The organism is Kitasatospora albolonga (assembly GCF_039535905.1).
Taxonomy (GTDB): Bacteria; Actinomycetota; Actinomycetes; order Streptomycetales; family Streptomycetaceae; genus Kitasatospora; species Kitasatospora albolonga.
Window position 1 is genome coordinate 115,344 of sequence record NZ_BAAAYB010000152.1, and the last position, 56,225, is coordinate 171,568.

At 72.3% G+C, this 56,225-nt stretch carries 51 protein-coding genes and 1 tRNA gene (1 of these 52 only partly in view); 33 read left to right on the plus strand and 19 right to left on the minus strand.

The features are described from left to right. Positions 1–26: 26 nt before the first annotated feature. From ABD946_RS39360 to ABD946_RS39380, 5 genes are all read right to left on the minus strand, one after another. Entirely contained in the window at positions 27–1,490 is a 1,464-nt protein-coding gene (locus ABD946_RS39360) for a peptidoglycan D,D-transpeptidase FtsI family protein (RefSeq protein ID WP_345290550.1), read from the minus strand. Continuing rightward, positions 1,487–3,049: an FtsW/RodA/SpoVE family cell cycle protein gene (locus ABD946_RS39365; protein WP_380149531.1), complete on the minus strand. Its 1,563-nt coding sequence runs from the start codon at positions 3,047–3,049 to the stop codon at positions 1,487–1,489. Before ABD946_RS39365 ends, ABD946_RS39360 begins: the two co-directional genes overlap by 4 nt. Before the next feature lie 103 nt (positions 3,050–3,152). After that, a complete protein-coding gene (locus tag ABD946_RS39370) occupies positions 3,153–4,571 on the minus strand; it encodes a PP2C family protein-serine/threonine phosphatase (RefSeq protein ID WP_345290551.1) in 1,419 nt (472 codons plus the stop codon). Positions 4,572–4,621: 50 nt separating this feature from the next. Then, entirely contained in the window at positions 4,622–5,137 is a 516-nt protein-coding gene (locus ABD946_RS39375) for an FHA domain-containing protein FhaB/FipA (protein ID WP_345290552.1), read from the minus strand. A 10-nt stretch (positions 5,138–5,147) separates the two neighbouring features. After that, positions 5,148–6,017, minus strand: a complete 870-nt coding sequence (locus tag ABD946_RS39380) for an FHA domain-containing protein (RefSeq protein WP_345290553.1) — start codon at positions 6,015–6,017, stop codon at positions 5,148–5,150. 376 nt (positions 6,018–6,393) lie between these two features. On the opposite strand from ABD946_RS39380, the gene ABD946_RS39385 reads away from it, so the two are divergent. Next, positions 6,394–6,477 (plus strand) — tRNA-Leu (locus ABD946_RS39385). Between the two features lie 107 nt (positions 6,478–6,584). Here ABD946_RS39385 and ABD946_RS39390 read toward each other — a convergent pair. Beyond that, on the minus strand, positions 6,585–7,754 hold the full coding sequence (locus ABD946_RS39390) for a sensor histidine kinase (RefSeq protein WP_345290554.1): 1,170 nt from the start codon (positions 7,752–7,754) through the stop codon (positions 6,585–6,587). Next, positions 7,751–8,422, minus strand: a complete 672-nt coding sequence (locus ABD946_RS39395; protein WP_345290555.1) for a response regulator — start codon at positions 8,420–8,422, stop codon at positions 7,751–7,753. The genes ABD946_RS39390 and ABD946_RS39395 overlap by 4 nt, the downstream gene beginning before the upstream one ends. A gap of 319 nt (positions 8,423–8,741) precedes the next feature. On the opposite strand from ABD946_RS39395, the gene ABD946_RS39400 reads away from it, so the two are divergent. Both ABD946_RS39400 and ABD946_RS39405 read left to right on the plus strand, forming a co-directional pair. Beyond that, positions 8,742–10,529, plus strand: a complete 1,788-nt coding sequence (locus ABD946_RS39400; protein ID WP_345290570.1) for a phosphatidylglycerol lysyltransferase domain-containing protein — start codon at positions 8,742–8,744, stop codon at positions 10,527–10,529. Between the two features lie 236 nt (positions 10,530–10,765). Further along, a complete protein-coding gene (locus ABD946_RS39405; protein ID WP_345290556.1) occupies positions 10,766–11,521 on the plus strand; it encodes a hypothetical protein in 756 nt (251 codons plus the stop codon). 159 nt (positions 11,522–11,680) lie between these two features. Here the strand turns inward: ABD946_RS39405 and ABD946_RS39410 are convergent, their stop codons facing one another. Continuing rightward, positions 11,681–14,464 carry an ATP-binding SpoIIE family protein phosphatase gene (locus tag ABD946_RS39410; protein ID WP_345290557.1) on the minus strand — a complete coding sequence of 928 codons (2,784 nt, stop codon included), beginning with the start codon at positions 14,462–14,464 and terminating at the stop codon, positions 11,681–11,683. Between the two features lie 214 nt (positions 14,465–14,678). On the opposite strand from ABD946_RS39410, the gene ABD946_RS39415 reads away from it, so the two are divergent. The 5 genes from ABD946_RS39415 to ABD946_RS39435 all read left to right on the plus strand — a co-directional run bounded on the left by ABD946_RS39415 (position 14,679) and on the right by ABD946_RS39435 (position 20,609). Continuing rightward, a complete protein-coding gene (locus ABD946_RS39415) occupies positions 14,679–15,806 on the plus strand; it encodes a rhodanese-like domain-containing protein (protein WP_345290558.1) in 1,128 nt (375 codons plus the stop codon). 234 nt (positions 15,807–16,040) lie between these two features. Then, positions 16,041–16,667 (plus strand): DUF5819 family protein, encoded by a 627-nt coding sequence (locus ABD946_RS39420; RefSeq protein WP_345290559.1) that lies wholly within the window; start codon positions 16,041–16,043, stop codon positions 16,665–16,667. Beyond that, entirely contained in the window at positions 16,664–17,806 is a 1,143-nt protein-coding gene (locus ABD946_RS39425) for an HTTM domain-containing protein (RefSeq protein WP_380149521.1), read from the plus strand. Before ABD946_RS39420 ends, ABD946_RS39425 begins: the two co-directional genes overlap by 4 nt. 10 nt (positions 17,807–17,816) lie before the next feature. Continuing rightward, on the plus strand, positions 17,817–19,943 hold the full coding sequence (locus ABD946_RS39430) for an FUSC family protein (RefSeq protein WP_345290560.1): 2,127 nt from the start codon (positions 17,817–17,819) through the stop codon (positions 19,941–19,943). A gap of 69 nt (positions 19,944–20,012) precedes the next feature. After that, on the plus strand, positions 20,013–20,609 hold the full coding sequence (locus tag ABD946_RS39435) for a TrmH family RNA methyltransferase (protein WP_345290572.1): 597 nt from the start codon (positions 20,013–20,015) through the stop codon (positions 20,607–20,609). Positions 20,610–20,616: 7 nt separating this feature from the next. Here the strand turns inward: ABD946_RS39435 and ABD946_RS39440 are convergent, their stop codons facing one another. Beyond that, positions 20,617–21,918, minus strand: a complete 1,302-nt coding sequence (locus ABD946_RS39440; RefSeq protein ID WP_345290561.1) for a peptidoglycan-binding protein — start codon at positions 21,916–21,918, stop codon at positions 20,617–20,619. 198 nt (positions 21,919–22,116) lie between these two features. Beyond that, positions 22,117–23,613 carry an MFS transporter gene (locus tag ABD946_RS39445; RefSeq protein ID WP_345290562.1) on the minus strand — a complete coding sequence of 499 codons (1,497 nt, stop codon included), beginning with the start codon at positions 23,611–23,613 and terminating at the stop codon, positions 22,117–22,119. Between the two features lie 134 nt (positions 23,614–23,747). Here ABD946_RS39445 and ABD946_RS39450 point away from each other — a divergent pair, with 134 nt between their 5' ends. Then, positions 23,748–24,470, plus strand: a complete 723-nt coding sequence (locus tag ABD946_RS39450) for a TetR/AcrR family transcriptional regulator (RefSeq protein WP_345288863.1) — start codon at positions 23,748–23,750, stop codon at positions 24,468–24,470. A gap of 139 nt (positions 24,471–24,609) precedes the next feature. Here the strand turns inward: ABD946_RS39450 and ABD946_RS39455 are convergent, their stop codons facing one another. Then, on the minus strand, positions 24,610–26,082 hold the full coding sequence (locus ABD946_RS39455) for an FAD-dependent monooxygenase (RefSeq protein WP_345288864.1): 1,473 nt from the start codon (positions 26,080–26,082) through the stop codon (positions 24,610–24,612). A 120-nt stretch (positions 26,083–26,202) separates the two neighbouring features. Here ABD946_RS39455 and ABD946_RS39460 point away from each other — a divergent pair, with 120 nt between their 5' ends. Next, the gene (locus ABD946_RS39460) at positions 26,203–27,429 is read left to right on the plus strand and encodes a bifunctional glycosyltransferase family 2/GtrA family protein (protein ID WP_345288866.1); all 1,227 of its coding nucleotides are present in this window, start codon (positions 26,203–26,205) and stop codon (positions 27,427–27,429) included. Positions 27,430–27,476: 47 nt separating this feature from the next. On the opposite strand, the gene paaN is transcribed toward ABD946_RS39460, so the two are convergent. Continuing rightward, on the minus strand, positions 27,477–29,177 hold the full coding sequence (paaN, locus tag ABD946_RS39465) for a phenylacetic acid degradation protein PaaN (protein WP_345288867.1): 1,701 nt from the start codon (positions 29,175–29,177) through the stop codon (positions 27,477–27,479). A 109-nt stretch (positions 29,178–29,286) separates the two neighbouring features. On the opposite strand from paaN, the gene ABD946_RS39470 reads away from it, so the two are divergent. Together ABD946_RS39470 and ABD946_RS39475 are read left to right on the plus strand one after the other, a co-directional pair. Then, complete coding sequence (locus ABD946_RS39470) at positions 29,287–29,868, plus strand: TetR/AcrR family transcriptional regulator (protein WP_345288869.1); 582 nt, start codon at positions 29,287–29,289, stop codon at positions 29,866–29,868. Between the two features lie 25 nt (positions 29,869–29,893). After that, complete coding sequence (locus tag ABD946_RS39475; RefSeq protein ID WP_380149519.1) at positions 29,894–30,436, plus strand: DinB family protein; 543 nt, start codon at positions 29,894–29,896, stop codon at positions 30,434–30,436. Between the two features lie 148 nt (positions 30,437–30,584). On the opposite strand, the gene ABD946_RS39480 is transcribed toward ABD946_RS39475, so the two are convergent. Continuing rightward, the gene (locus ABD946_RS39480) at positions 30,585–31,073 is read right to left on the minus strand and encodes an Lrp/AsnC family transcriptional regulator (RefSeq protein WP_345288870.1); all 489 of its coding nucleotides are present in this window, start codon (positions 31,071–31,073) and stop codon (positions 30,585–30,587) included. Between the two features lie 189 nt (positions 31,074–31,262). Here ABD946_RS39480 and pdhA point away from each other — a divergent pair, with 189 nt between their 5' ends. The 4 genes from pdhA to ABD946_RS39500 all read left to right on the plus strand — a co-directional run bounded on the left by pdhA (position 31,263) and on the right by ABD946_RS39500 (position 36,406). After that, positions 31,263–32,402, plus strand: a complete 1,140-nt coding sequence (pdhA, locus tag ABD946_RS39485; protein WP_380149518.1) for a pyruvate dehydrogenase (acetyl-transferring) E1 component subunit alpha — start codon at positions 31,263–31,265, stop codon at positions 32,400–32,402. Next, positions 32,399–33,400 (plus strand): alpha-ketoacid dehydrogenase subunit beta, encoded by a 1,002-nt coding sequence (locus ABD946_RS39490; RefSeq protein ID WP_345288873.1) that lies wholly within the window; start codon positions 32,399–32,401, stop codon positions 33,398–33,400. Before pdhA ends, ABD946_RS39490 begins: the two co-directional genes overlap by 4 nt. 7 nt (positions 33,401–33,407) lie before the next feature. Beyond that, positions 33,408–34,697, plus strand: a complete 1,290-nt coding sequence (locus ABD946_RS39495) for a dihydrolipoamide acetyltransferase family protein (RefSeq protein WP_345288914.1) — start codon at positions 33,408–33,410, stop codon at positions 34,695–34,697. Between the two features lie 278 nt (positions 34,698–34,975). Continuing rightward, positions 34,976–36,406: a globin domain-containing protein gene (locus ABD946_RS39500; protein ID WP_345288874.1), complete on the plus strand. Its 1,431-nt coding sequence runs from the start codon at positions 34,976–34,978 to the stop codon at positions 36,404–36,406. Between the two features lie 16 nt (positions 36,407–36,422). Here ABD946_RS39500 and ABD946_RS39505 read toward each other — a convergent pair whose 3' ends face one another. Further along, positions 36,423–36,962: an NUDIX domain-containing protein gene (locus ABD946_RS39505; RefSeq protein ID WP_345288876.1), complete on the minus strand. Its 540-nt coding sequence runs from the start codon at positions 36,960–36,962 to the stop codon at positions 36,423–36,425. Between the two features lie 343 nt (positions 36,963–37,305). Between ABD946_RS39505 and ABD946_RS39510 the strand changes: the two genes are divergently transcribed. Continuing rightward, entirely contained in the window at positions 37,306–38,112 is an 807-nt protein-coding gene (locus ABD946_RS39510) for an IclR family transcriptional regulator (RefSeq protein WP_345288877.1), read from the plus strand. Between the two features lie 177 nt (positions 38,113–38,289). Next, complete coding sequence (locus ABD946_RS39515) at positions 38,290–38,715, plus strand: SsgA family sporulation/cell division regulator (RefSeq protein ID WP_345288878.1); 426 nt, start codon at positions 38,290–38,292, stop codon at positions 38,713–38,715. A 72-nt stretch (positions 38,716–38,787) separates the two neighbouring features. On the opposite strand, the gene ABD946_RS39520 is transcribed toward ABD946_RS39515, so the two are convergent. Then, positions 38,788–39,165 (minus strand): phage holin family protein, encoded by a 378-nt coding sequence (locus ABD946_RS39520; protein WP_345288879.1) that lies wholly within the window; start codon positions 39,163–39,165, stop codon positions 38,788–38,790. A gap of 89 nt (positions 39,166–39,254) precedes the next feature. On the opposite strand from ABD946_RS39520, the gene ABD946_RS39525 reads away from it, so the two are divergent. From ABD946_RS39525 to thiC, 4 genes are all read left to right on the plus strand, one after another. Further along, complete coding sequence (locus ABD946_RS39525) at positions 39,255–39,572, plus strand: cupin domain-containing protein (protein ID WP_345288880.1); 318 nt, start codon at positions 39,255–39,257, stop codon at positions 39,570–39,572. A gap of 67 nt (positions 39,573–39,639) precedes the next feature. After that, positions 39,640–40,302: a thiaminase II gene (tenA, locus tag ABD946_RS39530; protein WP_345288881.1), complete on the plus strand. Its 663-nt coding sequence runs from the start codon at positions 39,640–39,642 to the stop codon at positions 40,300–40,302. 170 nt (positions 40,303–40,472) lie between these two features. Beyond that, positions 40,473–40,673 (plus strand): DUF5326 family protein, encoded by a 201-nt coding sequence (locus ABD946_RS39535; RefSeq protein WP_345288883.1) that lies wholly within the window; start codon positions 40,473–40,475, stop codon positions 40,671–40,673. A 329-nt stretch (positions 40,674–41,002) separates the two neighbouring features. Beyond that, positions 41,003–42,823 carry a phosphomethylpyrimidine synthase ThiC gene (thiC, locus tag ABD946_RS39540; RefSeq protein WP_345288884.1) on the plus strand — a complete coding sequence of 607 codons (1,821 nt, stop codon included), beginning with the start codon at positions 41,003–41,005 and terminating at the stop codon, positions 42,821–42,823. Positions 42,824–42,888: 65 nt separating this feature from the next. Here thiC and ABD946_RS39545 read toward each other — a convergent pair whose 3' ends face one another. Beyond that, positions 42,889–43,191 (minus strand): hypothetical protein, encoded by a 303-nt coding sequence (locus ABD946_RS39545; protein ID WP_345288885.1) that lies wholly within the window; start codon positions 43,189–43,191, stop codon positions 42,889–42,891. Beyond that, positions 43,188–44,369, minus strand: a complete 1,182-nt coding sequence (locus ABD946_RS39550; protein ID WP_345288886.1) for an NsdA family TPR-like regulatory protein — start codon at positions 44,367–44,369, stop codon at positions 43,188–43,190. The genes ABD946_RS39545 and ABD946_RS39550 overlap by 4 nt, the downstream gene beginning before the upstream one ends. Before the next feature lie 212 nt (positions 44,370–44,581). Between ABD946_RS39550 and ABD946_RS39555 the strand changes: the two genes are divergently transcribed. The 6 genes from ABD946_RS39555 (at position 44,582) to ABD946_RS39580 (ending at position 48,450) form a co-directional block, all read left to right on the plus strand. Further along, complete coding sequence (locus tag ABD946_RS39555; RefSeq protein ID WP_345288887.1) at positions 44,582–45,040, plus strand: ATP-binding protein; 459 nt, start codon at positions 44,582–44,584, stop codon at positions 45,038–45,040. Further along, positions 45,037–45,243 carry a hypothetical protein gene (locus tag ABD946_RS39560; protein WP_345288888.1) on the plus strand — a complete coding sequence of 69 codons (207 nt, stop codon included), beginning with the start codon at positions 45,037–45,039 and terminating at the stop codon, positions 45,241–45,243. Before ABD946_RS39555 ends, ABD946_RS39560 begins: the two co-directional genes overlap by 4 nt. 119 nt (positions 45,244–45,362) lie before the next feature. Continuing rightward, complete coding sequence (locus ABD946_RS39565; RefSeq protein WP_345288890.1) at positions 45,363–45,491, plus strand: albusnodin family lasso peptide; 129 nt, start codon at positions 45,363–45,365, stop codon at positions 45,489–45,491. A gap of 76 nt (positions 45,492–45,567) precedes the next feature. After that, entirely contained in the window at positions 45,568–47,265 is a 1,698-nt protein-coding gene (locus ABD946_RS39570) for an albusnodin/ikarugamycin family macrolactam cyclase (RefSeq protein WP_345288891.1), read from the plus strand. Next, positions 47,247–47,957 carry a lasso peptide biosynthesis B2 protein gene (locus tag ABD946_RS39575; protein WP_345288892.1) on the plus strand — a complete coding sequence of 237 codons (711 nt, stop codon included), beginning with the start codon at positions 47,247–47,249 and terminating at the stop codon, positions 47,955–47,957. The genes ABD946_RS39570 and ABD946_RS39575 overlap by 19 nt, the downstream gene beginning before the upstream one ends. Then, positions 47,896–48,450: a GNAT family N-acetyltransferase gene (locus ABD946_RS39580; protein WP_345288893.1), complete on the plus strand. Its 555-nt coding sequence runs from the start codon at positions 47,896–47,898 to the stop codon at positions 48,448–48,450. The genes ABD946_RS39575 and ABD946_RS39580 overlap by 62 nt, the downstream gene beginning before the upstream one ends. Positions 48,451–50,333: 1,883 nt before the next feature. Here ABD946_RS39580 and ABD946_RS39585 read toward each other — a convergent pair. Then, positions 50,334–51,053, minus strand: a complete 720-nt coding sequence (locus ABD946_RS39585; RefSeq protein WP_345288895.1) for a GntR family transcriptional regulator — start codon at positions 51,051–51,053, stop codon at positions 50,334–50,336. Positions 51,054–51,211: 158 nt separating this feature from the next. Here ABD946_RS39585 and ABD946_RS39590 point away from each other — a divergent pair, with 158 nt between their 5' ends. The 5 genes from ABD946_RS39590 to ABD946_RS39610 all read left to right on the plus strand — a co-directional run bounded on the left by ABD946_RS39590 (position 51,212) and on the right by ABD946_RS39610 (position 55,907). Then, entirely contained in the window at positions 51,212–51,619 is a 408-nt protein-coding gene (locus tag ABD946_RS39590; protein WP_345288896.1) for an SCO3933 family regulatory protein, read from the plus strand. Positions 51,620–51,648: 29 nt separating this feature from the next. Beyond that, positions 51,649–51,858 carry a hypothetical protein gene (locus tag ABD946_RS39595; RefSeq protein WP_345288897.1) on the plus strand — a complete coding sequence of 70 codons (210 nt, stop codon included), beginning with the start codon at positions 51,649–51,651 and terminating at the stop codon, positions 51,856–51,858. Beyond that, positions 51,858–53,273, plus strand: a complete 1,416-nt coding sequence (locus tag ABD946_RS39600) for a cell division protein FtsK (RefSeq protein ID WP_345288898.1) — start codon at positions 51,858–51,860, stop codon at positions 53,271–53,273. Before ABD946_RS39595 ends, ABD946_RS39600 begins: the two co-directional genes overlap by 1 nt. Before the next feature lie 41 nt (positions 53,274–53,314). After that, positions 53,315–54,157, plus strand: coding sequence for a DUF2637 domain-containing protein (locus ABD946_RS39605; protein ID WP_345288899.1), 843 nt, complete (start codon positions 53,315–53,317; stop codon positions 54,155–54,157). A 109-nt stretch (positions 54,158–54,266) separates the two neighbouring features. Continuing rightward, entirely contained in the window at positions 54,267–55,907 is a 1,641-nt protein-coding gene (locus ABD946_RS39610; protein WP_345290563.1) for a replication initiator, read from the plus strand. On the opposite strand, the gene ABD946_RS39615 is transcribed toward ABD946_RS39610, so the two are convergent. Next, a protein-coding gene (locus ABD946_RS39615; RefSeq protein ID WP_345288901.1) for a recombinase family protein crosses the window boundary here: on the minus strand, positions 55,858–56,225 show its 3' portion. It continues 1,207 nt past the right edge of the window; the window shows 368 of its 1,575 coding nt (coding positions 1,208–1,575); its start codon lies off the right edge, out of view — the gene reads right to left on this strand; it ends in the stop codon at positions 55,858–55,860. The genes ABD946_RS39610 and ABD946_RS39615 overlap by 50 nt on opposite strands.

The following is a 56,225-nucleotide window of genomic DNA, read 5'->3' on the forward strand; positions in this document are numbered from 1 at the left end:
GTTCCGACCACGCCGACACCCCCGGGTCAGCGCTCCAGCGCCGCCTGCATCACGGCCTTGGCGATCGGCGCGGCGAGACCGCCGCCGGAGATCTCGTCGCGCTCGTTGGAGCCGTCCTCGACCACCACCGCGACCGCGACCGAGCGGCCGTCGTCGGCCTTGGCGTAGGACATGAACCAGGCGAACGGCAGGCCCTTGTTGTCCACGCCGTGCTGCGCGGTGCCGGTCTTGCCGCCGACCTTCAGGCCCTTGATCTGGGCCTTGGTGCCGGTGCCGTTGGCGACCACGCTCTCCATCAGCTGCTGGAGCTTCTGCGCGGTGGACGGGGTGACGGCCTGCCCCAGCTGGCGCTCGGTGTGCTTGGAGATGGTGGTCAGGTTGGCCGCCCGCTCCTCGTCCACCATGTACGGCTGCATCAGCCGGCCGTCGTTGGCGATGGCGGCGGCGACCATGGCCATCTGGAGCGGGGTGGCCCGGGTGTCGTGCTGGCCGATCGCGTCCATCGCGGTGCCGTCCGGCTTGGAGCCGGTGGGGAAGGTCGACTCGGCGGCCCGGATCGGGACGTCGACCTGGTCGTTGTTGAAGCCGAACTTCTCCGCCTGGGCGCGCAGCTTGTCGCCGCCGACCTCGGCGCCGATCTTGCCGAAGACCGTGTTGCAGGACAGGTCCATGGCGTCCTGGACGGTGGCGTTGGCGCAGGGCTCGTTGGCGCTGGCGTTCTTCAGCTCGGTGTTGGTGCCGGGCAGCAGGTACTTGGCCGGGGTGTCGGTGACGTCGGTCACGTTCTGGTACTTGCCGCTCTCGAACGCGGCCGCGGCGGTGACCAGCTTGAAGGTCGAGCCGGGCGGGTACGTCTCGCGCAGCGCGCGGTTGAGCATCGGCTTGTTGGCGTCGGCCTGCAGCGCGTTCCAGGCCTTGGAGTCGGCGTCCCCGGTGCCGGCGAAGCTGCCGGGGTCGTAGGAGGGCGTGGAGACCAGCGCGAGGATCGCGCCGGTGCGCGGGTCGAGCGCGACCACGGCGCCCTTCTTGTCGCCGAGCCCGTCGAAGCCGGCCTTCTGCGCCTTGGGGCTGAGGGTGGTGACCACGTCGCCGCCCTGCTTCTCCTTGCCGGTCAGCATGTCCAGGGTGTTGCGGAAGAACAGCCGGGAGTCGGAGCCGGAGAGGATGCCGTCCTCCAGCTTCTCCAGCTGGCTGGTGTCGAAGGCCTGCGAGGAGTACCCGGTGACGGGCGCCCACATCGGGCCGTCCACCCAGGCGCGCTTGTACTTGTAGCGGTAGCCGTTGACGAAGTCCGACTTGGTGACCGGCTGGCCCCCGGCCACGACGATGTTGCCGCGCGGGTAGGCGTAGCGGTCGAACTTGGTGCGCAGGTTCTTGGGGTGGTTGGCCAGGCTGTCGGCCTGGACGCCCTGGACCCAGTTGACCCGGATCATCAGGGCCAGCACCAGCACCAGGCAGAAGATCGAGACCCGGCGGATCGGCTTGTTCACGAGTGGGCTCCCCGGATGGGTTCGGTCACGCCTTCGGGGCCGGGCCCGGCCTGGCCCCCGAGCGACGGGGTGCCGGGCTGCGGGGTGCCGAGCGGCGGGGTGGTCGGCTGCGGTGCGCCGGCCGCCGGACGGCCCAGGGGTTCGCCGCCGGAGGGCTGCGGCTGCGGCTCGGCGGCCGGGCGCCGGGCGGAGTCGCTGATCTTGAGCAGGACGGCGATCAGCGCCCAGTTGGCCACCACCGAGGAGCCGCCCTGGGCGAGGAAGGGCATCGTCATGCCGGTCAGCGGGATCAGGCCGGTGACGCCGCCGGCCACCACGAAGACCTGGAGCGCGAAGGCGGAGGACAGGCCGACCGCGAGCAGCTTGCCGAACGGGTCGCGGGCGGCGATCGCGGTGCGCAGGCCGCGCTGGACCACCAGGCCGTAGAGCAGGAAGAGCGCCATCAGGCCGGTGAGCCCGAGCTCCTCGCCGAAGGAGCCGAGGATGAAGTCGCTCTTGGCGGCGAACTGGATCAGCCAGGACCGCCCCTGGCCGAGCCCGCTGCCGGTGACCCCGCCGGAGCCGAAGGCCATCAGGGTCTGGCCGATCTGCTCGGTGGCGCCCTTCGGCGGGGTGGGGCTGAAGGCGGCCATCGGGTCGAGCCAGGCGTCGATGCGGGTCTTCACGTGCGGCTCGGAGGTGGCCACCAGGGCCGCGCCGCTGACCGACATCAGCAGGCCGAAGACGATCCAGCTGGTCCGCTCGGTGGCGACGTAGAGCATCACCACGAAGAGGCCGAAGAAGAGGAAGGAGGAGCCGAGGTCGGTCTCGAAGATCAGGATCAGGATGGAGAGCAGCCAGACCACGATGATCGGCCCGAGGTCGCGCCCGCGCGGCAGGTAGAGGCCCATGAAGCGGCGGCTGGCCAGCGCCAGCGCGTCCCGCTTGACCATCAGGTACCCGGCGAAGAACACGGTCAGGATGATCTTGGCGAACTCGCCCGGCTGGATCGAGAAGCCGCCGAAGCGGATCCAGATCTTGGCGCCGAAGTCCTCGGCCCGGCTCGGGAAGAAGGCCGGCGCGGCCAGCAGCACCAGGGCCACCACCATCGAGATGTAGGTGTACCGCTGGAGGATCCGGTGGTCCTTGAGCAGCAGGATCACGCCGATGAACATCGCGACCCCGAGCCCGGACCACATCAGCTGGTTGGGCGCGGCCGCGAAGTTGTTGGAGAGCACCTTGCCGGCCTTGTCGAGCCGCCAGATCATCACCACGCCGAGGCCGTTGAGCAGGGTGGCCAGCGGCAGCAGCAGCGGGTCGGCGTACGGCGCCCACTTCCGCATCACCAGGTGGGCGACGAGCGCGAGCGCGCCCATGCCCAGGCCGTAGCCGAGCATGCCGGCGGGCAGGGTGCCGTCCATCGCCAGGCCGACGTTGGCGTACGCCAGCATCGGCAGCAGCACCGCGAAGGCCAGCAGGGCCAGCTCGGTGTTGCGGCGGTTGGGCGCGCCCTGGGGCGTGATGGTGGTGTTCTCCCGGCGCCGGGAGCGCTGTTCACCACCGGTCTGACTACTGCTCAGGTCGAAACTGCTCACGTTGACGGCCGCTCCCCGACGGCTGTGGGACCCGCTGGAGGGGCCGGTGTCGCTGCGGTCATCAGGGTCGCGGTGGCGGCGGGCGCCACTACGGGGTCGGGCAGGAGGCGGCCAGCTTCTGCTCCTGCTCGGTCAGGGTCGGGGCGGTGCCGGCCGGGGTGGCGGCGACCTTCTTGCAGACCTCCGCCTGGGCGCCCAGCTTCTTCACCTGCTCCTCGGCGTCCGCCAGGCTGCTGGCCTGGATGGTGTTGGACACCTGGGTCTGCTGGTACGGCGGAAGGAACTTCAGCTGCACCTCGGCGTGCGCCTGGTAGACCTTCGACAGTCCGAGGCCAGCCAGGTTCTGGTTGATGCCCCGGTAGACCGCCACGGAGTCGCCGGAGGCGCCCACGTAGTACTGGCCCTGGGTCCAGCGCCAGCCCGCGTAGCCGCCGGCGCCGAGCAGGCCCAGGAGCACCAGCAGGGTGAGGGTCAGCTTGAACCAGCCGAACTTCTTCTTCCGGCGCCGCGAGGGCGGGGCGGGCTGCGCCCCCTCCTCCTCGTAGCCGCCGTGCTCGTGCGCGTCCGGCGCGCCCTCGCCCGCCCCGTAGCCCTCGGCGGGGCCGAAGCCGGCCTGCTGGCCGTAGCCGCTGGCCGGTCCGAACGCGCCCTGCGGGCGGCCCAGTCCGGCGGCCCGGCCGGCCGCGGTGTTCGGGAGGGCGTGGTCGTTGGCGGGCGGGGCGTCGGCCACCGCGCCGACCACCACGGGGACGTCGGCGTAGCCGGCGCTGTGCGGGTCGGTGGCGCCGACGTCGATGACGTCCGCCACCACGCAGGTGATGTTGTCCGGGCCGCCGCCGCGCAGCGCCAGCTGGATCAGTTCCTGGACGGTCTGCTCGGGGGAGTAGAAGCTCCCGAGCGTCTCCTCCAGGGTCTGGTGGCTGACCGGTCCCGACAGACCGTCGGAACAGATCAGGTAGCGGTCGCCGGCCCGGACCTCACGGATCGACAGGTCGGGCTCGACCTGGCCGCGGCCGTCCAGCGCCCGCATCAGCAGCGAGCGCTGCGGGTGGGTCTCGGCCTCCTCGGGCGTGATCCGGCCCTCGTCGACCAGCCGCTGCACCCAGGTGTGGTCCTGGGTGATCTGGGCCAGCGAGCCGTCCCGGAGCAGGTAGGCCCGGGAGTCGCCGATGTGCACCATGCCCATCCGCTGCCCGGTCCAGAGCATCGCGGTGAGCGTGCAGCCCATGCCCTCGAGGTGCGGGTCGTCCTCGACCATCTGCCGCAGGCGCTCGTTGGCGCCCTGCACGGCGTCGTTCAGCAGGGTCAGCAGGTCGGCGCCGGGCACGTCCTCGTCCAGGCGGACGATGGAGCCCAGCACCTCGGAGGAGGCGACCTCACCGGCGGCGGCGCCGCCCATGCCGTCGGCGACCGCGAGCAGCCGGGGGCCGGCGTAGCCGGAGTCCTCGTTCCCCTCCCGGATCAGTCCCTTGTGCGATCCGGCGGCGAAGCGCAGCACGAGAGTCATGCGGTCCGAGCCCTCCTTCGGGTGGACGGTGTGCTGTCCCTCATGCGCCGCTACTTCCGCAGTTCGATGACGGTCCTGCCGATACGGATCGGCATCCCCGGCTGGAGCGGGGTGGGCGCGGTGAGCCGCTGCCGGTCCAGATAGGTGCCGTTGGTGGAGCCTAGATCCTCCACCGTCCACTGCCCAGTCTGATCGGGGTAGATCCTGGCATGCCGGGACGAGGCGTAGTCGTCGTCCAGCACGATCGTGGAGTCGTGGGCCCGGCCGAGCGTGATGGTCTGCCCCTGCAGCGCCACCGTGGTGCCGGCCAGGGAGCCCTGCACGACGACCAGCTGGGTCGGCGCACCGCGGCGGCGGCCGGGGCCGGGGGCGGCCTGCGGGGGCGGGGCGGGGTGCCCCCCGCCGGGGGCGGCGGAGGCCGGCGCGGCCGCGCGGCGCGCGGCGGTGCGCTGGTTCACCTTGGTGCCGAACAGGTCACTGCGGATCACCTGGACGGCGACGATGACGAACAGCCACAGCACGGCGAGGAAACCCAGCCGCATGACCGTCAGGGTCAGTTCTGACATGACCGGGCGATCACCCTTCGACCTGTCGGTAGACGATGGTGGTGCTGCCCAGGACGATCCTGGAGCCGTCGCGGAGCGTAGCGCGCTGGGTGTGCTGTCCGTCCACCACGATGCCGTTGGTCGATCCCAGGTCGAGCACCATGGCCGGGGTCCCGGGCCTGATCTCGGCGTGCTTGCGGGAGACCCCGGGGTCGTCGATCCGGATGTCGGCCTCGGTCGAGCGGCCGAGCACGCAGGCGTTCCCGGTGATCTGGTGCCGCTGCCCGTTCACCTCGATCCAGCGCCGGGTGGCCGGGCCGCCGTGGCCCGCCCCGGGGAACGGCCGGACGTTGCCGCCGCCCGCCTGCGGGGGCGTCGGGGGCATCGAGGGGGGTGCGGCCGGCGGGGGCGGCGCCCCGTACGGAGCCGCGCCCTGCTGCTGCCACGGTGCGCCGGGGGCCGGCGGGGTGGGCTGGCGGCCGTAGCCCTGCTGCTGTTGCGGCGGCGCGGGCTGGGCCGGCGGCTGCTCGGAGGCCAGCGTGCGGCTGCGCACCCGGTAGAGCCCGGTGTCCAGGTCGTCGGCCTTCTCCAGCGACACCTGGAGCGGGCCCATGAAGCTGTACCGCTGTGCCTCGGCGTACTCCTGCACCATGCCGGCCAGCTCGCTGCCCAGCTGCCCGGCGTACGGGCTGAGGCGCTCGTGGTCGTGCGGGGAGAGCTCGACGATGAAGTCGTTCGGCACCACGGTGCGGTCGCGGTTCCAGATGGTCGCGTTGTTGTCGCACTCCCGCTGGAGCGCTCCGGCGATCTCCACCGGCTGCACCTCGGACTTGAACACCTTGGCGAAGGTGCCGTTCACGAGACCCTCGAGCCGCTGCTCGAACTTCTTCAGTACTCCCACCGTGGGGCACCCCCTTCCAAGGGCGTTCGGTCCGGCCGCCCGCGGGCGCGATAGCGGTACTTCCGTACTGATCGTATCCACGCCGGGGCCGTCCCCACGGTTCCCCCGGCGCGGCGGGGCGCAAGCCAGGGCTACCCGCAGGGGCCCGTGGTCATCCCTCGATCACCCGTTCGCCTGCACCCGACCGGCCCCGACCGGCGGCGCTGCGGGAAGGGCGACCGCTCCGGTTGCGGGGTGCCGCGGGAAGGGATTCGTAGGTTCGGGCGGAGGCGTGCTAATGTTTCTCATGTCGGAAGGGGCGCCCGAGAGGGAGCCGAACGGAAGACCAGCAAGGCCCAGGCCGAGCGGGTCGGAAGACCGGAAGACAAACACCCTTGCGCGGGTGGCGGAATAGGCAGACGCGCTGGATTCAGGTTCCAGTGCCCGAAAGGGCGTGGGGGTTCAACTCCCCCCTCGCGCACAGCGAAGCCCCGCAGATCCTCAGGATCTGCGGGGCTTTCTCGTTCTCCGGTGCACAGGGGCGGGCCCCGGAGGCCCGCCCCTGTGACCAGGGTCACCCCGGTGGGCTCACTCCCCCGCGACCGGGAGCTCCGCCCGGACCACGAAGCCGCCCTCGGGCGTGGGCCCCGCGGTCAGCGTGCCGCCGAGGCGCTCGGCCCGCTCGCGCAGGCCGACCAGTCCGTGGCCGCCGCCGGGCAGGGTCTCGGAGGGTTCGGGGTGGCGGCCGGGCGGGCCGTTGCGGACCTCGACCAGCAGCCGGCTGCCCGCGGTGCAGAGCCGGACCTCGACGGCGGCCTCCGGCGCGTGCTTGGTGATGTTGGTGAGCGCCTCCTGCACGGTGCGGAAGGCGGCCCGCTCCACCGACTCCGGCCAGGGCCGGTCCCCCGCCGCCAGCTCGCTGGTGACGGGCAGTCCGCTGCCCTCGATCAGCCGGGGCAGGTCGGCCAGCCGGGGCTGCGGGGAGAGCGGTTCGGCGAGGCGGTCGCCGCCGGGGGCCTGCGCGGCGGCCCGCAGCACGCCGACCATCTGGCGCAGCTCGTCCAGGGTGCGGACCGAGAGCTCCCGGATGGTGCGGGCGGTGGCCCGGGTGGCCGGGTCGGTGGCGGAGACCTGGAGCGCACCGGCCTGGATCGAGATCAGGCTGACCTGGTGCGAGACCACGTCGTGCATCTCCCGGGCCAGCCGGGCCCGTTCGGTGGAGAGCACCCGCTCGGCCAGCAGCCGGTGCTCGCGCTGCCGGCCCTCCGTCAGTTCGGCCAGCCGGTCGGCCAGTTCCTTCCGGGTGCGGGCCAGCAGGCCGAGGGCTGCGGGCCCGGCGCCGACCATCACGCACTGGATGGCGTAGAGCGCGTTGTCCTGGTCCAGGGCCAGCGGGTGGTCGGTCAGCGGCCAGTGGAAGAACTCCACCAGCGAGAGGACGGTGGCGCTGATGACGGGGGCGCGCAGCCCGGGCCGGTGCGCGGCGACCGAGTAGACCGCGGTCATCGGCGCGATCCAGATGTAGTTGACGAAGGTGCCGGGCAGCACCAGCAGCAGGGTGAGCACCGGGAAGCGGCGGCGCAGCACCAGCGCACCGGTGGAGAGGGCCGAGAGCACCAGCTCCCACCAGGGGGAGTCCCTGGCCACCAGGGCGGCGTCCGCCGCGGCCGCCAGCACCGGGAGCAGCAGCATCAGCCAGGGCGCGGTGGTCCAGGGGGCGCTGAGCCAGGCCGGGCGGGCCCGGCCGGGGGTGGTCACGCCTCGGGCCGGGGCGGGGTGCGGACCAGCCCGGCCCGGTTGGCCACCACGGCGGCCTGCACCCGGTTGGCGGCGGCGAGCTTCCCGAGGATGGCGCTGATGTGGTCCTTGACGGTGCCGGTGCCGAGGAAGAGCCGGTCGGCGATCTCGGCGTTGGACAGGCCCTCGCCGAGCAGGGCCAGCACGTCCAGCTCGCGGCCGGTCAGGCCGCGGGTGAGGGCGGCCGCCTCGGCGTCCGGGCCGCCGCCCTCGACGTAGCCGCTGATCACCGTGCGGGTGACGGTCGGCGAGAGCACGCTGCCGCCGGCCGCCAGCACCCGGACGGCGTGCACCAGCTGCTCGGGGGCGGTGTCCTTGAGCAGGAAGCCGGCCGCGCCGGCCCGCAGCGCGGTGCCGATGTACTCGTCGGTGTCGAAGGTGGTCAGCATCGCCACGGCCGGGGGGTACGGCAGGGCGCGCAGCCTGCGGAGCACCGAGATGCCGTCCAGGTCGGGCATCCGGATGTCCAGCAGCACCACGTGCGGCCGCAGCGCCGTCACCCGGTCCTCGGCCTGGGCCCCGGAGCAGTCGCCGACCACCTCGAGGTCGGGGGCGGAGCCCACGATCAGGCCGAGGCCGGAGCGGACCAGGATCTCGTCGTCCACGATCAGTACGCGGATGGCCGTCATGGCCGTGCCTCCTCGCGCGCGCGGGTATGAGGGTGTGGGAGCGCGTGCGATTCGAGCCTAGGGGCAGGCCGGGGCGGCCGTGCCGTCGGTCGGGGGGAGAGGACCCCCGCCGTTCGGGGGGGTCGCGAATCCGCTACCGGGTTCACGTATTTCTCATCTCCGGTGAGCAACCATGGTCTGCGGGGACAGGCCCTGGCCGTCGGCCCGTGTGCGTGCGGATGCGCCCCGTCACCTGATCGTTTGGAATTGAGCTGTGTCCTCCACCGTGAAGCCGGAGCCCGCGACCACGCCAGCCGAGCACACCGGCGCCCTCGGGAGGCTGCTGGCCCGCTGGCGGCCCCGGGCCGCCGCGTTCACCGTCTGGTACCTGCGGCTGCTGGCGCTGCTGAACCTGGTCGCGGTGCTCGCCGTCCCGTTCAAGGACCAGGTGCGCACCCACAACGAGGGCGAGTTCTTCACCCCGTACCTGATGACGGCCGGTCTCACCTCGGTGGTGCTCTCGCTGCTGCTCGCGGTGGCGATGCGCCGCCGCAAGCGGGCCGCGTGGATCTTCAACACGGTGCTGTCCGGGGTGTTCTTCACGGCCTACGTGCTGCTGCTGGCGGTCTCGCCGGACGGCCTGCACTTCAACCGTCACCCCTTCAACTACTTCTCCGCCGTGCTGACCGGGCTGTTCTTCTTCGCCCTGCTGCTCGGCCGGCGGGAGTTCACCTCCAAGGGCGACCGCTCCAACCCCAAGTCGGCGGTGGCGGCCTTCGTCGGCGGCCTGCTGGTCGGCGGCGGGATCGGCGCCCTGCTGGTCGGCTGGACCAACGAGATCACCGGGGCCGACTTCGGGGACCGCTTCCGGTACTCGATCGCCCGGATGATCACGGTCGAGCCCTCGGCCCACATGGAGCGGGTGATCTCCGCCCCCACCTGGGTGAACGGCTTCATCAACGCGATGGGCGCGGTGCTCTTCCTGCTGGTGCTGTACGTGGCGTTCCGCTCGCCGCGCGGCCAGGAGCTGCAGACCCCGGAGGACGAGGCCAAGCTGCGCGCGCTGCTGGAGAAGCAGGGCGAGCGGGACTCGCTGGGCTACTTCGCGCTCCGCCGGGACAAGGCGGTGATCTTCTCGCCGAGCGGCAAGGCGGCCGTCACCTACCGGGTGGTCGGCGGTGTCTCGCTGGCCTCCGGCGACCCGATCGGCGATCCGGAGGCCTGGCCGGGGGCGATCGAGTGCTGGCTGGCCGAGGCCCGCGAGCACGCCTGGGCCCCCGCGGTGATGGGCGCCTCCGAGGAGGCCGGGGTGATCTACGCCCGGCACGGGCTGGACGCGCTGGAGCTGGGTGACGAGGCGATCGTCGAGCTGGACGAGTTCTCGCTGGACGGCCGGGCGATGCGGGTGGTCCGGCAGGCGTACAACCGGGTCAAGCGGGCCGGGTACACCGTCCGGATCCGCCGGCACGAGGAGATCCCCGAGGCCGAGATGGCCGAGCTGGTGGAGAAGGCGGACCACTGGCGGGACGGCGCCACCGAGCGCGGCTTCTCGATGGCGCTCGGCCGCCTGGGCGATCCGGGCGACGGCCGCTGCGTGATGCTGGAGTGCCACGACGCCGAGGGCGAGCTGCAGGCGCTGCTGAGCTTCGTGCCCTGGGGCGCGAACGGGCTCTCGCTGGACCTGATGCGCCGGGCCCGGGACACCGAGAACGGCCTGATGGAGTTCATGGTGATCGAACTGCTCCAGCAGGCGAAGACCGTCGACCTCCAGCGGGTCTCGCTGAACTTCGCGATGTTCCGTTCCGTTTTCGAGCGCGGCTCCAAGCTCGGCGCCGGGCCGGTGCTCCGGCTGTGGCGTTCGGTGCTCGGCTTCTTCTCCCGCTGGTGGCAGATCGAGTCGCTCTACCGGGCGAATGCGAAGTACCGCCCGATCTGGGAACCGCGTTATCTGCTCTTCGAGAAGAGCGGTGAGATTCCCCGGATCGGCATCGCGAGTGCCCGGGCCGAGGGCTTCATCACCGCACCGAGCCTTCCCGCCCTGTTCCGCCGCCGGCACGCCCGGTCGGCCATCGCCGCAGCCGGAGGTCCCGCCGCGCTGCCGGCGCCGGAACGCGACGGGGAGCGGTAAGCCCTCCGCCGGGGGGCGGAGGGAAGCCGCAATGGACCCCCGACCGGGGGATGTCCGGGGGTCGATATCCGTCTGGAGGATGACCCCGATTCGGCTCGTGAGCTGATGCGGTCCGTTTAGCGGATACCTACTGTGGATGTAGTGGGCCGCGAAAGTCTGGTGGCCGTCGGCAATGCGTTGTCGACAATACGGAGTCGGCATTCCGTGTCGGCGTTGCGCAGTGAACGGGGACGTCAGTGAACGAACAGCGAACGGGGCCGATGGGCCACGTGCGGCGGGCCGCCGTCGCGGAGTGGGGTCAGCTGTACTCCACCGTCCGCACCGAGCTGGCCCGCAAGAAGTTCGCCGCCGTCCCGCTCGCCACCACCGCGACCCTGCTGGTGCTGCTGTTCAGCATCGTCCAGCACCTGCCCGGCGGAGGGCGCTTCGTCACCCACGTCGGGGTGGTCAAGGCCGCCCTCCCGCTGGACGTCTCGCTGCTGCGCACCCCCCTCTCGCTGTACGTCCCCGCGCTGGACCTGCCGGTCTGGGGCGCGTTGGCACAGGTCTTCCTGGTCTTCGGGCTCGCCGAGCTGGTGCTCGGGCGGCGGCTGACCCTGGTGGTGGCCTACGCCTGCACGCTGGCCGGGACGCTGTTCGCCCGGATCGGGGTGGCGATCGGCCCGGACCACCTGTTCGGCTTCCCGCCCGAGGTGGCGCACGTCCGGGACACCGGGCCGTCGGCCGCCGTGGTGGCGCTGGCGATCGTGATCGCAATCCGCTGCCGGGCCTGGTTCACCGGCGGGCTGGTGGCCGCGGTGATGATCGGCGAGGCGATCGTGCTGCCGAACCTGGCGGGGCTGGAGCACGTGGCCGCGCTGGTCGCCGCGGTGCTGATCGCGGCCGCGATGGAGGTCTTCGGTGACTTCTGGCCGCGGGTGCTGGCCGGCGTCACCGCCGCCACGGCCGTGGCCACCGAGGCCCGCCGCCGCCGCGCGCCCGTCGCCCCTTAGGGCCGTAGGCCCTTAGGGGCGCGAGGAACTGCGCGCAGGGGAACGGCACGTGCTGCAACTGGCTCGCCTGCCCCGACCTGGCACTGGTCCGCCTTCCGAACTCGCGCAGTTCCCCGCGCCCCCGGTGTAACCACCAACCCCAGCTGGGCAGCCGATGCGTCAGCTGCGGGGGAGGGCCATCTCGAACCAGACGACCTTGCCGACCGCCTTGCGGGCGGTGCCCCACTTCTCGGCGAGTTTGCTGACCAGGTTGAGCCCGCGCCCGTTCTCGTCCATCTCCTCGGAGGGCTCCAGCGAGGGCAGGTTGTGGTTGTCGTCGCTGACCTCGACCAGCAGCTTGTCCACCCGGATGAGCTGGAGCTGGACGTGGTCCCGGGCCACCCGGACCGCGTTCGTCACCAGCTCGCTGACCAGCAGCTCGACGGTGTCGGTGAGCCCCTCCAGGTGCCAGGCGGCGAGCTGCTCGCGGACCAGCCGGCGGGCCCGGCGGACCTCCGCCTCGCCGACGTTGAGCTCCCAGGTGGCCACCTCGGTCGGGGCGACCCCGTCGAAGCGGGCCACCAGCAGGGCGATGTCGTCCTGGCGGTCCTCCGAGTGGAGCCGCTCCAGGACCACGTCGCAGGCCTCCTCGGGGGTCTGCTTGGGGTCGATCAGGTTCCCGCACAGGGCGGCCAGGCCGGCCCCTATGTCCCCGCCCCTGACCTCGACCAGACCGTCGGTGCAGAGCACCAGCATCGAGCCGTCCGAGACGTCGATCCGCTTGGCCACGAAGGGCACCCCGCCGACCCCGATCGGGGCGCCGGCCGGGATCTCCAGCAGCTCGCCGGTGCCGTCCGGGTGCACCAGCACCGGGGGGACGTGGCCGGCGCTGGCCAGCTCGCAGGTGCGGTTGATCGGGTCGTAGACCGCGTACAGGCAGGTGGCCAGGTGGTCGTCGCCGAGCTTGTGGGCCAGGTTGTCCAGGTGGCGCAGCAGCTGGCCGGGCGGCAGGTCGAGGGCGGCCAGGGTCTGCATCGCGGTGCGGAAGCGGCCCATCGCGGCGGCCGACAGCAGGCCGTGGCCCATCACGTCGCCGACCACCAGGGCGACCCGGCTGCCGGGCAGCTGGATCGCGTCGAACCAGTCGCCACCGACCTCGGCCTTCGGGTCGCCCGGCAGGTAGCGGTGGGCGATCTGGACGCCGGGGATCCGCGGCGGCCTGGTCGGGATCATCGAGCGCTGGAGGGTGGTGGCGGTCTTCTGCTCGGCCCGGTGGGCGCGCGCGTTGTCCAGTGAGAGGGCGGCCCGGGCGGCCAGCTCGCGCAGGGTGGCGGCGTCGCTGTGGTCGAAGGGGGCCCGGTCGGGCAGCCGGAGCAGCTTGAGGATGCCGAGCACGGTGCCGCGGGCGGAGAGCGGCAGCACCAGCATCGAACGGTCCATCACCACCGGCACCAGCTCGGGCCCGCCGAGCGAGGCCGCGTAGTCCACCGCCACGTCCGGGTTGATCACCGGGACCAGCACGGGGTGGTTCTCCTGGAGCGCCAGGCCGGGCGGGGTGGAGCGGGGCATCTGGAGCAGCGCGCCCTCCTCCAGCACGTGCTCCCACTCCCCCGCGGTGGCGTTGTACGCGCGGGCGACCCGGCGCAGCGTGGTGGTGTCGGAGGGCGGGGTGGACGGGAGCACCGAGTCGGAGATCAGGCCGTCCCGCAGGTCCACGCAGGCGAAGTCGGCGATCCTCGGCACCAGGACGTCGCACAGCTCGCGGGCGGTGGCGTCCAGGTCCAGGGTGGTGCCGACCCGGCTGCCGAACTCGCTCAACAGGGCCAGCTGCTCCCCGGCCTGACTGGTGGTCAGCACCTCCACGGCGGGGGAGGGTGCGGCGGGCTGGGCGGGTAGCTGGTGCGGGCGGTGCCCGTTCTGCCGCGCGTCGGCGGGCTGGGGGTCGGTGCGGTCGGCGGCGGACTCGATGGCGGGGCCTCCCGGGGTCGGGCCGGTGGAGGGGGTGTCGGCCGCGGCGGTGGCGGCCCGGTTGCCGTTCGGTGCGGTGCCCTGGATCGGTACGGACGGTGCGGACGGTGCCGCGGGCTCACCGGCGGCGGGCGCGGCCGGGTCGCGGGGCTGCGGCACGGTGCCGCCGGTCAGCACCTGGAGGCTGCCGGTGGCGGGCCGCTGGGGTTCGGGCGGGCGGCGCAGCGCCCGCGGCCGCTCGGCCCGCTGCTGGGCGCCGCGCTGCTGCGGGGTCGGGTAGCGGCGGCCGAGGCCGGAGGCGGCCCGGGCGCCGGAGGGCTCGTACGGGAGGACCGGGAGCCGGGTGGTCGGGTCGACCCAGAGGGCGGGCAGCCCGGCGGTGGTGAGGGCGGTGAGCAGGCGGGCCCGGCGGGTCTCGGAGGAGTGCGGGGGCAGCAGGCCGGCCAGGGCGGCGGCGCCGGCCGGGCCGGCGGGGGTGAAGTCGGGGGTGGCGCGGTGCAGCCCGCCGACCGGCCCGGGGGCGGGGGCGAACGGCAGCTGCCGGGCGCCGAGCGCGATCCGCGGGCCGCCGGTGCGCAGCGGGCGGGCGTCGGCGGCGAGCACCAGCAGGCTGCGGCCGGACGGCTCGGTCAGCGGCCAGGCCCACCAGAGGACGTCCCGCAGCCGCTCCTCGCGGTCCAGCACCGGCATCGCCCCGGCCCACGGGGCGGGGCCGGTCTGGGTCAGGTCGTCCAGGGTGTCCAGCGCGTCGCAGCGGCGCGGCGGGGTGCCAGCCGGGCGGGGGAGGGCGGTCTCGGGGCGCGGTTCGACGGCGGGCAGCAGGCCGGAGGCGGTGCGGCCGTGGGCGACTTCGGCGCGGTGGCCGAACAGCTCCTCGGCGGCGCGGTTCCAGTGCGCGATCCGACCGTCGGGGTCGACCAGCAGGGCGGCCAGTCTGACCAGTGCGGAGACTGACGGCTGATCGGCCGACGGTGTGGAGTTGGGCTCGTGCACCATGGATGACGTCTGCTCCCGCCTGGCTGCCGCTCCTGTGTGGTCGTTCCCGCTGCACCTTCCAGCGAAGCACGGTGGGGGGCGGGACTGAAAGCGAATCGGGGAGATTCGTAAGTATCAGTTGCGTGTCACCTCACGCGCGCCCCCTGCGCACCACCAGCCCCTCCCTTACCCGGTCGGTAGGCTGGCCAGTCGTCCGACCGGGTTGGAGGCTGCGGTGGAGTTGGAGGAGCGGGTCGCCGCTGCGGAGTTGGCGTGGCTGACCCTGGAGGTGGACGTCGAGACGCTACGGGTGGAGATCGACAACTTCGCGCTGATCCACCATCAGCTGCTCGGCCCGCTGTACGCCCGGCTCGACGAGCTGGACGCCCTGGTCGCGGAGACCGTCGCGGCCCGCACCGGGCTCCACGAGGACATCCGCCGGGCCGCCGAGGCCCGCCACCGGGTCGCAGAACTCCCGGACCTGGACGCCCTCTTCGACCAGCTGCCGCCGGAGGCCCCGGCCGCCGCGCCGGAGCAGCCGCGCAGGGTCCGCCCGGGGAGGGAGGCGCAGCGGTTGTACCGCGAGCTGGCCCGCCGGGCCCACCCCGACCTGACCACCGACCCGGCCGAGCAGCAGCGCCGGGCGGCCTTCATCGCCCGGGTCAACGAGGCCTACGCGCAGGGCGACGCCAAGGGCCTGGAGGAGCTGGCCGAGGAGTGGTCGACCGCTCCCGAGTCGGCCCCCGCCCCGGGCGCCCCGGAGCGCGAGGGCTGGCTGCTCCAGCGGCTGGACTGGCTGACCGTCAGGATCCGCAACCTGGCCGTCGAGCAGGTCCGGCTGGAGAACAGCTCGATGGGCGAGCTCCTCCGGCTGGCCCCGCAGGAGCCGGAGCGGCTGCTGGAGGAGCTGGCCGAGCAGCTGCTCGGCCGGGCCGCCGCCCAGCAGGCCGAACTGGACCGGCTGCTGTCCGAGGCCACCGCGGGCGCCGCGGCGGGGCAGAATGGCGGGGACCGCCGACGCACCCAGGAGACCGAGATGTTCGCCCAGCTCCCCACCACCGATGCCGCCTCGGTGCCCGCCGACGCCCCGCTGCTCGACGTCCGCGAGCAGGACGAGTGGGACGCCGGGCACGTGGACGGCGCGCTGCACATCCCGATCGGCCAGGTGGTGGCCCGCCTGGACGAGCTGCCGGCGGAGAAGCTGTACGTGATGTGCCGGGTCGGCGGCCGCTCCGCGCAGGTCGTGCAGTACCTGGTCCAGCAGGGCCGCGAGGCGGTCAACGTGGACGGCGGCATGTTCGCCTGGGAGGCGGCCGGCCGCCCGATGGTCAGCAGCGACGGCCGGGACGCCTTCGTCCTGTAGGGGTCGGCTCACGGCTCGGGCCGGGCGGGCGTCGTCGGGGCACGCACCTCGCCGGCTTCTCGTCAGTCGCCGATGCTCCGCATGGACTCCCTCCTCGGCGCCGCCGAGCCACGCACCCCGACGACGCCCGCTGATCCGGCCCGAGCCGTGAGCCGACCCCTCGTGCCTTCCGCCCAGGTGGGCGCTGCGGCAGGATGACCCCCGGCACGCCCGTGCCGGAGGGGAGCTGCTGCCGTGCGTACCTGGTCCGCCCCGGCGGCCGCCGTGCTCGTGCTCGCGGGTGCGGCGCTGCTCGGCGCCACCGGTCTCTTCCTGGCCGTGCTGTTCCTGAACTCGGCGCCGCCGAACGCCCTCTCCGACCGGTACCGGCCGCAGTTGGACGCGGTGGTCTACCCGGAGTTCGAGCAGAACTGGAAGCTCTTCGCGCCCGACCCGCTCCAGCAGAACGTCTCCCTGGAGGCCAGGCTGCGCACCGTCGCACCGGACGGCACCGAATCCACCGGCGAGTGGCTCGGCCTGACGGCCCGTGACATCGCGGCGGTGCGGGGCAACCCGGCGCCCAGCCACCTGGACCAGAACCAGCTCCGCCGGGCCTGGGACTTCTACGACTCCGCCCACCCGGAGGACGGCACCGCGCCCGGCACCCGGGCCAAGCCCTCCGAGCTCTACCTGAAGCGCACCGCCCTGCAGCGGATCGGCTCGTCCCCCGAGGGGCGCCGGCCGTACGAGGTGCAGGTGCGGGTGGTCACCACCGTGCTGGCTCCGCCGTCGTGGAGCCGGGAGCAGGTGGACACCGCCCCGAAGGTCCGTGAGCTGCCCTGGTGGCCGGTGGACGAGGACGACCTGCGGGGGCTGTGGTGACCTCGACCGACCTGGCGCCCGAAGAGCTGACCGAGGGTCAGCAGCCCGAGCCACCGCCCCCGCCTGCCTGGCGCCGGGCGGCGGAAGCTTTCTCCGCCCGTACCCTGGGCCGCCACCAGGCGGCCGTGGTGCGGATCGGCTTCGGCCTGGTCTGGGCGGCCTTCCTGCTCCGCGAGTGGCCCGACCGCCGGGTGCTGTACGGCGACCTCTCCCCCTGGTCGGACCGGCTGGCGGCCGGTCTGCTGGCGGAGAACGACGCCTTCTCGGTGCAGACCTGGTACTCCGGGCGGCTCTGGTTCGAGCTGCTCTACCACCTGGCGATCGTGGCGGCGGTGCTGTTCGCGCTCGGCTGGCGGACCAGGGCCAGCGGGGCGGTGTACCTGGCCACGGCGGTCTCGCTGCAGAACCGGAACGTCTTCGTCGGCGACGGCGGGGACAACGTGATCCACCTGCTCGCCCTCTACCTGGTCTTCACCCGCTGCGCCGAGGTCTGGTCGCTGGACGCCCGCCGCACCGCCCGGGCCGGCCGGCGGCGGGGCGCGCCCTGGCTCTGGGCGCTGCTCGGCGTGCCGCTGCTGCTCGGGCCCGGTCCGTGGCCGTGGCCGCGCTGGCTGCTGCTCCTGCTCTGGCTGACCGCCGCCCTCTGGTGGGCCGTCGACCGCCGCGCCCCGGAGGGCGAGCCGCGGGCGGTGCTGGACGCGCTGGCGAACATGACCCACCACTGCGCCCTGCTGGTGATCGGCGCCCAGGTGGTGCTGGTGTACGCCACGGCCGGCTGGTACAAGGTGCAGGGTTCGCGCTGGCAGGACGGCACCGCCCTGCACTACCCGCTCCACCTGGACTACTTCACCCCCTGGCCCGCCCTCTCGGCCCTGGCCGGGGGCTCCCTGGTGCTGGTCTTCCTGCTCACCTACGGCACGGTGATCCTCCAGGTGGCCTTCCCCTTCACCCTGCTGAACCGCCGTCTGAAGAACGTCCTGCTGGTCCTGTTGGCGGCCGAGCACCTGGGCATCGCGGTCCTGCTGGGCCTGCCCTTCTTCTCCCTCACGATGATCGCGGCGGACGCGGTCTTCCTGCCCACCGCCGCGCTCCTGTGGTGCGAGCGGAGAATCCGGGGCCGGAGGCCGGCCCCGGTCTAAGCTGTGCCCTATGTCCTGGTTTGCGGCCCTGCGCGACAGCGTGCGCGCCGGGCTGAAGGTGGACCGGAGCCTCAGCAGTCCCCGCCGGGCGCTGCGCGGAGCGGTGGCCGCGGCCCTGGTGGTCTTCCCGACCCTGGCCCTGCTCGGCCCGGGCTCCGCCACCTCGGCCGCGATGGGCGCCTTCATCGCCGGGACGGCCACCTTCCAGCGCAGCTTCCGCCCCCGGGTCTCGCTGGCCGTGGCGGCCGGGATCGGACTGGGCGTCAGCACCTTCCTCGGGTACCTGGCGGTCGGCATCCCCGGGGCCTTCCCGGTGCTGCTGGCGCTCTGGGCCTTCGGCGCCGGGCTGGCCTGGTCGATCGGGCCGAGTGCCGGGGTGGTGGCCGCGACCACCGTCTCGGTGATGCTGGTCGTCGTCCAACTGCCCGTCAGCGTCCCCACGGCGCTGGGCCACGGGCTGCTCTGCGCGCTCGGCGGCGCCAGCCAGGCCCTGGTGGTGACGCTCTGGCCGATCGACTCCTGGCGGGCCCAGCGGGACGCGCTGGCCGACGCGTACGCCGAACTCGCCCACTACGCCCGCCGGCTGCGCCAGGACCCGGTGGCCCACGTGGACCCGGCCCCGTTCATCACCGCCCGGCACGCCGCCACCCTGACGCCCTGGCAGGCCCGGCACCGCCCGCCCGAACTGCGCGGCCTGCGCGGCATCGCGGAGCGGATCCGCCCCACCCTGGCCGCGCTGGCCGACCCCAAGGTGGGCGCCGCCGCCGAGGGGCCGGAGCGGGACCGGGCGCTGGAGCTGCTGGCCGCCGCCGCCGAGACCATGGACGCGCTGGCCAGGGCGGTCCGCAGCGGCGAGCCGTACCGCTCCCCGAAGTCCTCCCCCGCGCTGACCCTCACCGCCCGCGACCGCCGGACCGCCGACCAGGACCACCCGGTGCTCACCGGCGCGGCCGCCCGCTCCTCCCGGCGGCTCACCTCGCTGCTGCGCAAGGCCGTGGACACCCTGGACCGCGAGGACAAGGAGACGATCTCCAGCGCGACCGCCGGGCCCGGGCTGCGCCGGCCCCCGCTGTTCCGGCTGGCCCCGGCCGCCCTGCTGGCGGTCCGGCGCCAGCTCGACCCGCACTCGGCGGTGTTCCAGCACGCCGTCCGGCTCTCCGCCGTGGTCACCCTCTCCTACCTGGCCGCCAAGGTGCTCGACCTGCACCACGGCTACTGGGCGCCGCTCACCGCCGCCATGGTGATGCGGCCGGACTTCGCCCAGACCTTCAGCCGGGGCGTGGCCCGGCTGGCCGGGACGGTGGTCGGGGTCGCGGTCTCCACCACCGTGGTGCAGCTCTTCCACCCCGGGCAGTGGCTCTCCGCCCTGCTCGCGGTGGTCTTCATGGGCGGCGCCTACCTGACGCTCCGTACGGGCTACGCGGTGATGACCGCCTGCGTCTCCTCCTACGTGGTCTTCCTGCTCGGCCTGCAGCCCGGCGACCCGGTGCGCACCGCCACCGACCGGATCCTGCTCACCCTGATCGGCGGCGGCATCGCACTGCTCGCCTACGCGCTCTTCCCTACCTGGCAGACCGCCCGGCTGGCCGAGCGCCTCGCCGAGTGGCTGGCGGCGGCCGGACGGTACGGGGCCTCGGTGCTCACCGTCTTCGGTGAGCCGGCCCGGGGCGGCGAGGACGTCCGCTCGGCCCTGCTGGACTCCCGGGAGGCCCGCTCCGAGCTGCTCCAGGCGATGGAGCGGGCCGACGCGGAGCCAGTCCGCCACGAGGGCCAGCTGCCCGAGCTGACCCGCAAGCAGATCGACAAGGCCCGGGCCGCGGTCGGCATGCTCGGCCGCTCCACCGTCCTGATGGAGGCTCACCTGCCGCCCGCCGACGCCGATCCGGTGCCCGGCGCGGCCGAGTTCGCCGAGGAGCTGCGGGACGCCACCGCCATCGCGGCCGGGGCGCTGCTGGTCGGAGACCAGGTGGAGTTCGCCGCCCTGCGCGCCCTGCACCGCCGTTGGGACGCCGAACTCGCCGGCCTCCCGCCCGCCGACCGGATCGAGGTGGCCCGGGCCGGCAGCCGGATGGTGCTCGCCGCCCTGACCGACCTGGAGAAGGCCACCAAGGCCCGGCGCGTACCCTCGGGGGCGTGAGCAGCACGGGTAGCCCGCACACGGGCGAGCAGTACGACGACGCCTTCGCCCCCCTCCGACGACCGCGAGATCGGGGTCGGCCCGCACCCGGAGCCCTGGCCCGTCGGCCCGCACTACGACCCCGAGCTGCTCGCCCACGGGGACCGGCGCAACGTCACCGACCGGTACCGGTACTGGACCCGGGAGGCGATCGTCGCCGACCTGGACACCCGGCGGCACGGCTTCCACGTCGCGGTGGAGAACTGGCAGCACGACTTCAACATCGGCTCGGTGGTCCGCACCGCCAACGCCTTCCTGGCCGGCGAGGTCCACATCGTCGGCCGCCGCCGCTGGAACCGCCGCGGCGCCATGGTCACCGACCGGTACCAGCACGTCCGCCACCACGACTCGGTGGCCACCCTGGCCGCCTACGCCGCCGAGCAGGGCCTGGCCGTGATCGGCATCGACAACCTGCCGGGTGCCGTCCCGATCGAGACCTTCGAGATGCCCGAGCGCTGCGTGCTGCTGTTCGGCCAGGAGGGCCCCGGCCTGACCCCCGAGGCCTGGGAGCACGCGACGGCGGTCTGCTCGATCGCCCAGTACGGCTCCACCCGCTCCATCAACGCGGGCGCCGCAGCGGCGATCGCCATGCACACCTGGATCCGCCGGCACGCCTCGGGGGCCTGAGGGCCCGTCAGCCGAAGAGCAGCTTCCAGGTGTGCGGGCCCGGGTAGCCGTCCGCCTCGCTGCCGCTCCAGCCCTGGGCGCGCTGGAAGTCGGCGACGTTGAGCCGGTCGGCCTCACCCCACTCCGGGCCGGGGCCCTCGGTGTAGTGGCGGCCGTAGCCCTTCCTGACCAGCTGTTCGCCGAGCTGCCGGACGGACTCGTTGGACTGCCCGGGGCCGAACCTCTCCGCGCCCGGGTACGGCGGTGCGGCCGGGGACGGGGCCGGCTGCGCGGGCGGCGGGGCCGGTTGGCCGGTGGCGGGCGGGATGTCCTTGCCCTGGTGACGGACCAGCAGCTCCCAGGTGTCCTTGCCGGGGTAGCCGTCGGCCTCGGAACCGCGCCAGCCCTGGGCGAGTTGGAAGGCCTCGGTGGCCCGCCGGTCGGCCTCGCCCCAGCTCGGGTCGGGGCCCTCGGCGTAGAACCGGGTGCCGCCGCGCTGCACCAGCATCTCGCCCAGCCGCTTCACGTACGGGTTGGACTGCCCGGGCCCGAACTTCTCCGCCCCGGGGAAGGCGTCCGGGGACGGGTCGGGCGCCGGGGCCGGGCCGTCCAGGCCGAGGTAGCGGTAGGCCACGTAGGAGGAGGCGTTGTTCCAGTACGCGTACGGGGTGGTCCGCTTCCGGGTGGCCGGCCTGGTCTGCTCGTAGGCCAGGTACTTGGTGCGGGCGGAGTCGGCCCAGCCGCCGAAGACGACGGTGTGCGAGCCGCCGGCCGGGTCGGCCGCGTTGTTGTAGACCAGGATGTCGCCCGGCTGGAGGTCGGCCCGCGCTATTCGGGTCGCGTAGTCCGGCAGGGTCCAGGTGGTCTGGCTGCTGCCGAGGCCCCAGGCCATCGAGACGTAGCCGGAGCAGTCCTGCCGGTACCCGTCGGACCAGTAGCTGCCCATGCTGTACGGCACCTGCTGGTCGATCCAGCGCTGCGCCCGGGCCATGATCTCGGCCCGGGTGGTGGCGCGCACCGCGCGGAGCGACCGGGTCTGGGCGGCGGCGCCGCCGCGCAGCGGGGCGACCGAGCCCTGCGGGGTGGAGCCGCTCTCCGTCCCGGCGGGGGCGGGGGAGGGGGAGGGGGACGGCGCGGCGGCGGCGACGGAGCCGCCGCCGAGCACGGAGCCGACGGCCGCGAACAGCAGGGCCGCCCGGCGGGCCCCGTGGGCGGAGCGGTGGCCGCCCTCGGCGACCGGGGCGGCGTGCAGCCTGGCCAGCCGGCGGGCCGAGCAGCCGCCGCAGCGGCAGTCCCGGTCCGGTTCTATCTCGGTGAACTCGATCAGCACGGTCGGAGCCTTCCTCTCCTCGGGTGTACCGGAGGGGATGTGTTCCACCGTCAGATTGCGACATATCACCTGAAAAGCTGTGAATTTGGTGAGAGCGGGCCGGAAGTGGATGGGGGGTGGGGGCTGGGGGTTCGGGGAGGAGACGCCCGGAGGCCGGTCCCCGGGTGGGGGCCGGCCTCCGTGGTGGGGGTGGTGGGGTCAGGCGGCGAGCTCGGGCTCGGCGGCCGGGGCGGGGGCGTCCTTCTTCCTGTCCCGCATCACCAGCCCGGCCAGCAGGGCGGCGGCCAGCACGCCGACGGCGCTGATGGTGAGGGTGGTGGACATCGAGGCGGTGAAGGCCTCCCGGGCGGTCCGGACCAGACTCGCGTCGCCCCCGGCGGCGGCCAGCGCCCCGGAGATCGAGCCCTTCGCCAGGTCCGAGGAGCCAGCCGGCATCTCGGCGGCGAACCGGCTGGTCAGCAGCGAGCCGAGGATGGCGATGCCGAGCGCGGTGCCGGACTGCTGGATGGTGTCGTTCAGGGCGGAGCCGACGCCGGCCTGCTCCTCGGGGATGGTGCCCATCAGGGCGTTGATCGCCGCGGGCATCGCCAGCCCGGCGCCGAGGCCGAGCAGGCCGAGCGCCACGGCCGGGACGGTGAAGCCGCTGTCGGCGTCGACGGTGGTGAAGAGGAGGAAGGAGGAGGCCATCACCAGCAGGCCGGTCACCACCACCGGGCGGTTGCCGAGCTTGGCGGCCAGGCCGGCGCCGGCGCCGTTGCCGATCAGCGCGGCCACGGCCAGCGGGAGGAAGGCCAGACCGGCCTCGACCGGCGAGTAGTCCAGCACGAACTGCAGGTACTGGGTGAGCACCAGCAGCAGGCCGCCGTTGCCGATCTGAACCAGCGTCAGGGAGAGCGAGCCACCGCTGAAGTTGCGCTGCTTGAACAGCACCAGCGGGACCATCGGCTCCGGGTGGACGTTCTCCCAGACCACGAACCCGGCCAGGGCGGCGACCGCGACCAGCAGGGTGACCAGACCGCGGCCATCGAACGCGCCGTGCTGCGGGATCTCGATGATCCACCAGATCAGCGCCGTCATGCCGACCGCCGAGAGCACCGCACCGATCGGGTCGGGCTTGCGCCAGGGGCCCTTGGACTCGGGCATCAGCAGCAGGGCGGCGGCGATCGCCACGGCCACCACCGGGACGTTCACGAAGAAGATCGAGTGCCAGGAGAAGTGGTCGATCAGGAAACCGCCCAGCACCGGGCTGCCGACCAGGCCGAGCATCGAGACCGAACCCCAGGCCGCCATCGCCTTGCCGCGCTCGTCCTCGTCGAAGACGGTGATCAGGATGGAGAGCGTGGACGGCATGATCAGCGCGCCGCCGACGCCCATCGCGATCCGGGCCGCGATCACCTCTCCGGGGTTGGTGCAGACCGTCGCGGCCAGTGAGGCCAGGCCGAAGAGCAGCAGACCGGTGATCATCACCTTGCGGCGCCCGAAGCGGTCGCCCAGGCTGCCCGAGGTGAGCAGCAGGCCCGCGAAGACCAGCACGTAGGAGTCCAGGATCCACTGGATGTCCTGGGCGCTCGCCCCGATCTCGGCGGTCATCGCCGGCACCGCCACGGTCAGCGCCATGCTGTCGACCACCAGCACCAGGGTCGCCAGGCAGAGCACGACCAGGATCCACCAGCGGTGGGGATTGCGGGATTCCATCACTCTGCCCTCTCGGCTGCGCACACTGTTCCTTCGGTGAGAACACTGTACGCAGCTGCGTACAGTGTTCGCAAGAGGCGAGCTGTGTACGCTGGAGCGAACGCCGTACGCACGGAGAAGACGGAGGAGGACGCATGGCAGCCAAGGCCGCACCCGTCGCATCGGTCTGGGCCCGGGAGCAGCGCGAACCCGACCAGCCGGGCCTGAGCCGGGCCGGGATCGTCCGGGAGGCGATCGCGATGCTCGACGCGGAGGGCGTGGAGGCGCTCAGCATGCGCAAGCTCGGCGCCCGGCTGAACGCCGGGGCCACCTCGCTCTACCGGCACGTCGCCACCAAGGACGAGCTGATGGAGCTCGCGGTGGACGAGGTCGCGGCCGAGATCTCGGTGCCGCCGCCCGGCGGGGCGGACTGGCGGGCCGACGTGACGGCCGCCGCGCGGTCCTTCCGGGACGCCTCGCTCCGGCACCCGTGGCTGTCCTCGCAGCTCGGCCAGGCCGGGCTGGCCTACCTGGGGCCGAACCTGATGGCCTATTCGGAGAAGCTCGCCGCGCTGGTCACCGTGGTCGGCTTCGAGGAGCCCTCACGGGCCATCGACGTGGTCTTCGCCTACGTCATCGGCATGACCACCACCGAGTCGGCCTGGCTGGCGACCATCGCCCGCTCGGGCGAGACCGAGGCGGAGTTCATCGCCAACCGGATGCCGGCCGCCCTCGTGGCGGCCTCCGACCACGCACACCTGACGGCGGCCTACGGGACGGTCGCCCCCGACCCGGTCGCCATCCGCGAGGACAAGTTCACCGACGGCCTGGAGATCATCCTGGACGGCCTCGAAGGCAGGCTGAACGCAAGGCGTTAGTGGCTACGCCGCCGGGGGCGCGAGGAACTGCGCGAGTCGGAAGGCGGCTCACCTGCAACTGAGGCTCCGTCAGCCAGTTGCAGGTGCTGCCGTTCCCCCGCGCGCAGTTCCTCGCGCCCCCAGCGGCGCAGCCACTCCCCTAGCCCTCGGGCCCGAGCAGCGCGGCGAGCGCGCGGCGGATCTCGGCGCGGCTGGGGTCGACCCCGGCCCAGGCGGCGTGGCCGTCGGGGCGGACCAGCAGGGTGGTGTCGCGGAGCTTGCCGTGCGGGGAGGCGGGGGCGGCGGCCACCGCGCGGTCGGCCCAGGGTTCGAGGACGGTGCTGAGGTCGTCGTTGGAGACCAGGACGGCCTTGCCGCCGCGCAGGGCCTCGTAGAGCCGGGTGGGGGCGCCGGGGGCGTCGACGGCGAGGCGCAGGTCGGGGATCCGACGGCCGGTCAGGTGGTGGGTGCCGCTGGGGGCGGGGTAGTCGATGCCGATGCCGGAGATCCGCTTGACCCCGGCCTCGCCGACCGGGCCGAGCCGGTCGCCGAGGACGCCGACCGCGCCGCGCAGCAGCCGGGCCGGGGCCGAGCCGCCGAGGGCGACCCGGACCAGGGCGCCGGAGCTGAGCACGGCGGCCCGGCCGACCGGCCAGCGTTCGGTCTGGTAGCTGTCCAACAGGGCGTCAGGGGCCCAGCCACGGACGGCTCCGGCCAGCTTCCAGCCGAGGTTGGCGGCGTCCTGGAGGCCGGTGTTCATGCCCATGCCGCCAGCCGGGGAGTGGCAGTGGGCGGCGTCGCCGGCCAGCAGGACCCGGCCGGAGCGGTAGTTGGGGGCCTGGCGTTCGTCGCTGTGGAAGCGGGAGAGCCAGCGGGCGTCGTGCAGGCCGTGGTCCTCGCCGAAGGCCTCCCGGGTGATGGCGGCGATCTCGTCGAGCTCGACCGGTGCGTCGTCCGGGAGTTGGTGGTTGCGGTCCCAGGCGATCACCCGGTACCAGCCGTCGCCGAACGGGACCAGGAAGGCGAAGCCGTTCTCCCCCGCGCCGACGTTCAGGGTGTCGGCCGGCGGCCGCTCCAGCCGGACGTCGGCGAGCAGTACGGAGTTGACCACGGACTGGCCGGGGAAGGGGATGCCCAGCAGGTCGCGGACGGCGGAGCGGACCCCGTCGGTGCCGACCGCGTAGGCGGCGGTGTACGTCCGGCCGTCCCGGGTGTCCAGCTCGACCCGCTGTCCGTCCTGCCGCAGGTCGGAGACCTCGGCGCCCCGGACGATCACCGCCCCGGCCTTCACCGCCCGCTCCTGGAGCAGCCGTTCGACGTTGTACTGCGGGGTGATCAGGACGAACGGGAAGCGGGAGTGCAGCCGGTCCAGCCGGGCCTCCAGGCCGCCGAACAGCCGCAGGTGGTCCAGGGTGGTGCCGGTGGTGATCAGCTCGTCGGCCAGGCCGCGGGCGTCCAGCTGTTCCAGGGTGCGGGCGTGCACGGCGAAGGCCCGGGTGAGGTTGGACTCGGTGGTCCGCTTCTCCAACACCGTCACCCGCAGCCCGGCGGTGGCCAGGTCCCCGGCCAGCAGGAGCCCGGTCGGGCCCGCGCCGACCACCACCACATCGGATGCCAGCTGCTTCTCGGACATGCCCATCTCCCGTTGATCGGACCAGCGTTCGAGCCGGGCCCGCACACTGCCCGGGCCTTCTAAGCTTCCTCTCAGCCTTCCATCATCGCGGGCCCATCAGTCCCTGTGAATCTCACTGACATGACTGAGCCCGCAGCTCGGGGCACGACCGTGGTCGGCCCCGCTCCCGCCAGCGCCACCCCGACCCGGACCAAGCTGGTCGAGGTGGTCGTCCCGGTCTACAACGAGCAGCACACGGTGGAGAAGTGCGTCCGTACGCTGCACGACTACCTCTCCGAGACCTTCCCCTACCCGTTCCTGATCACCGTGGCGGACAACGCCAGCACGGACGGCACCTGGGAGGCGGCCACCGGGCTGGCCGCCGAGCTGCCCGGGGTGCGCGCGGTGCACCTGGACCTCAAGGGCCGGGGCCGGGCGCTCCGTCAGGTCTGGGGCGCCAGCGAGGCCGACGTGGTGGCCTACATGGACGTGGACCTCTCCACCGGTCTGGAGGCCTTCCTCCCGCTGGTCGCCCCGCTGCTCTCCGGCCACAGCGACCTGGCCATCGGCAGCCGGCTGCACCGCGGTTCGGCGGTGGTGCGGGGCGCCAAGCGGGAGTTCATCTCGCGCACCTACAACGTGCTGCTGCGGGCCACCATGGCGGCCAAGTTCTCGGACGCCCAGTGCGGCTTCAAGGCGGCCAGGACCGAGGTGGTGCAGCGGCTGCTGGGCTCGGTCGAGGACAACGCCTGGTTCTTCGACACCGAACTGCTGCTGCTGGCCGAGCGGTCCGGGCTGCGCATCCACGAGGTGCCGGTGGACTGGGTGGACGACCCGGACAGCCGGGTGGACATCGTCCGCACCGCGCTGGACGACCTGCGGGGCATGGTCCGGGTGGCGCGCCGTTCGCTGAGCGGCGCCGAGCGGGCGGAGCAGCTGCCGACCAGGGTCCGGCAGGCCCGGATGCCGGCCGCCCTCGGCTGGCAGCTGGCCAGCTTCGCGGTGGTCGGCACCCTGTCCACCCTGGCCTATCTGCTGCTCTACCTGCTGACCCGTCAACTCGCGCCCGCCTTCTGGGCGAACGCCTTCGCGCTGGCCGTCACGGCGGTCGGCAACACCGCGCTCAACCGCCGCTTCACCTTCGGCGTGACGGGGAGTCAGGACGCCCTGAAGCACCAGGTCGAGGGCGGTGCCGCCTTCCTGATCGGCCTGGCGCTGAGCAGCGGCGCCATCGCCCTGCTGCCGGACGGCGCCTCCCACCCGGCCGAACTGGCCGCCCTGGTGGGGGCCAACGCGCTGGCCACCCTGGTGCGCTTCGTGCTGCTGCGGGTCTGGGTCTTCAACCCCCGCCGTCGTCAGGGGAGGTGAGGGCGCCGGCTCCGGAGCCGTGCAGGGCTCCGGGGCCGGCGGACCGGTCAGTTGTGGCGACGGACCTCGACGGTGCGGAAGCGCGAGGCCACGAAGGCGCCGTCGCAGTAGGCCGCGTTGGCCGCCGGGTTGGCGCCGGTGCCGTGCAGGTCGGAGAAGGCGGCGGTCTGGTTCGGGTAGACGCCCCCGGTGAGGTTGAGCGAGAGCGAGACCCCGGAGTCCAGGGCGGCGGCGACCAGGGCGGCCTCCACCTCGGCGTCCACCGTGTACGCGGAGGCGGTCATCGCGCCCTGCTCGCGCACGGTGCGGGCCAGCAGCTCCACCGCGGCCTCGGCGGACTCGACCGCGACCAGGAAGGAGACCGGGCCGAAGCACTCGCCGGCGAAGGCGGTCCGGTCGTCCGGCTTGTCCGCGTCCACCTTGACCAGCGCGGGGGTGCGGATGGTCGCGCCGGGGAACTCCTCGGAGGCCACCGCCCGCGGGGCCAGGGCCAGTTCGCCGTACTCGCCGTCGGCGGCCCGGGTGCTGCGGCCCAGCACGCCGGGGTTGACCACGGCGCCCAGGATGGCGGCGGCCCGGGCGTCGTCGCCAAGCAGCTTCTCGATCGCGTGGGCCAGGTCGGCGGCCACCTCGTCGTAGGACTTGCCGCCCTCGTCGGTGCGCACGCCGGTGCGCGGGATCAGCACGTTCTGCGGGGTGGTGCACATCTGGCCGCTGTAGAGCGAGAGCGCGAAGGCCAGGTTGGCGAGCATGCCGCGGTAGTTGTCGGTGGACTCGACGACCACCGAGTTGACGCCGGCCTTCTCGGTGTAGACCAGCGCCTGCTTGGCGTTCTCCTCCAGCCAGTCGCCGAACTGGGTGGAGCCGGTGTAGTCGATGAGCTTGATCTCCGGGCGCACGGCCAGGGTGGCGGCCAGCGTGCCGCCCTCGTCCTCGGCGGCCAGGGTGACCAGGTTCGGGTCGAAGCCGGCCTCGGCCAGCACCTCGCGGGCGATCTGCACGGTGAGCGCCAGCGGCAGGACGGCCCGGGGGTGCGGCTTGACCAGCACCGGGTTCCCGGTGGCCAGCGAGGCGAACAGGCCGGGGTAGCCGTTCCAGGTCGGGAAGGTGTTGCAGCCGACCAGCAGCGCGAGGCCGCGCGGCACCGGCACGAAGTCCTTCACCATCGAGAGCGGGTCCCGCTTGCCCTGCGGCTTGGTCCACTGGGCCTGGGCGGGCAGCCGGGTCTGCTCGATGTAGGCGTAGGCCACCGCCTCCAGACCGCGGTCCTGCGCGTGCGGGCCGCCGGCCTGGAAGGCCATCCCGTACGCCTGGCCGGTGGTGTGCATCACGGCGTGGGCGAACTCGTGCGAGCGCGCGTTGATCCGGGCCAGGATCTCCAGGCTGACGGCCGCCCGGGCCTCGGGCCCGGCCGCCGCCCAGGCCGGACGGGCCAGCTCCATGGCGCCGATCAGTGCCTCGGCCTCGGCCTTCGGGTAGCGAACGCCCAGCTCCGGGCCGTACGGGGAGGTCTCGCCGCCGACCGTGGAGCCGTCGCCGGGCTGCCCCTCCAGGGTCAGCGAGGTGCCGAGCAGCGCCTCGAAGGCGGCCTGCCCGTCGGCCTGCCCGGTCTCGCCGTACGCCTTGGGGAACTCCGGGTACGGCGACCAGTAGTCGCGGGACCTGGTGGCCTCCACCGCACTGGTGAGGGTGGCCTGGTGACGTTCGATCAGCTCGGCGACGACGGGGTGGCTGGCCGCTGCGGTCATGACGCGCTCCTTTTGGGGCGGACTGGTCACCCCTCAGGGTAACCGAACGATCGGTCGGGTCAATGGGGCGGTGGAGTGACCCGGGGGCGCACGGGTGATACTCGTTCACATGGCCGAGAACACCACCCGCACCGCCTACACCGTCGACTCGCTGCTCGCCGTCACGGTCGGGGTCTTCAACGAGCGCGGGTACGACGGCACCTCGATGGAGGACCTGTCCCGGGCCGCCGGGATCTCCAAGTCCTCGATCTACCACCACGTGCGCGGCAAGGAGGAGCTGCTGAAGCTCGCCGTCGGCCGCGCGCTGGACGCGCTGTTCGGCATCCTGGCCGAGCCGGAGGCGCTGACGGGCCGTGCGGTGGACCGGCTGGAGCACGTGGTGCGCCGCACCGCCGAGGTGCTGATCACCGAACTCCCGTACGTCACGCTGCTGCTGAGGGTCCGGGGGAACACCGCGACCGAGCAGTGGGCACTGGAGCGGCGGCGCGAGTTCGACCACCAGGTGGCCGAGCTGGTCCGCGAGGCGGTGGCCGCGGGGGAGCTGCGCTCGGACGTGGAGCCCCGGCTGGCCACCCGGCTGCTGTTCGGGATGATCAACTCGATCGTGGAGTGGTACCGGCCCGGCGGCAAGCACACCGACGGGGTGGCCGAGGCACTGGTCCACCTGGCCTTCGACGGGCTCCGCGGCTGACGGTGGGGGGTGGCAGGCTGCGGGCATGACCGAGATGCCCGCACACCTCGCCCCGCCGCTCGCCGACGACCCGCGCGAGCCGCTGCCGCTCACCGGCTCCGAGCGCGAGCTGCTCACCGCCTTCCTGGACTGGCACCGGGAGACCTTCCTGCTCAAGTGCGCCGGCCTGACCGACGCCGAGCTCTCCACCCTGCCGGTCGAGCCCTCCACCCTGAGCCTGCACGGCCTGCTGCGCCACCTCACCGGCGTCGAACGCTGGTGGTTCCGGATCCAGTTCGCCGGGGAGGAGCTGCCGCTCCTGTACTACTCCGACGAGGACCCGGACCAGGACTTCGAGCACCTGGACGGCAGCGTGGCCGAGGCCGTCGAGGCCTGGCGCGCCGAGGTCGCGGAGTCCCGCCGGATCACCGCCGAGGCCGCCTCGCTCGACGTCACCGGCACCCACCGCGCCTCCGGGCAGCCGATCTCGCTGCGCCGCATCCTGATCCACACCCTCGCCGAGTACGCCCGCCACAACGGCCACGCCGACCTCCTCCGCGAACGCCTGGACGGCACCACCGGCTACTGACGGTCCAGGCGCAGCCACCGCAGGGGCGCGAGGAACTGCGCGAACCGGAAGGCGGACCAGCGTGAGATCGGGGCACGCGAGCCAGTTGCACGTGTTGCCGTTCCCCCGCGCGCAGTTCCCCGCGCCCCTGCGGGGCGCAAGCGGTGTCCTAGATCGGCGGTACCTGGTCGGTCTCCTCGAAGACCAGCAGGGTCTGGGTGGCGAGTACCTGCGGGATGTTCTGGATCTGGCCGAGGACCAGCTCCCGCAGGGCCCGGTTGTCGGCGGTGTGGACCAGCAGCAGCACGTCGAACTCGCCGCCCACCAGGGCGATGTGCGCCACGCCGGGGAGGGCGAGCAGCTGCTCGCGGACGGTCCGCCAGGAGTTCTGCACGATCTTCAGGGTGATGTACGCGGAGGCGCCCTGCCCGGCCCGCTCGTGGTCGACCCTGGCGGCGAAGCCGCGGATCACGCCGTCCTCGACCATCCGGGAGATCCGCGCGTAGGCGTTGGCCCGGGAGACGTGCACCCGCTCGGCCACCGAGCGTATCGAGGCCCGTCCGTCCTGCTGGAGCAGCCGCAGGATGGACCGGTCGATCCGGTCCAGGTTGGACGTCTGTTCAGTGGACACGGCCCCCGACCCTCCCGCTGTGGACATGCTGTCACCAGAAGACTGCTGTTCGGGCCGATTGTCCACCACTACGGCACAGCTGTGGCCAGATTGAACGGACAACCGAACAATCGGTAGGGAGAGGGCGCTCCGGCGACCAGCCCTGCCACCCCTCGTGCACCACCGGCATGACCCCGCCCCTGCCGCACCCTCCCCCACCCTCTGGAGGTGCCCGAGATGACCGTTCTCGACCACCGACACCTGGCCGGCGACGTGCCCGGCTGGCGCCCCGGCGCCTCCGGCCCGCGGATCGACCCGGCTCCGCTGCTGCCGGACCACGAGCCCTACCGGATGCTGGGCACCCCGGCCGCCGAGAAGGCCGAGCCGCTGCTGCTCACCGAGCTCTACCGCCGCCTGGTCGCGGGCCGCCGCTACAACCAGCAGGCCACCACGCTGACCAAGCAGGGCCGGCTCGCGGTCTACCCGGCCTCCACCGGCCAGGAGGCCTGCCAGGTGGCCGCCGCGCTGGCGCTCCGTCAGGACGACTGGCTCTTCCCCAGCTACCGGGACACCCTGGCCGTGGTCAGCCGGGGCGTCGACCCGCTGGAGGCGCTCACCCTGCTGCGCGGCAACGCGCACACCGGCTACGACCCCCGGGCCACCCGCACCGCCCCGCTCTCCACCCCGCTCGCCACCCAGGCCCCGCACGCGGTCGGCCTGGCGCACGCGGCCCGGCTGCGCGGCGACGACACCGTCGCGCTGGCCATGCTCGGCGACGGCGGCACCAGCGAGGGCGACTTCCACGAGGCGCTGAACTTCGCCGCCGTGCTGAACGCCCCGGTGGTCTTCCTGGTGCAGAACAACGGCTACGCCATCTCCGTCCCGCTCACCCGGCAGTCAGCCGCGCCCAGCCTGGCCCACAAGGCCGTCGGCTACGGCCTGCCCGGCCGGCTGGTGGACGGCAACGACGCGCTGGCCATGCACACCGTGCTCACCGAGGCGGTCGAGCGGGCCCGCTCCGGCGGCGGCCCGACCCTGGTCGAGGCGGTCACCTACCGGATCGAGGCGCACACCAACGCCGACGACGCCACCCGGTACCGCGAGGAGGAGGAGATCGCCGCCTGGCGGGACCACGATCCGATCCTGCTGATCGAGCGTCAGCTCCGCGAGGCCGGCCTGATGGAGGACGCGCTGGCCCGGGACGCCGCCGAGGCCGCCGAGGCGCTGGCCGCCCGGATGCGCAGCGAGTTCCACGCCGACGCGACGCTCGACCCGATGTCGCTGTTCGCCCACGTCTACGCCGAGCCCACCCAGCAACTGCGGGAGCAGGCCGATCAGTTGGCCGCCGAGCTGGCCGCCGAGGAGCACTCTCGATGACCACCGCCACCACCACCGGTGCCCAGACCCGCACCATGGCCCAGGCGCTCAACACCGCACTGCGGGACGCCATGCGCGAGGACCCGACGGTGCACGTGCTGGGCGAGGACGTCGGTCAGCTCGGCGGCGTCTTCCGGATCACCGACGGCCTGACCGCCGAGTTCGGCCCGGACCGCTGCCTGGACACCCCGCTGGCCGAGGCCGGCATCCTGGGCACCGCCGTCGGCATGGCGATGTACGGGCTGCGCCCGGTGGTCGAGATGCAGTTCGACGCCTTCGCCTACCCGGCGATGGAGCAGCTGTTCTCGCACGTCGCCAAGATGCGCAACCGCACCGCCGGGAAGCTCCCGCTGCCGATCACCATCCGCATCCCGTACGGCGGCGGCATCGGCGGGGTCGAGCACCACAGCGACTCCTCCGAGGCGTACTACGCCCACACCCCCGGCCTGCACGTGGTCACCCCGGCCACCGTGGCCGACTCCTACGGGCTGCTCCGCGAGGCCATCGCCTCCGACGATCCGGTGGTCTTCCTGGAGCCCAAGCGGCTCTACTGGGGCAAGGACCGGCTGGACACCGCCGCCGCGGTGGAGCCGATCGGCCGCGCGGTGCTGCGCCGCCCCGGCACCTCGGCGGTGCTGGTGACCTACGGGCCCTCGCTGCCGGTCTGCCTGGAGGCGGCCGAGGCGGCGAAGGCCGAGGGCTGGGACCTGGCGGTGCTGGACCTGCGCTCGCTGGTGCCCTTCGACGAGGCGACGGCCTGTCAGGTGGTGCGCTCGCTCGGGCGGGCGGTCGTGGTGCACGAGGCCTCCGGCTTCGGCGGCGCCGGGGCGGAGATCGCCGCGCGGCTGACCGAGAAGTGCTTCCACCACCTGGCGGCCCCGGTGCTCCGGGTGACCGGCTTCGACATCCCGTACCCGCCGCCGATGCTGGAGCACCACCACCTGCCGGGTGTGGACCGCATCCTCGACGCGGTGGCGCGGCTGCAGTGGGAGGACTGACCAGATGATGCCGGTGGTGCGCGAGTTCACCCTGCCCGACCTGGGCGAGGGGCTGACCGGGGCCGAGGTGGTCCGCTGGCTGGTGGAGGTCGGCGAGGTGATCGCCGTGGACCAGCCCGTGGTGGAGGTGGAGACCGCCAAGGCGGTGGTCGAGGTGCCCTGCCCGTACGGCGGGGTGGTGACGGCCCGGTTCGGTGCCGAGGGCGAGGAGATTCCGGTCGGGGCCCCGCTGGTGACGGTCGCGGTGGCGCCGGGCGAGGGCCCGCAGCCGCTGGCCGAGCAGGAGCCGGCGGTGGAGCGGCCGTTGGTCGGGTACGGGGTGGCCGAGCGGCCGGCCGGTGCGCGGCGGGCCCGGGTCGGTGCGGGCGCGCGGAGCGCGGCTCCGGCCGCTGCGGTGGTGTCCGCCGCTCCGGTGGTGCCCGTGGCTCCCGTGGTCCCCGTGGCGCCCGCCGTCGTGGCGGTGATCTCGCCGCTGGTGCGGAGGATCGCCCGCGAGCACGACCTGGACCTGCGGACGGTGGCCGGCTCCGGCCCGGACGGGCTGATCCTGCGGCGGGACGTGGAGCGGGTGCTGACCGCTCCCGCCGCCCCGGTGGCGGCCCCGGTGGCCGAGGGCGTCGTCCCGCTGCGCGGGCTGCGCAAGGCGGTGGCCGAGAAGCTGACCCGCAGTCACCGGGAGATCCCCGCCGCGACCTGCTGGGTGGACGCCGACGCCACCGCCCTGATGGAGCTGCGGGCCGAGCTCAACCGGGCGGCCGGGCCGAAGATCAGCGTGCTGGCCCTGCTGGCCCGGATCTCCACCGCCGCGCTGGCCCGCTTCCCCGAGCTCAACTCCAGCGTGACGCCCGACGGTTCCGGCATCGTCCGGCACACCGCCGTGCACCTGGGCTTCGCCGCGCAGAGCGAGCGCGGTCTGGTGGTGCCGGTGGTGAGGGACGCGCACGCGCTCGGGACGGAGCACCTCGGTGCGGAGCTCGCACGGTTGACCGAGGCGGCCCGGGAGGGCCGGATCACCCCGGCGGAGCTGACCGGGGGCACCTTCACCCTCAACAACTACGGGGTCTTCGGAGTGGACGGCTCCACGCCGATCCTCAACCACCCGGAGGCGGCGATGCTCGGCGTCGGCCGCATCACGCCCAAACCCTGGGTCCACCAAGGGGAGTTGGCGGTCCGTCAGGTCACCCAGCTCTCCTTCACCTTCGACCACCGGGTCTGCGACGGCGGTACGGCGGGCGGCTTCCTGCGGTTCGTCGCGGACTGCGTGGAGCAGCCCGGGACGCTGCTGCGGCAGCTGTGACGGCCGCTGTGGGCGCGGGAGGGTAGCGCTTCGGGGGCCTTGTGTCCGGGCTTCCGAGGATTTGTCGGATGAGCTTCACGGTCGTGCCACGCTGCTGAGCCTCAGCAACTGGCACGACCGGAAGCGAAACGATTCTCTTGGGCACTCGTCAAATCGCGGTGAAGACAGCCCCGTTGAGGGTCCGGGCGGGGCGCGGCTCGGTCGCGGTGGCCGCCGTACCGGGCATGCCGGAGACGGAACCGGAGCCACCCGCACGGGTGGTGGAGCCGGTCGTTCCGGTGGAGCCGGAACCCCTGGCCGTGGTGGAGCCGGTCGTCCCGGTGGGGCCGGAAGCCCCCACCGTGGTGGAGCCGGAAGCCCCCGTCGTGGTGGAGCCGGCGGCCCTGGTGATCCCGCCGCGGCCGGTGCACCCGCCGGCGGTGCCGGCCGTGGCGCCCTCCCCGGTGGAGCCGCTGTTCCCGCAGGCCCCGGGCCTCAACTGGGCCGGGCCGGGCGACCACTGGAGCCGGGCCTGGGCGATGGACACCCTGGGCGGCGTCGCCCCGCAGGCGCCGGCCGCCGAGCCCCCGGCCGGTGCGGGGGACCCGCCGACCGCGCGGGACGTCGAACTGATCCGGGCCAGCCTGGCGGTGGTGGAGCCGCTCGCCGACCGGGCCACCGCGCACTTCTACGCGCTGATCTTCGTGCACCACCCCGAGGTCCGGGCGCTCTTCCCGGCCGCCATGGACGTCCAGCGGGACCGGCTGTTCCGCTCGCTGCTGATGGCCGCCCGGAGTGCGGACGACCTGCCGGGCCTGACCGCCTACCTGACCCGGCTGGGCCAGGGGCACCGCAAGTACGGCACCCTGACGGGCCACTACGCCCCGGTCGGTGAGTGCCTGGTGGCGGCGCTGGCCAAGTACTGCGGCCCGAAGTGGGACGCGGAGACCGAGCTGGCCTGGCGCCGGGTCTACGGCCTGGTCGCCACCGTGATGTCGGAGGCGGCCGAGGCGGCGGCCCGCACCTCCCCGCCGTGGTGGCAGGCCGAGGTGGTGGGCCACCGGATGCGCACGTCGGACGTGGCGGAGCTGACGCTCCGTCCGGACCAGGCGTACCCGTACCGGGCCGGGCAGTACACCACCCTGGAGACGCCCTGGTGGCCCCGGGTCTGGCGGCCGTTCTCCTTCGCCACCGCGCCCCGGCCGGACGGGCTGCTGACCCTGCACGTCAAGGCGGTGCAGGCGGGCTGGGTGAGCAACGCGCTGGTGCACCGGGCCGCGCCGGGCGACGTGCTGCGGCTCGGCCCGGCGGCCGGGTCGATGCTGCTGGACCAGGGGGACGGGGCCGACCTGGTCTGCCTGGGCGGCGGCACCGGGATCGCCCCGGTCACCGCGCTGGTGGAGGAGCTGGTCGAGCGCGGCGGGGGCCGGCGGACGGTGGACGTCTTCTACGGCGCCCGCCGGCAGGACGGCCTGTACGAGCTGGACCGGCTGCGCGAACTGGCCGCCGGGAACCCGTGGCTGACGGTGCATCCGGTGGTCTCCGAGGAGCAGGCCGTCGGTCTGCTGGCGGGGGAGCTGCCGGACGCGGTCTCCCGCTACGGCAGCTGGGCCGGCCGGGACGCGTACCTGAGCGGCCCGGCGGCCATGGTCCGCCGGGGCGCGCGGGCGCTGGCCCGGGCCGGGGTGGCGCCGGGCCGGGTCTTCCACGACCTGGGCGAGGAGGCCTGAGGTGGCTGGCCGCCCGTCAGTGCCGTTCGGCGGCGCCCAGGTCCGGGGCGAGCAGGGCCCGGACGCCCTCCACGTTGGCCGCCAGGTAGGCGCGCAGGCTGGGCGGGACGACGTTCACCGAGGTGACGCCCTCGCGGGTGAAGGGCAGCCGGACGATCTCGTACTCGCCCCGGGGTTCGTCCACCTCGGGGCCGTGGCGGCGGGACGGGTCCATCGCGGTGAGCCGGCAGACGAAGAAGTGCTGGACCTTGACGCCGTGGGGGTGGGCCGGTGAGCCGTCCTCGTGGTGGGAGTGGGCGACCGTGTCCACGAAGGCGGGCACCACGCCCTCGACCTTGCCCCCGAGCTCCTCGTCCACCTCCCGGTGCAGGGCGGCCACCACGGTGCGGTCGGTGTCCTCCACCCCTCCGCCCGGCGTGATCCAGTACGGCCGGGCGCCGGGCCTGGTCCGCTTGATCAGCACGATCGAGGCCGGGCGGTGCGGATCGTCCGGGTCCAGCTCCAGCAGGATCGCCCGCGCGGTGCGCTTCACCACGGGACGGACGGGGCCGGTCATGACCACCTCCGGGAGGGGAGCGTTGTGGCTGAGTCTCCCGCCACCGACCACCGGTGAAACTCGTACGGACGGACGAACGGGACGGCCCGGTTCCGCCGAACGGTTGATTCGGCGTGCCCGGGCGCTTCGGGGCCGCAGCGGGCAGTCAGGCCCTTTGGATCTTCGATAGCAAGGCGGGCGCCGGAGATGCTCCTACCGGAGAGTCACATTCCGCTGGGGGTGCCTTGGATTCGAAGGTCAAAAGCCGACATTGCTCACCGGAATGATTGCAGGCATGGGCGCCCTGTGCTGCAATGAGCGCCATTCGGGCACAACTGCACTGAAACCGGGCAGGGGGCAGGGCATGACAGTGGATCAGATCACGGACGCCGCACGGAGCATACGGGGCGCCGGGTCAGCGACCGGGGGCACCCGGGAGCCGACCCTGATCGCCTCCGTCCAGCGGGCGCTGCGGCTGCTGGAGGCCGTCGGCGAGTACCGCGAGGGCGCCACCGCCAAGCAGCTGGCCCGCGCGGCCGGGCTGCCGCTGGGCACCACGTACCACCTGCTCCGCACCCTGACCCACGAGGGCTACCTGTGCCGGGTGGCCGGCCGGTTCTTCTACGGCGCCTCGGCGGACGGCATCGGCCGGGACGGCGTCCGGCGGGCCGACCGGGCCGACCTGCGCGGCCGGATGGAACAGATCGGCCAGGAGCTGGACACCGCCGTCTACTACGCCGTCTACGAGGACGGCGAGGTCAGGGTGGTCGACGTGGTCGACGCCCCGGCCCGGCCCGCGGTCGAGGAGGTGGCCGACTTCAAGGTCAGCGCCAACGCCCACGCGGTCGGCCAGTGCCTGCTCTCCCAGCTCGGCGAGGAGGACCGCCAGGACCACTTCAGCCGCCACCCGCCGGTCGGGCTCACCCCGTCCACCCTCACCGACCGCACCCTGCTGCTCCGCCGCCTGGCCGCGGCCGAGCCCAGCAGGCCGGTGCTGGAGCGTCAGCAGTACGCGCTCGGCACGGTCTGCGCCGCCGTCCCGATCACCGTCGGCTCGGCCGTCGCCACCATGGCGATCTCCCTCCCGGCGGCCCGCGCCGGGGAGTTGGCCGCGAAGGCCGAGCGGCTCCGTTCGCTGGTCGGGGCGATGTCCCCCTCGTTCGTCCACTGACCCCCTCGGGTGTGTCCGCTCACCATTTGAAAAAGCGCGTCTTGTCCAATTCGTCCCCAAAGCACCACGATGGACCCGGATGGGGACCTTGAGGACCACGACATCGAATCGCATGCCCGGCCAACCGGCGGTCCCCCTCAGCCACCGGACACCGGGCAGAACGAGAGGTACTGGCGCATGCACAGCACGGTCCAGGGCCACGTGGTGATGAACCTCGTGGTCTCGCACGAGCTCTCCTTCCGCATCGTGGTCGACCTCGACTACGACCCCGTGGACCCCTTCGCGGTCCGGTTCACCTTCCACCTCCCCGGTGACGCCCCGGTCACCTGGTACTTCGCCCGCGAGCTGCTGCTGGACGGCATCAGCCGCCCGACCGGCGAGGGGGACGTGCACATCCACCCCGTGGGCGAGGAGCTCTCCGAGGTCTGCATCGTGCTGCACTCCCCGGACGGCGACGCCCGTCTGGTCGCCTCGGCCCCGCCGCTGATCGCCTTCCTGGCCCGGACCGACCGGCTGGTGCCGATGGGCCAGGAGCCGACCGGCAGCGAGCTGGACGAGGAGCTGGCCGCGATCCTGGCCAAGGGCTGCGAGAACCTCGGCTGACGCCGCTGCTCCCGACGGCACGAAGGGCCCACCGCCTCGCCGGCGGTGGGCCCTCGTGCGTCCGGCGGCGCGTCAGTCGTCGTCGCCGAAGGCCAGGTTGAGGCCCCAGGAGACCAGGCTGATGATCAGCGAGCCGAGCAGCGCGGCCCAGAACCCGTCCACGTGGAAGTCCAGGCTCAGCTTGTCCGAGGCCCAGGAGGTCAGCCAGAGCATCAGGGCGTTGATCACGAAGGTGATCAGCCCCAGGGTGAGGATGAACAGCGGCAGCGAGAACAGCTTGACCAGCGGCTTGATCAGGAAGTTCACCACCCCGAAGACCAGGGCGACCAGGATCACCGTCACGGTCTTGCTCTGCCAGTCGTCCCCGGACAGCGTGATGCCGGACACGATCCAGGCGGCCACCCAGATGGCGGCCGCGTTGATCAGCGTCTTGATGACGAAGTTCTTCATGGTCCCGAGCCTGGCAGGCCGCCGGGCCGTGCGGAAGCTCTCCGGCCGCATGTTGTTCAATGTGGCCATCACAACAGGAGGGTGGCCCCGTGAAGGTCTTCCGGCTGGACCGGCTCGACGCCGAGCGCACCGAGGGCGGCGGCGCCTACCTGCGCTTCCTGAAGGAGCGTCACATGTCCGCCGGGCTCTACGCGCTCTCCCCCGGCGAGACCGACACCCAGACCGCGCACGCCCAGGACGAGCTCTACCAGGTGATCAGCGGCCGGGCCGAGCTCACGGTCGGCGGCGAGACCACCACCGTCGGCCGGGGCAGCGTGGTCTACGTCCCGGCCGGGACGCCGCACCGCTTCCACCACGTCACCGAGGAGCTCCGGGTGCTGGTGGTGTTCTCCCCGCCGGAGGACTGACGGGCCGTCCGGAACGCTCCGGGTAGGGTCGGCCGAGGCCCGACCCCGTACGGCAGGAGCAGCAGCGATGACCTTCACCGAGGACCTCTGGTCGGCGATCGAGCCGATCCACGCCGAGATCCTGGCGCACCCCTTCATCTCCGGACTGACCGACGGCACCCTGCCGCGGGACGCCTTCCGCCACTTCGTGGTCCAGGACTCGCACTACCTGCGGGACTACGCCCGGGCGCTGGCCGTCTGCGCCGCCAAGGCCCCCGACGAGGAGGGCGTGCGGGCCTTCGCCGCCGACGCGGTCGGCGCCATCGCCGCCGAGCAGGAGATGCACGCCGACTTCCTCTCCGCCTTCGGCGAGCGCGCCGAGGAGGCCGCCGCCGAGCCGGTCCTGCCCACCACCCGGGCCTACACCAGCTACCTGCTGGCCACCGTCTACGGCGGCTCCTTCGCCGAGGCGGTCGGCGCGGTGCTCCCCTGCTACTGGATCTACGCCCGGGTCGGCGAGCAGCTGCTCGCCTCCTCCTCCCCCGACCCGCTCTACGCCAAGTGGATCGCCACCTACGGGGACGAGGCCTTCCAGTCCGTGGTCCGCCGGGTGCTGGAGCTGACGGACCGTCTGGGCGAGCAGCTCGCCCCGGCCGAGCGGGCCCGGGTGGTGGAGCACTTCGTGACCACCTCGCGCTACGAGTGGATGTTCTGGGACGCCGCCTGGCGTCGGGAGACCTGGCCGGTCTGAGCCCTCCCCGGGTAGGGGGTCGTCCCTCCCGGACCTAGGGGGCATCTCCGGGTTCTCTCCGGGCTCGAACCCCTCGGAAGCAGTGCTCCGGCCCGGTACGTTCTAAGTATCGAAGCAACGGGACGCGACGGACCAGCCGTCACCGGCCCGAGGGGAGAGAAGGAACGGACATGGCTGAGCTCTGGAAGTCGCTGCCCTCGTGGGTGCGCAACATCGTCGTCCCGATCGTCGCGGTGATCCTCGCCTGGAACCTGATCTTGTTCGTCGTCGGTGCGGTGACCTCGCTGCTCGCCTTCCTGTTCAAGGCACTGGTGGTGGTCGGCGTCGCGGCCGGCGTGGTGATCCTGGTGAAGAAGGCCGCCAAGAGCTGACGGCGGCGCGAACCCGGAACGGCCCGGCCCCGCACGGGGGCCGGGCCGTTCGCCGTGCGGGGCGGAAGTGACGGAAGGCGTCCGGGGAGACGCCGTGACGCCCCTGACCTGTCCGCATGCCGAACAGACCGTCAGGTCCGCTCTGGACCATCCGGGACCTGACCGCTACGGTGATGGACGTCTTGTTGCAGGCAAACCGCCTGTGGACACGGGAGCTCGGAGCACCGGGCTGAGAGGGCGCTGAAAGGTACGTGCGAGCCGCGTACCGACCGCTGCGTCGACCGCAGGAACCTGACCGGGTAATGCCGGCGTAGGGAGATAGAGGTCTCATGACCACGTTCGACGCACAGCAGAAGTCTGCCCCGGCCCAGGTGGAGAGCGCGGTCACCAGCGCCACCACCGGCTACCCGACCCCGGCATGGCGCAAGGCCTACCGCGACGGATCCCGCCCCGACCTGCGGGTGCCGTTCAAGGAGGTCGTCCTCACCAACGGCAAGTCCGTTCCGCTGTACGACACCTCGGGTCCGTACACCGACCCCTCCTACCAGCCCGACGTGCGCCGGGGCCTGCCCGCGCTGCGCGACGCGTGGATCCGCCAGCGCGGCGACGTCGAGGAGTACGAGGGCCGCGAGGCCCGCCCGGAGGACGACGGCATCAAGCACACCTCGCCGCGCGGCGGGAACCTGCGGAACCTGGACGCGGTCTTCCCCGGCCGCCCGCGCCGCCCGCTGCGCGGGCGCGAGGGCGTCGCGGTGACCCAACTCGCCTACGCGAAGCGGGGGATCGTCACCCCGGAGATGGAGTTCGTGGCGCTGCGGGAGGGCATGGACCCGGAGTACGTCCGCTCCGAGGTGGCCCGCGGCCGCGCGGTCATCCCGCTGAACGTGAACCACCCCGAGGTGGAGCCGTCGATCATCGGCACCAACTTCCTGGTGAAGATCAACGCCAACATCGGCAACTCCGCCGTCACCTCCTCGATCGAGGAGGAGGTGGAGAAGATGACCTGGGCCACCCGCTGGGGCGCCGACACCGTCATGGACCTCTCCACCGGGCGGAACATCCACACCACCCGCGAGTGGATCCTGCGCAACTCGCCGGTGCCGATCGGCACCGTGCCGCTGTACCAGGCGCTGGAGAAGGTGGACGGCAAGGCCGAGGAGCTGAACTGGGAGGTCTACCGGGACACGATCATCGAGCAGTGCGAGCAGGGCGTGGACTACATGACGGTGCACGCCGGCGTGCTGCTCCGCTACGTCCCCCTGACGGCCCGTCGGAAGACCGGCATCGTCTCGCGCGGCGGCTCGATCATGGCGGCCTGGTGCCTGGCGCACCACCAGGAGAACTTCCTCTACACCAACTTCGAGGAGCTCTGCGACATCCTGGCCCGCTACGACGTCACCTTCTCGCTGGGTGACGGCCTGCGGCCGGGCTCCACCGCGGACGCCAACGACGAGGCGCAGTTCGCCGAGCTGCAGACCCTCGGCGAGCTGGGCCGGATCGCCCGCGAGCGGGACGTCCAGGTGATGATCGAGGGCCCCGGCCACGTCGCGATGAACAAGATCAAGGAGAACATGGATCTCCAGAAGGAGATCTGCGACGAGGCGCCGTTCTACACCCTCGGCCCGCTCACCACGGACGTGGCCCCCGGCTACGACCACATCACCTCGGGCATCGGCGCGGCCATGATCGCCTGGTGGGGCACCGCGATGCTCTGCTACGTCACGCCCAAGGAGCACCTGGGCCTGCCCAACCGGGACGACGTCAAGACCGGCGTGATCACCTACAAGATCGCCGCCCACGCCGCCGACCTGGCCAAGGGCCACCCCGGCGCCTCCGCCTGGGACGACGCGCTCTCCGACGCCCGCTTCGAGTTCCGCTGGGAGGACCAGTTCAACCTGGCCCTCGACCCGGAGACGGCCCGCGCCTTCCACGACGAGACGCTGCCCGCCGAGCCGGCCAAGACCGCGCACTTCTGCTCCATGTGCGGCCCGAAGTTCTGCTCGATGAAGATTAGTAAAAGCATCACAGAGCTTTACGGCGACAAGGCCGTGAACACCGAGTACGACGCCGAGGCCCTGGCGGGCATGCAGGCCAAGTCCGAGGAGTTCGCGGAGCACGGCAACCGGGTCTACCTCCCTTTGGCTGACTGAGCCCCACTGACAGCATCGGCCCGCGTCTGAGAGGGGGAGACGCGGGCCGATGCGTTCGGCTGTTGTCAGGCGTCCCACGCGCTCACGATCGGCTCCGGCCACTCCTCGGCCGTCGCTGCGAGGTCCGCTGGCAGTAGCGCGAGCAACAGGGACCGGCTGTCGGCAACGGCCTTCAACGCGGCCTCTTCGGCCTCGTCCTTGGTGTCGAACATGCCCTCACCCACAGTCTCATTGTGGGGTGGCTGGCCGACCTCGCCGACCCACTGTGACGCACCCGGCCACACCCGGACATGGGTCAGCCGGGAAGGCTCCGGCAGGCCGGTGACGCCACGGGCGGCGGCTTCCTTGATCACGTCTTCGATGGTCATGTTTGGACTCTCCTCATCTCTGCCAGTGCGGCATCCAGTCGTGCGGAGCGGACCACGGTGGAAAGGTCAGTTGCGATGCGGGCGTAGTGCTCGGCCTCCTCCTGGGCACCCTGGCGGTAAAGCACGGTGGCCAGTTGGGCGGTGTCGATCGCCTTCGAGCGGGCCCGGTTGGAGGTCTGCGAGTCCACTGCCCGGCGGAGCCGGGACACCAGATCGGAGACAGGACGCCCGGTGACCGTGGCGAGCAGGTAGAGGGCGTGTCCGGTCTCCCCGTGCAGCTTGTGCTGGGTGAAGTACCACATCCAGCGTGGTTCGCTGTGAAGGTCGATAACGCGGCTGTAGATCGACTCGGCAAGGCTGATCTGTCGCATCACCTCCGCCTCGTCGCCCTGGATGGCGTACGCCTGGGCCTTCACCGCCGCGATCATTGCGAGTGCTGATAGGGGCACGTTTCCCATCGCCATGTCGGCCAGGGCGACGGCGTCCTTCGGCCTCCGTTCGGCGATCTCCTGGCGGGCGAGGCCAGTTGCGACGTGGCACAACAGGCCGTCGTCGCCGGCCTCTTGGGCGGCCTTGATGCCGAGCCCGAAGGTGCTGCGAGCGGGAGCGCTCTGCCCAGCGTCGAACGCTGACCAGGCGGCCAGATCAGCGAGGTTGGCAATCTGACCACAGAGCCGGTCACGGACACGCGGCCCCATGGAGGACTTGGTCAGGTCAACGGCGCTTCGCAGCTCGCCGAACGCGAGATGGCGTGTGGCGACGCCTCCGCTTCGTCGGTCCCACTCCTCAAGGGCGAAGGTCCGCTCGGCGATATCGTCAATATCCTTCAAGCCCAAGGAAGTTGGCGACGGCATCACGTCGGGCAGGATGCCTGCCAAGGAGACGGCCAAGAAGTCGCGGCGCTTCGACTCACTCACCTCCTCGCGGTCCCGCCGGGTCCGCTTTGGGAACAACCCCAGCTCTGCATTCGTGGCCACGCCGAAGACTCCGCGCAAGGCGTCGCGGACCTCCTGCTCCGGCCATGTGATCACGCCACGTTCTAATCGGCTGATCACGTTGGCGTCAATCGCCCTGTCCCGCCCGGTCGCTGCCTTGATGCGGGCGTTCACACGGGCGGCGACCTCGCCCTGGGTCCACTCTCGCCCGAGACGAAGCCGCCGTAGCGCGTCGTTGGTCATCTGAGGCCCGTCTCTGCGGTACCGCTGGTGGGAGCCAGACAGCCTAGTGAAGTGCCTAGCGTCTGCCTACAGGATCGCCCTGTCTCTACCCGAACCGCAGGCGTTTGATGGTTCTCAGTCGCCCGGGGTGATGGGCCGGTCACTCCGGCTCCGTCGGGAAGGTCCCGGGCGGCGTCACCAGTACCTGACCTGCTCGCAGACTGGAGGCCCGCATGTCCGTCAGCGTCAACGCAACGACCGTCGGCACTTCGGGCACAGCGTTCATCGAGATCCCGGTAGTGCAGCCCGATGATCTCGGGTGCCTGCTGGAACTGCCCTGCCAGCCCGAATCCGCAAGGTGCGCACGCAAGTTGGTGACCGCTGCCCTCACGGCCTGGTCCGCTGCCGAGTTGGGCGATGTGGCCGAGCTACTGGTGAGTGAGCTGGTCACCAACGCGGTCCGGCACACGGGCTGCACACGGATCGCGGTTTCGGTGAACCGGCAGAAGGCTTCGGTGTGGGTGGGTATCCGGGATTCGTCCGGCGCGCTGCCGTGCCGTACCGCCCCAACGTGGGAGGCGGAGTCCGGGTACGGCCTGGGGCTCGTGGAAACCCTCTCGTCCCGCTGGGGCGTGGCCTGGGCGCCGTTCGGCAAGTGGGTCTGGTTCGAGCTGAGGACGGCGAAGTCATGACCATCGAGCGGAACTCTGCTGGCGGCCGTCACCGCGGCGAACACCGCGATCCCGTCGGCGCGGTGCTGACTGGCTTCTGGGCGCTTGGCCACGTGGTCACCGTTCTTCTCCTCGGCACCTCGGCGGCCCAGCAGTTGGACCCTGACCACCTCGGCCCGATGCGGACGGCCCAGTCGGCTCCGGACCGCGAACCGCCGGCCTGAGCGCGGACGGACCTTAAGACTCCCTCTGGCCTCGACGACGAGACCGGGCTGGAGGGCCGCACCACCGCGGCGGGACTGGACCCGTCGCGCCCTGCGAACAGCGGAGGGAGGTGAACACCATGGAGGACTTCACCCAGCTCGACCCCGAGCCGGAGGAGGAGGTCGTCGTCCTGGGGGACGCGGCGCTCCTGACGAAGGGCAACACCAGCACCAGCGTGGAGAACAAGCGCTCCCCGTACGGCGGCTGACGCACGGCGGCGGCACCCCTATTTCCCCCGGGGGTGCCGCCGCACCCTCTCCGACCCAATCCACGGAGGTGATCACATGAGCTGGTTCGGGGGGTCTCTCACCCGGGCTGTCACGTCCCCGACGCCTGTCGGCGCGCGGGTGCTGTGGCGCGGTCCCAATGCCTGGTCTGTCGGCACTCCGGTACGGCTGGCTAAGGGTGCAGACGGGCGTCGGCTCGCTGTCTTCGGTCCGTGCGCGGCGACAGATGCGGAGTTGATCCGTCTCGTGCACTCCACGAATCCGCGGGCGCTGGACGCGGCGGCCACCTCCTGGGCGGGCGCTTACGCCCTGGTCCTCGATGACGGACACGGCATACTCACCCTGTGGGCCGATCCGGCGGGGGCATGCCCCCTCTACGTCGCCCGTACGGACGGGGAACGCTTCTGGGCATCGAGTTCGTTGGCTCTGGCCTCCCTGCTCCGTGCCGAGCCCGATGCCGCCTGGCTGGCCGCGCACCTTGCCGACCCGACGGCGTGGACGCCCGGACGCTCGGCTTGGACTGGGGTGGAGCAGGTTCCGCCGGGGCATCGTTGGACGGCCACCGCAGGTGGGGCCGCAGCCCTTGCCCCCTACTGGCGGGTGCCCGAACTCAACTGGGCAAACGCCGTACAGCGGCTGCGCAACGACCTGGCGGACGGCGTTCGTATCCGCGTCGCTGAGCAGGATGTCTCCTCGGACCTGTCCGGTGGTCTTGACTCCAGCACTCTCGCCGCCTACGCCGCCCAGCACGGTCCGGTCACCGGCATCACCTATCACCCAAAGGGCAAAGAGGCTGGCGGAGACCTCGACCACGCCCGTGCCGTTGCGAGCGCCTTCCCGACCATCCGTCACCGTTTGATGGCTCTGGGGCGGGAACACCTGCCGTTCACCGACCTTGACACGCTCACCCTCACGGATGAACCGGCACCGTCCTCCGTCACGATCGCCCAACTCCGCGCAGAATTCGGCCTGTTGACCTCAGAAGATGCCACCGTGCACCTGACCGGCGACGGCGGCGACTCCTTGTTCATGCCTCCCCCGGTGCACATGGCGGATCTTGTCCAATCGGGCCGGCTTCTTCGCCTGGCCCGTGACGCTCAGGCGTGGGCACGTCTCTACCGGTCGAGTCCCTGGCCGGTGGTGGCTGCCGCCTGGAACAACCCTGGTCAACTAGGCGGCGCGGCGGTGCCGATGCCGTGGCTCACCCACCAAACGCTCGACCTGGCAGATTCAGTCACCGCTCCGTACGGCGACGTGCTCAGCCTCGGGCACGCGGACAGCTACCTGTTGCGGGAAGCCCGGTACGTCGGCCGTACAGCCGCGACGGAGAACCAGCTCGCCGCCGCGCACGGCATCACGATGCACAACCCGTTCACGGACACCCGCATCCTGGAGTCGGTTCTCGCCACACCCGCGTCGGAACGGTGGTCCGCGCGCCGCTACAAGCCCCTGCTGGCCGATGTGGTGGCCGACCTGTTGCCCTCATCTGTCGTTCAGCGTGGAGCCAAGGGCCTGTTCGCGGTCGATCACCACCACGGGCTCCGCGCGAACCAAGGGCGCGTGCTGGACCTCGTGGACGGGCATCTGGCCGACCTCGGACTGATCCGTCCGGCGGCTCTTCGCTCGTTGTTGCGGAACGCCGTACTCGGCGTTGACATCCCGTGGGGGCTGATCGAACCCGTGCTCGGCACAGAACTCTGGCTGAGGGCCTCCGGGATGGCCGGACAGGAGATTCGATGGGAGCGAACGCCGTGACTCTGCCCTCGCCGACGAGGCACACCCGCACCGCCCTGACTGGCCGTGCGGGCGTCATCGTCAACTACCGCACCGGAGAGACCGTCGTCCTCACGGGCGACACGTTGACACGCTGGCTCGCTTCCCTGGAGCACAGCTCGGCACCGGCTCCGGTCGCCATCCGCGAGTCCAAGGTGTCATGGGGCACGAACGAGACAGCCGCCCGGCTGGAGTCGGTCAGTCCACCGCCGTGGGCCTGGCGCATGGCGGCGGCAGCGGCCTTGCTGACCACCCTCGCCGCGCGCGAAGTAGGCCGTCCTGGAAAGAGGTTCGGCCGGCTGCGCCGCCTCGCCGAAACCGGCCGTGACCTTCCAGCCGCAACCACTGCCCATGCCAGGCTCGCGCTGCTCTCGGTGCGGTGGGTCGCTCGCGTCTTCCCTGCTCGCGTCGCTTGTCTGGAGGAGTCCACCGCGGCCTCGCTCCTGCTCGCGCTCGGCGGTCGCGGAAGCGCCTGGCGCCATGGGGTGGCCACCGACCCGATACGGCTGCACGCCTGGATCTGCGACATTCACGGCCGGCCGGTAGAGGAACCCGAGCACACTGGCGACTACACGCCGATCAATGAACCGACCGACCTGAAACGAGACCCCCATGCCCGACCCGCACATCCTGCTGCCCGGCAAGCGCGTCAGCCTGGCCATGACCAGCCGTGACCACCTGCCCGACTACCACCGCTGGGAGAACGACCCTGGCACCATCCTCGGCTTCGGCACGCAGGTGACCCAGTCCTGGGAAGTCCGGGCCAGCGGCTGGGAAGCCCAGGGACGCAACCGCGACTACCCCCAGTTCGAGGTGATCACCACCGACGACAACACCCCGGTCGGCATCACCACGCTCCAGATCGACGCCGCAGTCAGGACAGCCGAGTTCGTCGTCCTCCTCGCCCCGGAGTCGCGCGGGAAGGGACTGGCCACGGAAGCGACCGCGCTGACCCTCCGCTGGGCGTTCGAGTTCGCGGCCCTGCGCATGGTCTGGCTCAAGGTCCTGGAGCCGAACGCGGCCGGTGTGGCGGCCTACCAGAAGGCCGGATTCCAGCCCGCCGGACGGCTGCGACAGTCGGGCTACTGGCTCGGCCGCCCCTGCGATGAGCTGCTGATGGACGCCACTGCCGACGACCACCTGTTCGCCTCGGCTCCGTCGGCCTGATCGTCCTCAGACCGAACGGCCACGAAGCGAAGTGGTCACCCGACTCCCGGCGGTACCTGCGCCCGCCGGGTGGCACAACCCCCGCCCCGGTGACCGCCAGGGACGGACCGGGACGACCGGGGCGGGGTCTCCCACGAGTTTCCCAAGGGGCTCGGCGTGTGTGATGCGCCGGGCCCTACTTGCGTTGCACGGGCGGCCAGGGGCGTTGGTGGGCGGGGGCAGACGGGGACCATTCCGGCCGGGCTCCCCGATAGCTGCCGAGAGTAGGGGCGGGCGGGTTCGGTCAAGCCCGCTGGACGGGCCTGTACCTGGCCGTGGTGGCGAGCGTTGCGGGCTTGACGGGTTCCGTCCGCCCCGGATCATCGGGCAGCGGGGAGCCTGGACGTACGGCGGGCAACCATCGGCCTTGACCTTGGCCACGCCGGGCCGGACCGCTGTCCGGGTCGTCCTGGCCCTGCTCGACCGCCACCCCGTTCCTTGCGCCGCCAGCGGGGCCGCCCATAGCGGGGCGCGAGACAGGAGCGGCGGGCGGAAACGCGGCGGCGCGCGGCCCGCCTCTGGCGGGCCGCCCTTGATCCAGTAATGAAACTTTGAACACCGCCTCCCCCGCCCTCTCCGTCTGCCTGGATCTGGCCGCCTTCTGCCGGCCGTGCACCTTCCCCATCCCCGTCGCCTTGCCGGGCCGTCTGCGTCAGGAATCCGCGGTGCCCATCCCCGCGTGCACCCTGTTGGCCGGGCCCTGGCTGCTGTCCGCGCGCCGTGATCCGGCCTTGGCCCTGGCCGTGCTCCGGGCTGCTGCGATGAATCCTGGCTCCGGTGTCACACCGACGCCCGGATCGGCACCTCTATGTGCGATGCCGCCTCCTGCCCGCGCCCGGACCCCTAGCACAAGATCGGCGCGATACGTCGGGCTGATCGCGGCTCATGGTTGGCCTGTGCGGTCTCGCTGCCGGGCGTCGCGGAAGAAAGTTCGCCGCAGATGTCACACGGGCCCCGATTTCGCGGCCTCTATCAGGTGAAGGGCCATTTCAGGAGCGAACCGGGAGGAACAGGGCATGTCGGATATGGGGCGGCGTTCGCCGAAGACTGTCCACAGGCTGTGCGTGGCGTACTGGCCATGCGGGCCGAGGGGCTTCTACCGGAGTTCTCCGGCCGGACCAAACCGGGGATCGGAGTGCACTGTGGGGCTGACCGCGCGAGCCAGGCCGTGGCCGGCTGACTCGGCCGGAGGTGTCGCCTGGGGGCGGCTACCACGGGCTGTATCGCCTGCGCAAGGACACGCCTGGCGCACAGGATCAGTCTTGCTCCGGCGGACAGGCCGTTCGGAGTTGTCGGCGGGAAGGGCTTGCCGACGGGAGGAGGGGTGTGAAATGCGTCATGCCGGATCGTCTCACCCTGTGTCATTCCGTCCCGTTGGCTCTCGTTCTTTCTCACCGCTTATTCCAGGAAACTACTTCCTGGTTTTCGCAGAGTTGAATTGTCCGCCGTCTTCGGGTTGTGTGTGCGTCAGATCCCACCCAGCGGGAAGCGCAGAAACGTTCCTCCCGCAGGGCGGGATCTGCCCGGCCGCGAGGTGCCCTTGGGCCCCGCACGGTGCCATGGTGGAGCTTCGGGGACCTACGCCCCGGGGAGCCTGGCGCTCTGAGCTGGGCCAGCGCGGAACTCACCGGTTTTCTCACCGGCGGCCTGCGCGAGGGTGTTGCGGGCGGACCCCAGATTCGGGGAGAGAAGCGGTGAGTTTGGCAGGGTTCAGCGGGGCGACCGAATCGGCTACGACGTACGGGGAGAACGAGCACTGATGCACGGCGAATTCGGCCGCCTTATCGAAATGCTGGCAACCGTCGGCGGCCAGCTGGCTGACCTTGGCGAGGAAATGGCCGACCTCAACGAGCGGATCGCTCGACTTGCTCAACCCGGGCCCGCATCTCCCGCATCTCCTGCTGGAACTGCTGGACCTGGACGGCCAGTCCGGTGACCAGTTCGGTAAGCGTGGCGAGGTCGGCGGCGGACACCTGGACGGTCTCCCCGCCGGCCGGTGCTTCGGCCTGCTCGCCCCCGGCTGCCTCGCTGGCCGCCTCTTCGCTGCTGGCCGCCTGCTCCTGGTCCTGCTCGGCGGGAGGGTAGTAGCCGGCCTCCGCGAGGTCGCGCAGCACGTGCCGGGGCTCGGCGCCCGATCGGAGCTTCCGCATGAACTGCTCGTACACCTCGTCTAGTTCACTCTCGCGCATCGGCTGCAAGGTGTCGTAGACCGCGCGCTCCACCTCCTCGAAGGGCGTGTCGCGGTAGGGGTCGGGCGCGTCGGCGGACTCGGGCTTCCAGTCGGGGAACCCCTGGACGGGGTAGGGCCGGGCGTCGCTGAACTGCTCCGGGCTCTTGCGGACGTAGCTGCCCCGACTCTGCACCGAGTAGATCAACCGCTCGTCCTTGAGGACCTTCAGCGCGGACTGGATCGTCGCGCTGGCCAGCCCGAACCGCGCCTGCAACTCCCGCGCGCTCGGCAGCTTCTCGCCCGCCTTCAGGCGACCCTCCTCGATGTCCTTGCGCAGGACATCCGCGGCCTGCTGGTACGGGGGCCGTGGGTCGTCTTCGAGCGGCAGCGTCATAGGTCGAGGGTAGCCGCCCGCCCGTACAGATGACACACCCCCGCCATGTGTATCAGCACAGATGCTTGTTTCATGTGTTGCATGTGTCCTATGTGTTCGGCTACTGTTCCGGGTGTCGGAGTTCACCGGCACCTCCCCTCCCACCCCTGGAGTCCTTCATGGCTCGTATCACCATCCGTCCCGACCTGACCGGCACGACCCACATGGTTGCGGTGCCGCCGGTCCCGAAGCTGGCCGACGCCGCCACCGGCCAGATCGCCACCGACCGGGAGACCGGCGCCTCGCTCTACACGGTCCAGCTCCTGGAGACGTTCGAGGCGACCGCCCAGCTGATCAAGGTCACCGTTCCGGAGACCGGTCTCGACGCCGGTCTCGTGCCCGGTGCGATCGTGCGCCCGGTCGGCCTGACCGCCACCCCGTGGGCGAACCTGTTCAACGGTCAGGTGCAGTCCGGCGTCGCCTATCGCGCGGCCTCCGTGGTCCCGGTCGCCCCTGCCGCACCGGCTTCCGCGCCGAAGGCGTCGGCCTCGAAGGTGTCCGCCGCAGAGCCGGTGGCCGCGCCGTGACACCCGACCCCTCCCGCTCCGTCGGGCCCGTGGACTCCTCCTCCACGGGCCCGGCCCCGGCCCCGGTGATCTATCCGCTGCCCGCGCTGGACGACGACTTCCGGTTCACCTTCGGCCTGCTGTCGGACATTGCGGCGGTCGTAGCAGGGCACGGCTATCCGCCGGTGACCTCTGGGCCGGACCTCATCCGCCTGCAACAGGCCCTCTTCTCCTTCCTCTACTCCAAGGACGTGCCCTGATGGACATCACCATCCCCGGCCTAGCGCGGGTGATCATCCCGCCGGAGCTGCTGTGCGTCGTCGGCCTGGTGGCGCTGGTGCTGCTCGCCTGGCTGCTCGTGATCTGTGGGCGCTACCTGCGCGCCGACGCTGGCACTCGCGCCACCATCCGCCAGGCGTGGCGCATCCGCCGGACCTGGCCCCGCCTGGCCCGTAACCTCGGCCTGACCACCACCGACCGCACACCCACCTTCCTCCAGTCGCTCACCGCCACCGACAAGGGCGGCAAGCCCGAACCCCGCGTCCTCACCCCCGCCCTGGCCACCAAGGCCGACCGGTACGGCGTGATGGTGGAGGTCAAGACGGTGGCCAAGGTCGGCCTGGCGGAGTTCCAGCGCCACGTCGATCACCTGGCCGACGCCTGGGGCTGCACCCGCGTCTCGGTCAACCCCGGCAAGCCCGGCCGTCTGATGATCCGGGCCGTGCGGGACGAACCCCTCCTCATCCCCTCCACCTTCACCCCTGACGGCAAGCCCCCCGCCGACCTGTCGGTCTGGGACCTCGGCCTGGACGAATACGCCCTGGCTACCGTGCTGCGCATGTCGAACGTGCCCGGGGTCTGCGTCGCCGGCCTGCCCGGCTTCGGCAAGACCAGCCTGATCAACGGGCTGATCTCCCGCCTCGCCCCCTCCGGCGCGGTGCAGTTCGCCGTGGCCGACGGCAAGGTCAGCGAAGCCCATGAAGGCGACTACGCGGACGTGGTGGACCGCCTGTTCGCGTTCGTCGGTGACGACCTGGAAGCGGCGAACAAGCTGTTCACCCGCCTGGTGGACCTGCGGCGTGCCCGCTCCTCCAGCATCCGGCGCCTGCTCGGTACGCCGAACATGTGGTCAGTCGGGCCGTCCAAGAAGTGGCCGCTGGTGGTCCTCGTCATCGACGAAGCCCACACCTACTTCCGCGACTACAAGGGCTCCGACCCCACCACCAAGAAGTACGCCGCCCTGACCGCCGACAACGCCCGGTTGGTCGAAGACCTGGTCAAGAAGGGCCGCTCGGTCGGCATCGTCGTCATCGTCGCCACCCAGAAGCCCACCGGCGACGCCATCCCCACCTTCATCCGCGACGTGTGCCCCGTCTCCCTCTCCTTCGCCCAGAAGACCACCGAATCCGCGGTGGCCGCCCTCGGCGAGGACATCCGCAACTGGCCCGACGCCAACCCGGTCATCATGCAGGACCCCGGATACGTCGGCGTCGCCACCATGGCCCGCCAGGGACACGAGGGCTTCACCCGCATCCGCATCCCCTACGTCGATCCCGCCGACACCGCCCGCATCGCCCAAGCCTCCGCCCACCTGACCGCCGACCCCGGCCACCTCCTCGACCTCCTCAACGGCCCGGATCTCCTCAAGGGCGACGACCTCGCCCCGGCCGCCTGACCCCATGACAACAACTAGCAGACCACACAAGGGAGTTGGCGATGACCGCCACCACCGCGCGCGGGAGCGGCCCGGCTGACCCCGGCAAGTTCACCCGCGTCACCATCACCGCCGTGATGGCGGTCATCGCCTCCCTCGCCTTCGTCTTCTCCTTCGGCAACGTCTGGGCCCTCGCGCTGCGCCTGGGTGTCCCGCACCCGATCGCCCCGCTGATCGCCCCCATGGTGGACCTGTCCGTCGTCGGCCTCCTCGTCGCCCTCCACCACCTCACCCTCAGCGGCACCGAGGCCGAACACCTCGCCCCCGCACGGCGGTTGATGCACCTGTGCGGCTTCCTCACCCTCGCCCTCAACGTCGCCGAACCCATCGCCGCCGGCCACTACGACCGCGCCGCCCTCGACACCGTCGCCCCCACCCTCCTCCTCGGCTGGGGAGCCGTCGGCCCCACCCTCCTGCGCCACCTCCACACCCCCACCACCCCGAAGGACACCACCCCTGACCCCGACCCCGTCCCGACCGCGCCCGTTCACCCCGACCCCCTTCCCGTACTGGCTCCACCCCCACCGCAACCACCGGCGCCCGCTGAACCCGGCCCCCAACCGCACAACGCGCAACCCGGTGAAGGGCCCACGCCGCTCCCAATTGCGCTTCCTGGCCTGACCGCCCCGGCCGCTCCCAACGCCCCGCAGCCCACCCCGGCCACTGCCACCCCGGCTCTGCCGGACGTGCCGGGCCCGCTCCTGGCCGCTGCCCGCCGGATCGCCGACGACCACCACTCCACCACCGGCGACCTGATCACCGCGGCCCAGCTCCGCACGCGCCTCGGCGTCCCCGCCCACCTCGCCGACGCCGCCCACGCCCACCTGGTGGCCGTCCCCGCCTGATCCCCTGCCCCACCCGCCTCGCGCCGACCGCGCGAACACCCCGCCCAGTCGGCGCGACGGCACCCCCATGCCTCCCGCCTCACCTCAACTGCCCGGAAGGACAGACCAGATGACCAAAGAGCCCGACCTTCGGCACATCTCCTCCCTGTACGCCCGGGACCTCATCACCCTGGCCAACAACCCCGGCTTCGACCGCGTACAGGCCACCGTGGAGCGCCTCGCCGGATGCACCAGCCCCATCCAACTCGTCGGCCGCACCACCACGTTCGACACCACCACCGGCGAAGCCGTCCACGACTACACCAGCGCCTCCGAACCGCTGGGTCGCACCCTCACCGCCTGCGGCAACCGACGCGCCACCCGCTGCCCCTCCTGCTCGCGCACCTACGCCGCCGACACCTACCAGCTCATCCGCGCCGGACTCTCCGGCGGCAAGGGCACCCCCGAACAGGTCCGCACCCACCCCCGCGTCTTCCTCACCCTCACCGCCCCCTCCTTCGGCCCCGTCCACAACCGCCCCACCACCAAGAACGGCAAGCCCTTCCCCTGCCGCTGCGGCACCCTCCACCCCGCCGGCCACCCCGCCCTCGGCACACCCCTCGACCCCACCACCTACGACTACGCCGGAGCCGTCCTCTTCAACGCCCACGCCGGAGCCCTCTGGGCCCGCTTCACCACCTACCTGCGCCGCGAAGTCGCCCGCGCCGCCGGACTCACCATCGCCGAACTGCGCGACCAGTGCCGCATCTCCTTCGCCAAGGTCGCCGAGTTCCAAAAGCGCGGCCTGGTCCACTTCCACGCCATCGTCCGCCTCGACGGCCCCGAAGGCTCCACCAACACCCCGCCCGCCTGGGCCACCACCACCCTCCTGACCACCGCCATCCGCGACGCCGCCACCCGGGTCTCCATCACCGTCACCGGCGACTCCATCGGCGAACGCCACCTCACCTGGGGCGCCCAGCTCGACGTACGCGAGATCACCCGCCCCGACGCAACCGCCGACGGCACCACCCCGCTCACCGACGCCGCCGTGGCCGGCTACGTCGCCAAGTACGCCACCAAGTCCGCCGAAGGCACCGGCACCATCGACCGCCCCCTCTACTGCACGCCCTGCAAGGGACGCGGACGCACCCCCACCCCCACCGGCCTCACCCACGAGTGCGCCACCTGCGAAGGAACCGGCCTCGCCGAACCCATCGCCGACCTCGACGTTGCCCAGCACGTCCGCCAGATGATCCGCACCTGCTGGGACCTCGGCCACCGCGTCCCCGACTTCGCCGACCTCAAGCTCACCAAGTGGGCCCACATGCTCGGCTTCCGCGGCCACTTCTCCACCAAGTCCCGCCGCTACTCCACCACCCTCGGCGCACTCCGAGGAGCCCGCCGCACCTGGCACACCGAACAAGCCCGCCACCGCGCCGGCCACCCGCCCACCGACCCCACCACCACCCTCGTCGTCGGCCACTGGCGCTACCTCGCCACCGGCTACACCCCCGGCGAAGAACTCCTCGCCCAAAACCGTCCGCCACAACCGCCAAGCCCACCAACGCCTCAAGCGAGAGGGGGAGTTCGAGTGAGCGCGATGACTGACCGCCGTTCGGCGTCCCGCCTCTGCGATGACGAGGCGGTGGAACGCTGGATCGAGAAGCACTTGGCGGCTGCTCCGCGCTTCTCGGACGACCAGCTCCGGGAGATGGGCATCATCCTGGGAGTGCAGCTGACCCGCCGGACTGCTTCCACACGGGGATGAGCTGATCCACGTCGAACGGCTTGTTGCCCATGCCGCTCGGTAGCGCGATGACAGCGTGCAGGGCCTTCTTGATCAGCTCCCGCTGCTGCGCCAGTGTCTTCGACTTCCATTCCTTCTCGACGTCGGCCGTCGCCTCCTGGGCGGCGGCCTTCGCCGCTATGTTCTTGGCCTGGTCCGCGTGCAGTTCCTTGATCTTCTTTTCGAGCCCGGGCAGGTTGCGGAAGAACTGCTCGTCGTCGATCTCGCCGTTGTGCCAGCGCTGTTCGAGAGCGGTCCTACGCCCCAACGCGGCCTCTAGCTCGGCTTCCCGCCCCCAGT

Bases quoted from the DNA above. Each gene is read 5' to 3' on its own strand.
- ABD946_RS39370 (WP_345290551.1), bottom strand. From the start codon at position 4,571: ATGACTCTCGTGCTGCGCTTCGCCGCCGGATCGCACAAGGGACTGATC.
- ABD946_RS39375 (WP_345290552.1), bottom strand. From the start codon at position 5,137: ATGTCAGAACTGACCCTGACGGTCATGCGGCTGGGTTTCCTCGCCGTG.
- ABD946_RS39395 (WP_345290555.1), bottom strand. From the start codon at position 8,422: ATGACGGCCATCCGCGTACTGATCGTGGACGACGAGATCCTGGTCCGC.
- ABD946_RS39410 (WP_345290557.1), bottom strand. From the start codon at position 14,464: ATGGTGCACGAGCCCAACTCCACACCGTCGGCCGATCAGCCGTCAGTC.
- ABD946_RS39430 (WP_345290560.1), top strand. From the start codon at position 17,817: ATGTCCTGGTTTGCGGCCCTGCGCGACAGCGTGCGCGCCGGGCTGAAG.
- ABD946_RS39445 (WP_345290562.1), bottom strand. From the start codon at position 23,613: ATGGAATCCCGCAATCCCCACCGCTGGTGGATCCTGGTCGTGCTCTGC.
- ABD946_RS39450 (WP_345288863.1), top strand. From the start codon at position 23,748: ATGGCAGCCAAGGCCGCACCCGTCGCATCGGTCTGGGCCCGGGAGCAG.
- ABD946_RS39455 (WP_345288864.1), bottom strand. From the start codon at position 26,082: ATGTCCGAGAAGCAGCTGGCATCCGATGTGGTGGTGGTCGGCGCGGGC.
- ABD946_RS39460 (WP_345288866.1), top strand. From the start codon at position 26,203: ATGACTGAGCCCGCAGCTCGGGGCACGACCGTGGTCGGCCCCGCTCCC.
- paaN (WP_345288867.1), bottom strand. From the start codon at position 29,177: ATGACCGCAGCGGCCAGCCACCCCGTCGTCGCCGAGCTGATCGAACGT.
- ABD946_RS39470 (WP_345288869.1), top strand. From the start codon at position 29,287: ATGGCCGAGAACACCACCCGCACCGCCTACACCGTCGACTCGCTGCTC.
- ABD946_RS39475 (WP_380149519.1), top strand. From the start codon at position 29,894: ATGACCGAGATGCCCGCACACCTCGCCCCGCCGCTCGCCGACGACCCG.
- ABD946_RS39480 (WP_345288870.1), bottom strand. From the start codon at position 31,073: ATGTCCACAGCGGGAGGGTCGGGGGCCGTGTCCACTGAACAGACGTCC.
- pdhA (WP_380149518.1), top strand. From the start codon at position 31,263: ATGACCGTTCTCGACCACCGACACCTGGCCGGCGACGTGCCCGGCTGG.
- ABD946_RS39490 (WP_345288873.1), top strand. From the start codon at position 32,399: ATGACCACCGCCACCACCACCGGTGCCCAGACCCGCACCATGGCCCAG.
- ABD946_RS39495 (WP_345288914.1), top strand. From the start codon at position 33,408: ATGCCGGTGGTGCGCGAGTTCACCCTGCCCGACCTGGGCGAGGGGCTG.
- ABD946_RS39505 (WP_345288876.1), bottom strand. From the start codon at position 36,962: ATGACCGGCCCCGTCCGTCCCGTGGTGAAGCGCACCGCGCGGGCGATC.
- ABD946_RS39510 (WP_345288877.1), top strand. From the start codon at position 37,306: ATGACAGTGGATCAGATCACGGACGCCGCACGGAGCATACGGGGCGCC.
- ABD946_RS39515 (WP_345288878.1), top strand. From the start codon at position 38,290: ATGCACAGCACGGTCCAGGGCCACGTGGTGATGAACCTCGTGGTCTCG.
- ABD946_RS39520 (WP_345288879.1), bottom strand. From the start codon at position 39,165: ATGAAGAACTTCGTCATCAAGACGCTGATCAACGCGGCCGCCATCTGG.
- tenA (WP_345288881.1), top strand. From the start codon at position 39,640: ATGACCTTCACCGAGGACCTCTGGTCGGCGATCGAGCCGATCCACGCC.
- ABD946_RS39535 (WP_345288883.1), top strand. From the start codon at position 40,473: ATGGCTGAGCTCTGGAAGTCGCTGCCCTCGTGGGTGCGCAACATCGTC.
- thiC (WP_345288884.1), top strand. From the start codon at position 41,003: ATGACCACGTTCGACGCACAGCAGAAGTCTGCCCCGGCCCAGGTGGAG.
- ABD946_RS39545 (WP_345288885.1), bottom strand. From the start codon at position 43,191: ATGACCATCGAAGACGTGATCAAGGAAGCCGCCGCCCGTGGCGTCACC.
- ABD946_RS39550 (WP_345288886.1), bottom strand. From the start codon at position 44,369: ATGACCAACGACGCGCTACGGCGGCTTCGTCTCGGGCGAGAGTGGACC.
- ABD946_RS39555 (WP_345288887.1), top strand. From the start codon at position 44,582: ATGTCCGTCAGCGTCAACGCAACGACCGTCGGCACTTCGGGCACAGCG.
- ABD946_RS39560 (WP_345288888.1), top strand. From the start codon at position 45,037: ATGACCATCGAGCGGAACTCTGCTGGCGGCCGTCACCGCGGCGAACAC.
- ABD946_RS39565 (WP_345288890.1), top strand. From the start codon at position 45,363: ATGGAGGACTTCACCCAGCTCGACCCCGAGCCGGAGGAGGAGGTCGTC.
- ABD946_RS39570 (WP_345288891.1), top strand. From the start codon at position 45,568: ATGAGCTGGTTCGGGGGGTCTCTCACCCGGGCTGTCACGTCCCCGACG.
- ABD946_RS39575 (WP_345288892.1), top strand. From the start codon at position 47,247: ATGGGAGCGAACGCCGTGACTCTGCCCTCGCCGACGAGGCACACCCGC.
- ABD946_RS39580 (WP_345288893.1), top strand. From the start codon at position 47,896: ATGCCCGACCCGCACATCCTGCTGCCCGGCAAGCGCGTCAGCCTGGCC.
- ABD946_RS39585 (WP_345288895.1), bottom strand. From the start codon at position 51,053: ATGACGCTGCCGCTCGAAGACGACCCACGGCCCCCGTACCAGCAGGCC.
- ABD946_RS39590 (WP_345288896.1), top strand. From the start codon at position 51,212: ATGGCTCGTATCACCATCCGTCCCGACCTGACCGGCACGACCCACATG.
- ABD946_RS39600 (WP_345288898.1), top strand. From the start codon at position 51,858: ATGGACATCACCATCCCCGGCCTAGCGCGGGTGATCATCCCGCCGGAG.
- ABD946_RS39605 (WP_345288899.1), top strand. From the start codon at position 53,315: ATGACCGCCACCACCGCGCGCGGGAGCGGCCCGGCTGACCCCGGCAAG.
- ABD946_RS39610 (WP_345290563.1), top strand. From the start codon at position 54,267: ATGACCAAAGAGCCCGACCTTCGGCACATCTCCTCCCTGTACGCCCGG.